At 67.4% G+C, this 57,671-nt stretch carries 39 protein-coding genes (1 of these 39 running past the window's edge); 21 read left to right on the top strand and 18 right to left on the bottom strand.

Translation table 11 applies throughout. The annotated features are described in order from the left end of the window. The 3 genes in view from KEG57_RS41840 to KEG57_RS41830 are tightly spaced (each overlapping or abutting the next) and all read left to right on the top strand, a layout consistent with a single transcriptional unit that may run on beyond the window. Positions 1-702, top strand: the end of a protein-coding gene (locus KEG57_RS41840) for a PEP-utilizing enzyme (RefSeq protein WP_272422323.1). 903 nt of this gene lie to the left of the window's left edge; 702 of the gene's 1,605 nt are visible here — the last part of the coding sequence; the start codon falls outside the window, past its left edge; it ends in the stop codon at positions 700-702. Further along, positions 699-1,505, top strand: a complete 807-nt coding sequence (locus KEG57_RS41835) for a PEP/pyruvate-binding domain-containing protein (protein ID WP_272422324.1) — start codon at positions 699-701, stop codon at positions 1,503-1,505. Before KEG57_RS41840 ends, KEG57_RS41835 begins: the two co-directional genes overlap by 4 nt. Next, positions 1,498-2,880 carry an MFS transporter gene (locus KEG57_RS41830; RefSeq protein WP_272422325.1) on the top strand — a complete coding sequence of 461 codons (1,383 nt, stop codon included), beginning with the start codon at positions 1,498-1,500 and terminating at the stop codon, positions 2,878-2,880. Before KEG57_RS41835 ends, KEG57_RS41830 begins: the two co-directional genes overlap by 8 nt. Positions 2,881-2,899: 19 nt before the next feature. Here the strand turns inward: KEG57_RS41830 and KEG57_RS41825 are convergent, their stop codons facing one another. Beyond that, positions 2,900-4,087, bottom strand: coding sequence for a hypothetical protein (locus KEG57_RS41825; RefSeq protein WP_272422326.1), 1,188 nt, complete (start codon positions 4,085-4,087; stop codon positions 2,900-2,902). Continuing rightward, positions 4,084-4,995, bottom strand: coding sequence for an STAS domain-containing protein (locus KEG57_RS41820; protein WP_272422327.1), 912 nt, complete (start codon positions 4,993-4,995; stop codon positions 4,084-4,086). Before KEG57_RS41820 ends, KEG57_RS41825 begins: the two co-directional genes overlap by 4 nt. 291 nt (positions 4,996-5,286) lie before the next feature. Here KEG57_RS41820 and KEG57_RS41815 point away from each other — a divergent pair, with 291 nt between their 5' ends. The 4 genes from KEG57_RS41815 to KEG57_RS41800 all read left to right on the top strand — a co-directional run bounded on the left by KEG57_RS41815 (position 5,287) and on the right by KEG57_RS41800 (position 13,918). Next, complete coding sequence (locus KEG57_RS41815) at positions 5,287-9,132, top strand: serine/threonine-protein kinase (protein WP_272422328.1); 3,846 nt, start codon at positions 5,287-5,289, stop codon at positions 9,130-9,132. Between the two features lie 236 nt (positions 9,133-9,368). Further along, positions 9,369-12,383, top strand: coding sequence for an ATP-binding protein (locus KEG57_RS41810; RefSeq protein ID WP_272422329.1), 3,015 nt, complete (start codon positions 9,369-9,371; stop codon positions 12,381-12,383). A 166-nt stretch (positions 12,384-12,549) separates the two neighbouring features. Then, positions 12,550-13,194 carry a hypothetical protein gene (locus KEG57_RS41805; RefSeq protein ID WP_272422330.1) on the top strand — a complete coding sequence of 215 codons (645 nt, stop codon included), beginning with the start codon at positions 12,550-12,552 and terminating at the stop codon, positions 13,192-13,194. A gap of 55 nt (positions 13,195-13,249) precedes the next feature. Next, positions 13,250-13,918, top strand: coding sequence for a TetR/AcrR family transcriptional regulator (locus tag KEG57_RS41800; RefSeq protein WP_272422331.1), 669 nt, complete (start codon positions 13,250-13,252; stop codon positions 13,916-13,918). Here the strand turns inward: KEG57_RS41800 and KEG57_RS41795 are convergent, their stop codons facing one another. From KEG57_RS41795 to KEG57_RS41775, 5 genes are all read right to left on the bottom strand, one after another. Further along, complete coding sequence (locus KEG57_RS41795; protein ID WP_272422332.1) at positions 13,919-15,604, bottom strand: hypothetical protein; 1,686 nt, start codon at positions 15,602-15,604, stop codon at positions 13,919-13,921. Beyond that, positions 15,604-16,629: a peptidase associated/transthyretin-like domain-containing protein gene (locus KEG57_RS41790; RefSeq protein ID WP_272422333.1), complete on the bottom strand. Its 1,026-nt coding sequence runs from the start codon at positions 16,627-16,629 to the stop codon at positions 15,604-15,606. Before KEG57_RS41790 ends, KEG57_RS41795 begins: the two co-directional genes overlap by 1 nt. A gap of 247 nt (positions 16,630-16,876) precedes the next feature. Then, positions 16,877-19,612, bottom strand: coding sequence for an ATP-binding protein (locus KEG57_RS41785; protein WP_272422334.1), 2,736 nt, complete (start codon positions 19,610-19,612; stop codon positions 16,877-16,879). 136 nt (positions 19,613-19,748) lie between these two features. Further along, positions 19,749-20,552 (bottom strand): hypothetical protein, encoded by an 804-nt coding sequence (locus tag KEG57_RS41780; protein WP_272422335.1) that lies wholly within the window; start codon positions 20,550-20,552, stop codon positions 19,749-19,751. Positions 20,553-20,683: 131 nt separating this feature from the next. Next, positions 20,684-21,583 (bottom strand): sigma-70 family RNA polymerase sigma factor, encoded by a 900-nt coding sequence (locus KEG57_RS41775; protein WP_272422336.1) that lies wholly within the window; start codon positions 21,581-21,583, stop codon positions 20,684-20,686. 99 nt (positions 21,584-21,682) lie between these two features. On the opposite strand from KEG57_RS41775, the gene KEG57_RS41770 reads away from it, so the two are divergent. Continuing rightward, a complete protein-coding gene (locus KEG57_RS41770; RefSeq protein ID WP_272422337.1) occupies positions 21,683-24,826 on the top strand; it encodes a serine/threonine-protein kinase in 3,144 nt (1,047 codons plus the stop codon). A 4-nt stretch (positions 24,827-24,830) separates the two neighbouring features. Here KEG57_RS41770 and KEG57_RS41765 read toward each other — a convergent pair whose 3' ends face one another. Beyond that, positions 24,831-25,298: a helix-turn-helix domain-containing protein gene (locus tag KEG57_RS41765; RefSeq protein ID WP_272422338.1), complete on the bottom strand. Its 468-nt coding sequence runs from the start codon at positions 25,296-25,298 to the stop codon at positions 24,831-24,833. Between KEG57_RS41765 and KEG57_RS41760 the strand changes: the two genes are divergently transcribed. Further along, positions 25,270-26,127, top strand: coding sequence for a hypothetical protein (locus tag KEG57_RS41760; protein ID WP_272422339.1), 858 nt, complete (start codon positions 25,270-25,272; stop codon positions 26,125-26,127). The genes KEG57_RS41765 and KEG57_RS41760 overlap by 29 nt on opposite strands. Before the next feature lie 128 nt (positions 26,128-26,255). Continuing rightward, positions 26,256-27,197, top strand: a complete 942-nt coding sequence (locus KEG57_RS41755) for an STAS domain-containing protein (RefSeq protein WP_272422340.1) — start codon at positions 26,256-26,258, stop codon at positions 27,195-27,197. 29 nt (positions 27,198-27,226) lie between these two features. Here KEG57_RS41755 and KEG57_RS41750 read toward each other — a convergent pair whose 3' ends face one another. Then, positions 27,227-30,400 (bottom strand): hybrid sensor histidine kinase/response regulator, encoded by a 3,174-nt coding sequence (locus KEG57_RS41750; protein ID WP_272422341.1) that lies wholly within the window; start codon positions 30,398-30,400, stop codon positions 27,227-27,229. Positions 30,401-30,603: 203 nt separating this feature from the next. Here KEG57_RS41750 and KEG57_RS41745 point away from each other — a divergent pair, with 203 nt between their 5' ends. Both KEG57_RS41745 and KEG57_RS41740 read left to right on the top strand, forming a co-directional pair. Beyond that, positions 30,604-33,039 carry an ATP-binding protein gene (locus KEG57_RS41745; protein WP_272422343.1) on the top strand — a complete coding sequence of 812 codons (2,436 nt, stop codon included), beginning with the start codon at positions 30,604-30,606 and terminating at the stop codon, positions 33,037-33,039. Positions 33,040-33,200: 161 nt separating this feature from the next. Next, positions 33,201-34,139 (top strand): hypothetical protein, encoded by a 939-nt coding sequence (locus KEG57_RS41740; protein ID WP_272422344.1) that lies wholly within the window; start codon positions 33,201-33,203, stop codon positions 34,137-34,139. A gap of 14 nt (positions 34,140-34,153) precedes the next feature. Here the strand turns inward: KEG57_RS41740 and KEG57_RS41735 are convergent, their stop codons facing one another. Together KEG57_RS41735 and KEG57_RS41730 are read right to left on the bottom strand one after the other, a co-directional pair. After that, the gene (locus KEG57_RS41735; RefSeq protein WP_272422345.1) at positions 34,154-35,215 is read right to left on the bottom strand and encodes a glycoside hydrolase family 5 protein; all 1,062 of its coding nucleotides are present in this window, start codon (positions 35,213-35,215) and stop codon (positions 34,154-34,156) included. Beyond that, positions 35,212-35,991 (bottom strand): cellulose binding domain-containing protein, encoded by a 780-nt coding sequence (locus KEG57_RS41730; protein ID WP_272422346.1) that lies wholly within the window; start codon positions 35,989-35,991, stop codon positions 35,212-35,214. Before KEG57_RS41730 ends, KEG57_RS41735 begins: the two co-directional genes overlap by 4 nt. Before the next feature lie 183 nt (positions 35,992-36,174). Here KEG57_RS41730 and KEG57_RS41725 point away from each other — a divergent pair, with 183 nt between their 5' ends. Genes KEG57_RS41725 through KEG57_RS41700 form a run of 6 tightly spaced genes read left to right on the top strand, consistent with a single transcriptional unit; the run spans position 36,175 to position 43,124 of the window. Next, positions 36,175-37,851 (top strand): ABC transporter substrate-binding protein, encoded by a 1,677-nt coding sequence (locus KEG57_RS41725; protein WP_272459546.1) that lies wholly within the window; start codon positions 36,175-36,177, stop codon positions 37,849-37,851. Between the two features lie 28 nt (positions 37,852-37,879). Continuing rightward, positions 37,880-38,857, top strand: coding sequence for an ABC transporter permease (locus KEG57_RS41720; RefSeq protein ID WP_272422348.1), 978 nt, complete (start codon positions 37,880-37,882; stop codon positions 38,855-38,857). A 19-nt stretch (positions 38,858-38,876) separates the two neighbouring features. After that, positions 38,877-39,776: an ABC transporter permease gene (locus KEG57_RS41715; protein WP_272422349.1), complete on the top strand. Its 900-nt coding sequence runs from the start codon at positions 38,877-38,879 to the stop codon at positions 39,774-39,776. Further along, positions 39,769-40,734: an ABC transporter ATP-binding protein gene (locus tag KEG57_RS41710; RefSeq protein WP_272422350.1), complete on the top strand. Its 966-nt coding sequence runs from the start codon at positions 39,769-39,771 to the stop codon at positions 40,732-40,734. The genes KEG57_RS41715 and KEG57_RS41710 overlap by 8 nt, the downstream gene beginning before the upstream one ends. Continuing rightward, positions 40,731-41,738, top strand: coding sequence for an ABC transporter ATP-binding protein (locus KEG57_RS41705; protein WP_272422351.1), 1,008 nt, complete (start codon positions 40,731-40,733; stop codon positions 41,736-41,738). Before KEG57_RS41710 ends, KEG57_RS41705 begins: the two co-directional genes overlap by 4 nt. 15 nt (positions 41,739-41,753) lie before the next feature. Further along, a complete protein-coding gene (locus tag KEG57_RS41700) occupies positions 41,754-43,124 on the top strand; it encodes a GH1 family beta-glucosidase (RefSeq protein ID WP_272422352.1) in 1,371 nt (456 codons plus the stop codon). Positions 43,125-43,443: 319 nt separating this feature from the next. Here KEG57_RS41700 and KEG57_RS41695 read toward each other — a convergent pair whose 3' ends face one another. The 7 genes from KEG57_RS41695 to KEG57_RS41665 all read right to left on the bottom strand — a co-directional run bounded on the left by KEG57_RS41695 (position 43,444) and on the right by KEG57_RS41665 (position 54,183). Next, on the bottom strand, positions 43,444-44,634 hold the full coding sequence (locus KEG57_RS41695; protein WP_272422353.1) for a glycoside hydrolase family 5 protein: 1,191 nt from the start codon (positions 44,632-44,634) through the stop codon (positions 43,444-43,446). Between the two features lie 8 nt (positions 44,635-44,642). Next, positions 44,643-45,434: a hypothetical protein gene (locus KEG57_RS41690; RefSeq protein ID WP_272422355.1), complete on the bottom strand. Its 792-nt coding sequence runs from the start codon at positions 45,432-45,434 to the stop codon at positions 44,643-44,645. Between the two features lie 132 nt (positions 45,435-45,566). Further along, positions 45,567-47,927, bottom strand: a complete 2,361-nt coding sequence (locus tag KEG57_RS41685; RefSeq protein WP_272422356.1) for a glycoside hydrolase family 9 protein — start codon at positions 47,925-47,927, stop codon at positions 45,567-45,569. A gap of 26 nt (positions 47,928-47,953) precedes the next feature. Next, complete coding sequence (locus tag KEG57_RS41680; protein WP_272422357.1) at positions 47,954-48,715, bottom strand: CIA30 family protein; 762 nt, start codon at positions 48,713-48,715, stop codon at positions 47,954-47,956. An 8-nt stretch (positions 48,716-48,723) separates the two neighbouring features. Next, positions 48,724-50,421, bottom strand: a complete 1,698-nt coding sequence (locus KEG57_RS41675; RefSeq protein WP_272422358.1) for a hypothetical protein — start codon at positions 50,419-50,421, stop codon at positions 48,724-48,726. A 51-nt stretch (positions 50,422-50,472) separates the two neighbouring features. Beyond that, positions 50,473-52,062 (bottom strand): hypothetical protein, encoded by a 1,590-nt coding sequence (locus KEG57_RS41670; RefSeq protein ID WP_272422359.1) that lies wholly within the window; start codon positions 52,060-52,062, stop codon positions 50,473-50,475. Between the two features lie 177 nt (positions 52,063-52,239). Further along, the gene (locus KEG57_RS41665; RefSeq protein WP_272422360.1) at positions 52,240-54,183 is read right to left on the bottom strand and encodes a hypothetical protein; all 1,944 of its coding nucleotides are present in this window, start codon (positions 54,181-54,183) and stop codon (positions 52,240-52,242) included. Between the two features lie 177 nt (positions 54,184-54,360). Between KEG57_RS41665 and KEG57_RS41660 the strand changes: the two genes are divergently transcribed. Genes KEG57_RS41660 through KEG57_RS41650 form a run of 3 tightly spaced genes read left to right on the top strand, consistent with a single transcriptional unit; the run spans position 54,361 to position 57,185 of the window. Next, positions 54,361-55,416 (top strand): glycoside hydrolase family 6 protein, encoded by a 1,056-nt coding sequence (locus KEG57_RS41660; protein WP_308215664.1) that lies wholly within the window; start codon positions 54,361-54,363, stop codon positions 55,414-55,416. Between the two features lie 50 nt (positions 55,417-55,466). Beyond that, positions 55,467-56,813, top strand: a complete 1,347-nt coding sequence (locus tag KEG57_RS41655; protein ID WP_272422361.1) for an MFS transporter — start codon at positions 55,467-55,469, stop codon at positions 56,811-56,813. Continuing rightward, positions 56,814-57,185 carry a type II toxin-antitoxin system PemK/MazF family toxin gene (locus KEG57_RS41650; protein ID WP_272422362.1) on the top strand — a complete coding sequence of 124 codons (372 nt, stop codon included), beginning with the start codon at positions 56,814-56,816 and terminating at the stop codon, positions 57,183-57,185. It begins immediately after the preceding gene. The last annotated feature ends 486 nt before the right edge of the window (positions 57,186-57,671 follow it).

The raw sequence follows: 57,671 nt of genomic DNA, 5'->3' as shown, positions 1-57,671 counted from the left end.
GGGCTCGCGCGCAGGGCCGTGCTCGAGGTGGGGCGCCGGCTCGCCTCCGCCGGGAAGGTCGAGGATCGCGAGCACGCCGCAGACCTCACGGTCGACGAGATGTTCGCGCTTCTCGAAGGCCGAAGCGGCCCCTCCGCGGCAGAAATCGGCAAGCGCACCCTTTATCGCGCGACGATGACGCTCGAACACGCGCCTCCGTGGTTGAATGCGCCGCCCGGCGAGCCCCCGCCCCTCGACGTGTTCCCAGCCGCAGCGCGCCGCGCGATGAAGGCCATGAACATGCTCATGGCCGACATGACCGCGGACCATGCGGACGTGGGAAAACCGCCCGAGACCGAGAGCTCTGCCGTGCGCGTCAAGGGGCTCACCATCAATGCGGGCGTGTACGAAGGAACGGCGCGTGTCGTCCTCGACCCTGCGGATTTCGGGCGAATCCAGAAAGGCGACGTGCTCGTGACGCGGTCGACGTCGGCTTACTTCAATGTCGTGCTCCCGCTGCTCGGCGCGATCGTGACGGATCGAGGCGGGCAGCTCTCCCACGCGGCGATCGTGGCCCGCGAATATGGCATTCCCGGTATCGTCGGCACGAAAGAGGCGACGACGACGATCCCCGACGGCGCGCGCGTGCGCGTTGACGGCGCGACCGGCGAAGTGACGGTCCTCGCCGCGGCGCCCTCGTTCGTGGCGGAGGTGGCGTTATGATCGCGGCGCTCGACGAACACCTTCCGGAGGCCGATTTCGGCGGAAAAGCCGCGCAGCTCGGGCAAGCGCACCAAAGCGGCCTGCCCGTACCGCCGGCGTTCGCGCTCTCGTCCGAATGCGTGGATCGCGTCGTCGCGGGAGACGAGGCGCTGCGCGGCCGGCTCTTCGACGCATTCGCGACGCTCGCCGGGCCCGTGGCGGTGCGGTCCTCCGGGATCGGCGAGGACGGCGCCGCGGCGAGTTTTGCCGGGCAACATGCGACGGTCTTGAACGTGCGGAGCGTCCGCCAATTGCTCGATGCGCTCGCGACCGTGCACGGCTCGGCGCGGACGGCGTCGGCGCTCGCGTATCGACGCAAGCTCGGGCTCCCGCAGGAGCCTCGCATGGGCGTCGTCGTGCAGAGGCTCGTCCACGCCGATTGCGCGGGCGTGCTCTTCACCCGCCACCCGACGACGGGCGCCGACGAGCGCGTCATCGAAGCGACGTGGGGCCTCGGCGAGGCGGTCGTCGCGGGGATCGTCACACCGGACCATTATCGCGTGGCCCGCGGAGGTCGTGTTCTCGAAAAGATGCCGGGCGAGAAGGACTGCGCGATCCTGTGGAGCGAGGAAGGCGGCACGGCCGAGGTCCCCGTCCCCGCGCACAAAGTCTCGGCGTTGTGCCTCGACGACGCGCACCTCGCCGCGCTCGACGCGCTGGCCTCGACCTGCGAGGCGGCCTTCGGTGGGACGCAGGATCTGGAATGGGCGTTCGCCGCGGATCGCCTCTATCTGCTCCAGAGGAGAGCGATCACCCGTGGCTGAGCCCCGCCCCCGCATTCCCGCGCGGCTGCTCGTCGCGATCGCGCTGTCGGCCTCGCTCGCGCCGCTCAACTCGACGATGGTGGCCGTCGCATTGCCCGAGATGTCGCGCGACCTCCACGCCGAATCGAGCGTGCTCCGGCAGGGGCTCGTCTCGAGTTATCTGCTCACGAACATCGTCCTGCAAAGCCCGGGCGGCAAGCTCGGCGATCGGCTCGGGTATCGGCGGGCGATCGCGCTGGGCCAGGTCCTCTTCGCGCTCGGCGCCGCGCTCGCTTACGTCTGGCCCCGGCTCCCGGGGCTCACGGCCGCGCGCATTCTCATGGCCGCGGGTGGCGCGATCCTCGCTCCGAGCGCGTTTGCCCTGCTCCGCACGGAGCTCCCGGCGGAGGTGCGAGGACGCGCATTCGGCACGCTGGGCGCCATTCTGGGCCTCTCGGCAGGCCTCGGGCCGAAGATCGGGGCGCTGCTCGTCACGCATTTCGGGTGGACCTCCATTTTCCTCGCGAACGTACCGGTCCTGCTCGTCTCGGCCGCGGTCTTGCACCTCGGCGCGTCCGCGACGTCACGGCCGAACGAGCCCGCCGTGGCGCGACCGCGCTTCGACCTGCTCGGCTCCGTACTGCTCGGGGCCTCGCTCCTCGGGCTCGTGATCGGCCTCGAAAACAAGGACCTCCGATGGGCGGCCGCGCTCGGCGTCCTCGGGTTCGTCCCGTTCGCCTTGTGGGAACGGCGCGCCGCGGATCCCATCATCGATTTCTCGTTGTTCCGGCGCCGGACGTTCGTCGCGGGGAGCTTGCTCATTGCGATCCAGAACTTCGCCATGTATTCGACGCTGTTCGAGCTGCCGCAGGTGGCGGGGCGGCTCTTCGGCGCCGGGCCACGTGACGTCGGCAATACGCTGGTCACGATGATGGCCATGATGATCGTCGCCTCCCCCGTCGCGGGTCGAGCGTCCGAGCGCTTCGGCGCGCGCGCCGTGGCACTCGCCGGCTCTGCGCTCGCGCTCGGTGGAATGGTGCTGCTCGTGCTCCTCCCCTTCCATTCCGTGACGGACGCGGTGCCCGCGCTCGGCTTGCTCGGGCTGGGCCTCGGCCTGACGTCGGCGCCGTCGCAAGCCTCGTCGATGAACGACGTGCCCCGAGAAAAAAGCGGAATGGCGGCGGGCCTCACGTCCACCATGCGCTACCTCGGCGGCATTGCCGGCTTGACCGTGCTCGGCCTGGTCCTCACGGAGAGCAAGGTCCCCGAAATCGCCAGGCACGAGCACGCGACTTCGATCGTGATTTTTTGCGTATCGCTGGTCGTGACCCTCGGCTGCGCGCTTCTCCTGCCCGGCCGTCTCCCGACGCCCGTGCCCTCCGCGGAAACGCGCTAATCACGCCGGGAAGGCGTGCTCACGTCCAAGGAACGTGCAAGGAAACGGCCGATTCGCTCGATTTCGAGAACGGCTCCGGCTGGTAGACGCCGGTGATTTCCTGCCACCCGTGCTGCTCCAGCCTGAACAGGTGCGACACCCGTTGATTGACCAGCAGGGTGACGTCGAACGCTTTCTCGGCTGGAAAACGGCTCATGACAGCCTGCATGACCGTCCGCAAGAAGTGCATCGAAGACTGCGCGGCCGCCTCCAAGCTCCCGGCCTCCTGCAGGAGGCGGCGGCGCTCTGCGGTGAGCGGGGCCATCTTCGGCGAATCGGGCTCGTCGCGATCGAGCTGCCAGGTCGCGAGGACGTTCTCGGCGAGCTCGGCGCCATGGGGCGAGGCCAGGCCATGCAAATAGGGGAACGTGACGATGCCGTAGCGAATGTCCTCGTCGGCGTCGACCACCTCGTCGTTGAGCTGGCGCATTCGCCGTAAAGCAACGAGCGCCGGGGCGAACTCGGGTGGCAATGCTCCCTCGGCGAGCAAAAAAGCCCACTCGATCGTCACGGGAAAGAAGATGGAGGACAGGAGGCGGCTATGGCCTTCGAGATACTCGTTCAGCGTGGCCGCGGAGACGGCGTCGGGCAACCGATAGCGCTCGCGTTCCTCGCCCCAGAAAAAGTGATACATTTCCTGGGTATGGCGAAGGAAGCAGCCTTCGACGGCTGCTTTCGCATCGACCTTTCGGAGCTGCTCGAGCCCGAGCGCATAGGATGCCAGGACGAAGAGCCACGTGTGTTTCGTGGAGGGCGCCCCCGGCAGCGCGTCCATCATCCGATCGATGGCCATCACCGGAATGCCGTACCCCAGCGTGTATGCACGGGCGAGGTCTCGATGACGCGCGTCGAGTCCGCCGAGCGCCTGACCGAACACGAAGAGCGGGCAAACCTGTTTCCAGATCGTGATCGGGTCGTAATGTGCCGCCCACTGCTTCGCGAAGTGCTCGGGCTGCTGACGGATCAGGGTCCCGTCGGTCCGAATGGCCTCGTAAAGATCGAGGAACAGGTGCCGATACCGCGCGGCGAGATAACGGTAGGTTTCGCTGTTGTAGGAAGTCGGGTTCCGGGGGATGAGCCGCGGGTCGAGGGAGGCGTGGTCACCCGCCGCCCGCCAGCTTGCCGTCGAATATTCGAACCATTCATCCAGCCCGTGAAAACGCGTCATCGCTTCACCCTCCTTAGGGCGTAGGAGATCCCTTCTCGGACGGTGCTGAGAGTCATGACGGTGCTCAGATCGGCATCGAGCTCCACCAGCGTCTTGGCAATACGCGGCTGAATGCCCGTCAGGATCGCCTGCGCGCCCAAGAGCTTCACGGCCTGGGCGGCTTTCACGAGCGCGCTCGTGACCTCGCCATCCATGACCTGAACGCCGGTGATGTCGAGGATGGTCATTCTCGCCTGATATCGCGTGACGCCCTCGAGCAATGCCTCGAGCACGGCCTGCGCGCGCACACTGTCAATCGTGCCCACGAGCGGCATGACGATGATGTTCTCGGCGACGGGGATCAGCGGGGTCGACAGCTCGCGGAGCGCCTGCTTCTGTGCGTCGATGATCTCCTGCTTGAGCGCCAGCCGCTCCCTTTCGCCCTCCCAGCGGTCGGTGATGTCGTGCAGGAAGCCGAAGATGTGGTCGAACGACCCGTCGGGACGGTAGACACCCTGAATGAGAATATTCCCATACATGATGCTGCCGTCTTTGCGCACGAAACGTTTGTCGAGGCTGTATCGATGAATCTCGCCTCGGACCAGCTTCTCGAACAGCTCCTTGTCGAGGGAGACATCATCGGGGTGCGTGAGGGATACCCAATTCGTGGTCTTCAGCTCTTCCGGCGAGTAGCCCAGCTGTTCGCACAGCTGCTGATTGAACTCCACCCAGCCGGTTTCGAGCGAGGTCACCGTCATTCCGATCTGCGCATAATCGAAATAGCGACGGTAACGAAGTGCATCCTCTCGGGCCGCCACGACTTCGTTGGTGCGAGCTTCGAGCTGCTTCTCCAGATCCGCAATATGCTGTCGCAACGAATCGACATCGGTGTCGGGGGGGACCGCGAATTGAGAGGGGTGCGTGTCCATGTGCTACGAATGAGCCCTCCTTGACGATAAAACGACCACAAGTCTCGTTTCCAAGCCAGCACAAAACGCGAGCGCGCTCCAGAAACCTCGACGAGCCGTGAATTGGCCTACACGGGTGGTGAGGCGCCTTGCCAGGCGCTGCGGTATGCCAGGTACTGCCCCTCAGGCAGTCCTGTCGCCAGGGCCACACGATCTCTCCCGAACCGGCTCGCTGGCCGTCAAACCTCCGACGCTCCGATTTTCTGAGCAAAGCCCGCACGTGACCTTAGGTTTTTCCGCATCGGGGGGCGCATGCAGGCGGGGGACGTCATCGACGATCGATTCGTGATCGAGCGGGTCGCCGGCTCGGGGGGAATGGGCTCGGTTTTCCAGGCCCACGACCGCCTTTCCGGCGGGCCGGTGGCCGTCAAGGTGCTCCATGACCGGGAGCCTCGCGATATCGCGCGATTCGATATCGAGGCGCGTGTGCTCGCAGGGCTCGATCATCCGGGCATCGTCCGGTATGTGACGCACGGAATCACCAGCGCGGGCGAGCCCTTCCTCGCGATGGAATGGCTCGCAGGCGAGGAGCTCGGCGAGAGGCTCGCGCGCGGGAGGCTCACGGTCGAGGAAAGCGTCGGCGTCATCAGCGCGGCGGCCTCGGCCCTCGCGACGGCGCATGCGCGCGGCGTGGTGCACCGCGATATCAAGCCGAGCAACGTCTTCCTCGTGGACGGCGCGCTGGATCGGGTGAAATTGCTCGATTTTGGCCTCGCGCGTATGCCGCTTTCGCCACGGTTCACGCGGACGGGCGTGGTGCTGGGGACGCCGAGCTACATGGCGCCCGAGCAGGCGCGTGGCGCGCCGTCACTCGACGCGCGCGTCGATGTGTTCGCGCTCGGCGCCGTGCTGTTCGAGTGCTTGACCGGGCAGCCCGCATTCCAAGGCGAGCACGTGATGGCCATTCTGGCGAAAGTCCTGCTCGAGGATCCACCACCGGTGCGAAAGCTCCGGCCCGAGGTGTCGGTGCGGCTCGAAGCGCTGGTCGCGTGTATGCTCGCGAAGGATCCGGCCGATCGGCTCGTCGATGCCGGGGAGGTCGCGGAGGCGCTCGCCTGTCTCGATGCACGTGACACTTGGTCGTGGCTTTCCGAGGTGCCGCCCGCGGAGGCCCTGACGAGGAGCGAGCAGCGGTTGCTGAGTATGGTCGCTGTGAGCGCGACGGCCGAGGGCGTCGACACCGAGCACACGAGCGCGCGCCGAGAGGCGCTGGAATCGGCCGCGGAGCCATTTGGCGCACGTGTCGAATGGCTGGCGGATGGCTCGATGCTGGCGGTTTTCATGAATGCCACGAGTGCCTCCGATGCTGCGGCGCGGGCCGCACGGTGTGCCTTGCGGTTGCATTTGCGCGCCCCGGAAGCGGCCATAGCGGTCACGACCGGTCTCGGCGAGCTCGATGAGCGACTCCCGGTCGGACAGGTCCTCGATCGAGCCGCCACGCTCCTGCGCGCCGCGGACCGCTGGGTCCTGGTCGACGAGGTGACCGCGGGGCTCCTCGAAGCGCGCCTCGTGGTGGCACATGGGCCGGGCGGGCTCGAGCTTCGGCACGAGGAGGAGATCAGCGCGGCGGCGCGCACGTTGCTCGGCAAAGCAAGCCCGTTCGTGGGTCGCGGACGAGAAAAGCGCGCCCTCCTCGACTTGCTCGACGAATCCGTCGGCGAGGGCATCGCGCGTGCGGTGCTCGTGACCGGGCCGCCCGGAATCGGAAAATCACGCCTTCGCCAGGAGTTCGTCCGCGCGGCCTTACAGCATCATCCAGCGGTCGACGTGTGGATCGGGCGCGGCGATGCGATGAGCAAAGGGTCGGCGTTTTCCCTCGTTGGCTCGGCCCTGCGTTATGCATTCGCGGTCGCCGGCCACGAGCCGATCGAGGAACGGAGGCGCAAGCTCACCGAGCGGGTCGCGCGCCACGTGGCCGAGCCCGAGGTGCGCCACGTGACGGGGTTTCTCGGCGAAATGACGGGCACGCCCTTCCCCGACGACGAGAACGCCAAACTCCGCGCCGCGCGCCTCGATGCGCGGCTCATGGCCGATCAGATTCATTTTTCCTTTCGGCAGTTCATGGCCGCCGAGTGTGGTGCGCACCCGGTGTTGCTCGTCCTCGAGGATCTGCATTGGGGCGATCTGCCTTCGGTGAAGCTCGTCGATGCGGCGCTGCGGGATCTCGCTGGCAAGCCGCTCCTCGTGGCAGCCTTTGGCCGTCCCGAAGTGCATGACGTTTTTCCCAAAGTATGGGCGGAGCGTGGTTTGTCCGAGATTCGCCTGGGCGAGCTGACCCCACGGGCAGCGAAGGAGCTCGCTCGAAGTGCGCTCGGGGATGGGGCCGATCCTCGGACGATTGCGCAGATCGTCGAGCGCGCCGCGGGGCATCCGTTTTTCCTGGAAGAACTCATCCGAGCGGTGGCCGAGGGCCGCGGAGAGCAACTGCCGGAGACCGTGTTGGCCATGGTCGAGGCGCGCCTCGCCGCCCTCCCCGCAGGCGCGCGGCGCGTGCTGCGCGCGGCCAGCGTATTCGGAGATGTTTTCTGGTGCGGCGGCGTGGAGCACCTGCTCGGCGGCGGGGACGAGGCGCTCGGCGCGCACGAGTGGCTCGAGATGCTGGCCACGCGCGAGGTCGTGCAGCACAGTGAGACGAGCAGGTTTCCAGGCGAGGAGCAGTATACATTCCGGCATTCGCTCCTGCGGGAGGGTGCTCATGCGATGCTGACGGAGCCAGACCGCACGCTTGGGCATCGGCTTGCCGGGGAGTGGCTCCTGGAATGGGGTGAGTCCGACGCATTGCGCCTGGCCGAGCATTTCGAGCGTGGAAAGAGTCCGGAGCGCGCGGCGGAGTGGTATCTCGCGGCGGCCAGGCAGATGCTTCAGGGGGCGGATCTGCGTGCGGCCATTGCCTGCGCAGAGCGAGGCCTCGGCTGTGGAGCCTTGGGCGAGCTGCGCACGTCGCTCTTGTTCGTCCGCAGCGAGGCGTACGGGTGGACAGGGGACTGGGCCTCGCTCGCGAGGGGTATGGTGGAGCTCCTGCGGCTGGCCACGCCGCACACGCCGCTCTGGATCAAGGCCATGGCGTGGAAGCTCGCGAGCGCGCCGATGCTCCCAGCGTCCACCGGGCTCAGGGACGACGTGCAGGCGCTCGTCGACCTGGTGCCGTCCCCGGAAAGCGTGCGGGAGCTCGTGTATGCCCTCGGGCTCGTCTGGGATACGCTGATTCAACAAGGCAGGTTGGACCTCGCAGAGCTCTGCGCGGCACGGATGGAGCAGCTCGGCAGCCCCCTCGCGGCGCACGATCCCGAGATTCGGGGCAGGCTGTACGAGTCGAAAAGCACGATGCTCGAATTCGAGGGTGACCCCTGGGGAAGCCTCGAGGCTGCGAAAGCTGCCGTGGCCAGCTACCAGGAGGCCGGCGAGCGGCGGCATACGGCGAAGGCTCGCCTGAACGTCGCTGTGGATTACCTGTGCCTCGGGGCGTATCCACGCATGGAGGAGGAGCTCTGCAAAATGGTTCAGGGGGACGAGGAGTCCGCCATTTATGCGTCGTGGGGGAAGTGGTTCCGGGCCTGGTCGCTCGTGGCGCGGGGGGCTCTGGAGGATGCGCGGCCCTTGGTAGGGAGCCTCCGGAACTCCGAGGCGGCGCGCAACACCCCCTATTTGCTCGGGCTCGTCCATGCGACGCTGGCAATCATCCTGGGGCGCTCCGGAGATCTCGACGCAGCGGAGCGCGAGGCGCGCGCGGCTGCCGAGGTCCTCTCGGGCACCACGCCATGGCATGCGGTGGCGGTGGCGACCCTCGGAGACATCCTCCTCCAGCAGCGGCGTGCGGACGAGGCGCTGCGCCTCGCCGAGGACGCGACCATGCAGCGCGATGCGAGCGGTCGGGGCGGCCCCTTTGAAATGCACCTGCGCCTCGTCCACGCCGAGGCGCTGTACGCGACGGGCAACCACGCCCGCGCGCGGGCCCTGCTGCTCGAGACCCGCGACATTTTGCTCTCGCGCGCCGCGAAGATCGACGACCCGGAGCTCTGCCGAAGCTTTCTCGAAAACGTCCCCGAGAACGCGCGCATCCTCGCCCTGGCTGCCGCCGGGGAGCAAGTCGCCGCTTAGCCCAGTCCGCCTCGTTGCCACAAACGTGCGCATACTTTCCATTTTACAGACAATCCTGGTCCTGACTGGGTAAGCGGGGATAGTCAGCTTGCCGAACCAAGATCGGCAGGACAGACAGCGGCTGCTCCCGCTCGCTCCCGAGCCCGTTCGCGCCGCTTTGTAAGTGCTCCCGCCGTCGGGTATGTATCGGGTATGTAGAAGAGCCGTTGGACCGCTTCGAGGGAAGGATTGACGACGTGCACGGTACAGCGAGCGACTTGGACACGCAGACGGCGGGGAGCACGTTGCGCGAGATGTTCAGGGGAAATGGGAGTGGTCTTTCGCTCCTCGACAGCCTCGGGGCCATCGTCTGGCTCGCCGACGCGGCCGACCTGTCGCTCTCCTTCCTGAACCGAAGGGCCCGCACGCTGTTCGACCTCACGAGGAGCGACGTTCCGCCACGCGCGAGCGTCCTTTCCCACGTTCACCCCGAGGATCAGGCGCACCTCCGCGACGTATGCCACGCCGTAGCAGCGACCGGCCAAAGCCGCCCGGTCGATTACCGCGTCGTTGCCGACGGCGGGCAGTTCGTCCCGCTTTCGGGCCACGTGCACGCCCTGCGAGCGGAGAACGGCGAGGCGCTCGACGCGCTCGCCTTCGTGGGGCTCGCCGCTCCCGAGCAGGAGCCGGCAATGAGCCAGGACGGCGCGGCGGACGGCAAGCAGGCCGTTCGCGCGCCCGGAGAGCCTCTCAGCGTCCGGCACGCGGCACGGTTGAGTCGCATCGAGGACATCATCGACAACGTCGACGGTATCGTGTGGGAGGTCGACGCCGACACGTTCCGCTTCAGCTACGTGAGCGCGCACGCCGAGCAGGTCCTCGGATATCCCGTAGCGCGGTGGATCGAGGAGCCGAGTTTCTGGGTGGACCACATCCACCCGGACGATCGCCACTGGTGCCTGGCTCTCTGCAAGGACGCGACGGCCCGAGGGGAGCCGCATCGATTCGAATACAGGATGATCGCCGCCGATGGCCGGGTGGTGTGGCTGCGGGACTATGTCCGCGTGGTGCTCGAGAATGGCCGTCCTGCCAAGCTGCGCGGGGTGATGGTCGACATCACCGAGGGGAAGCTCGTGCAAGCAGAGCTCGAGAGAACGGTCTCGCTCCTGCGCACGACCCTCGACTCGACCGCGGATGGGATCCTCGTCACCGCGTCCGACGGGTCGGCCATCCACACGTACAACGAGCGGTTCGTGGAGATGTGGCGGCTTCCATTGCATGTCCTCGCGTCGCATAGCGACGAGCAGGCATTGGCCTTCGTCCTCGATCAGATCGCCGATCCGGCCGCGTACCACGCGAAGGTGCGGGGGCTCTACGAGTCCCCCGACGAGGAAAGTTACGATGTCATCGCGTTCAAGGATGGTCGCCTCTTCGAGCGTTATTCGCGCCCGCAGCGGCTCGGCCAGGAGGTCATCGGCAGGGTGTGGAGCTTCCGCGACGTGACGCGGCGCTTTCGCGCCGAGGCGGAGCGTGATCGATTGCTGGTCGAGGAGCGCCGTTTGCGGGCCGAGGCGGAGCGCGCGCACGGTCGCATGGCATTGCTCGCCGAGGCGAGCCGCAAGCTCGCGGCGGCGTCGCTCGACGTCGAGCCGACGCTCGCGGCGGTCGTGGAGCTCGTGGTCCCGGCGCTCGGTCGGTGGTGTGCAATCGTCCTGCCCGAAGGCGCCTTCGCGAACGGCCGACCGACGACGGCGGCGACGCACGATAGCCCGACGATCGCCGAGAGCCTGTGTCCCCTCCTCCGGCATTATCTGCCGGGTTCCGACGATCCGCTCGGCTTTGCCGAGGTCTTGCGCTCGGGCGAGCCCCTCCTCGCGCCCGACGTCCCCGACGAGGCGCTCCGCGCGGCCGCGCGCGACGAGGCGCACCTCGCGCTCCTGCGCGCCCTCGGCGCCACGCCGCGGATGCTCGTACCCTTGAGGGTGAAGGGGCGCGCGCTCGGCGTGCTCGCGATCGGCGCGAAATCGATCGGCGCCCATGTTTCACCGGAGGACCAGGCCCTCGCCGAGGAGCTCGGTCGAAGGTGCGCGACGGCGCTGGAGAACACGCAACTTTATGGCGAAGCGCAGGAAGCCCTGCGCCGCAAGGAAGAGTCGCTGGCGCTGCTCGACACGTTGTTCACGACCGCCCCCGTGGGGCTCGCGTTCCTCGACAAGGAAATGCGATACGTGCGCAGCAACCGGGCCCTCGCGGTGGCCATCCATGGGCGTTCGCCGGAGGACGATGTCGGACAGACGCCCCGCCAAGCGATCCCGGAGCTCGCCCCGCGAGTCGAGCGTTACATTCGTAATGTCCTCGACACGGGAGAGCCGCTGGTCGGTGTGGAGATATCGGCCCGGGTCCCGGCGACGCCCGATCACGAACGGCACTGGCTCGCGAGTTATTATCCTGTCAGGACCGCGCGCGGAGATCTCCTCGGCGTGGGCGTCGTCGTCGTCGATCTGACCGAGCAGAAACGCGCCGAGGAGGTGCGTGCGAAGCTCTATCAGGAGGCGCAGGAGGCGATCCGCGTGCGGGACGATTTCCTTTCCATTGCCTCCCACGAGCTCAAGACGCCGCTCGCCACGCTGACATTACGCCTCGAGCAGATAGCGCGCCGCCTCCGCGACGGGCTGCCCGTGGACAAGGAGCCGATTGTCCGGGCGCTCGCCCAGGTCGGCCGGCTGACGGCGCTGACGAATGATCTGCTCGACGTCTCGCGTATCGCGGAGGGGCGGCTCACGATCCGGGCCGAGCAAGTCTCGCTCGCCGACCTCGCGCGCGAGGCGGTGGCGAATGCGGCCATGGGCTTGCAGAAGCACGCGATCGTGATGGTCGAGCCCTTCGACGACCTGGTCGTGATCGGGGATCGAAGCCGTCTCGCGCAGGTGATCGCCAATCTTCTCGACAACGCGGTCAAATATTCGCCTTCCGGCGGGACGATTCGTGTCGCATTGGCGAAGCGCGACAGCCAGGCCCTCTTGTCCGTCACCGATCCCGGCATCGGGATTCCGAAAGAGCAACAAGGGATGCTCTTCGAGCGTTACTTCCGCGCCCGGAACGCGCCCATCACGGCGTATGGCGGGCTCGGGCTCGGCCTCTACATCAGCCGCGACATCGTCGAGCGGCACGGCGGACGAATCTGGATGGAGAGCGACATCGGCCAGGGTTCTACGTTCACGGTAGCGCTCCCGCTCGAAGGCCCGCAGGAAGAGCAGGCGCGTCCAGGTTGAGGAGGCAAAAGACGGCTCATGCTGGCACACTCTCGGCGCCGTTTGACCTGGCAGTCAGCGTCGATGCGTCGAGATCCTCGAGGTTTTCGTGATCGGCGCTGATATTGCCATGCAAGCGACCCGAGAGGTCGAGCCCATGCCCGTCCTCGGTCCAAGGAGGCGCAACATGATTTCGTGGTGGATGCGTGGTGCAATGGCGCTCGGGCTCGTGCTTTCGGCGGCGTGCGGCAGCACGGTGAACCAGGACGGGTCCGGCGGCGGCGGCGGCGGGACGGGGGGCAGCGGCGGCGGGACGGGGGGCAGCGGCGGCGAGGGAGGCGTGATCCCGCCGGAGTGCGCGGTCGAGACCCCGGCGTCGGATCCCGGGCCGTACGAGGTGACGTTCCAGTTCGAGAACAACGGGGCATTCCCGGCCTTCCTGCGGGAGGATTGTTTCCTCCAGTATACGATTGAATCGTGCGAGTACGGCTATGCAGCGGTGTCCACCCACGCAATGTGCACCCAGCCGTGCAGCAGCACCGACGGTTGCCTCACCTGCGGAGCATGTCTGATGGCCAGCGTACCCGTCGATGTCGGCGCGCAATCCACGGATACCTGGTCCGGGACGCGATATACGTTTGGAACGAGCGCCGAGGGGTGCTCCTGCCACGAACCCCACGTGGCTCGGGCGGGTCGATATCGAATCCGGGTGCCGGTGTATGCCTCCGACATGGACGCGCAGGCGGGAACCCCCGCATACGAGGTGACGATGAATTTCGAGCTGCCGGCGCCAAACGGCGTGGTCGTGGTGCCGATCGGACAATCGCCCTGAGAACGTCCCTACAACTTGACGCACCGCACCGTGCGCGATAGCGTTTCGAGGCCAGATGCCGGACCGATCTGCCGTCTCACCTAGAAAGGTACCGCAACAGCGCCGCTCGCAGGCGCTCGTCAGCGCGGTGATCGAGGCTGCGGTCCGCATCTTGAAGCACGGTCGCGAAGAGGCATTGACGACCCGTCGCGTCGCCGAGATCGCAGGGGCGAGCGTCGGTTCGCTCTACCAGTACTTTCCCAATCGAGACGCCATCGTTCGAGCGCTGATCGACTCCCACGTGCGGGAGATGCTCGCGCGCCTCGACGAAAAAATGCGTGACGCACTCTGTGCCACGTGTCCCGAAGAAATGGTGCGTCGCTTCGCGATGGGCCTCGTCGCCGCGCACACCGTCGATCTCGATCGATGGCAGGTGATCGCCTTGCAGGTGCTGCGCTTCGGTGATCTCGATGCGAACGACGAGGCGTGGCAAATGTTCAACGAGCGCGCCCAGGAGCTCGTCCAACGCGTCGCGCCTGAGCTTCCCGCGGAGGAAGCCTCCCGGGCTGCCGCGCGCCTCGTCCTCCTCGTCCGCACCCTGCTCATGGACGCCCTGACCCAGCGGCCGGACGAGCTGCGAGACCTCCGGCTCACCGCGGACATCACCGACCTCATCCTGGGCTATATCGGGCGCCTGCGCGAGCGGCACGCCAAAGAGCACGCCGCGCCCGAGACGCCCGGCTGATCAGGGCTTGGGAAACCGGGCGACGAAGATGTCGAGCGCGCCGCCAGGAGCGAGGACGACATTGGGCTGGAGATCGAGCGGATGGATCCAGCCGCCTGCCAGGATCATCCCGGAAGGCCCGGCCGACACGCGAACCGAACGGGGCATGGCGGGTTCGCCTGCGCCGCCGAATTGATAGGCCAAGGAGGGCGAACCATTTGCGGAGAGCTTCAACAAGAAAACGTTGTTGTCACGGCTCGTGAGCTCGACGTCGGCCGAGACATCCAAGGTCCCGAAGAAATGGCCCGCAACGAGGGCGCCGCCGTCCGCCGTCAGCGCGATGCTGGTTCCGTGCTGCTCCTGGGCCCCCGTGAGATAGGTGCTCCACGTCGTGTTCCCGCTCGTCTTGTCGAGCGTGAGAACGAAGGCGTCCTTGCCATTCGTGGGGAAGGGCTGATTGCCGAAGTCGACCGTGCCGTTCATCGTGCCGGTCACGAACACCTTGCTGGAGATGCCGGAGGGCTCCACGGCCACCGCGGCGCCCTCCGCGTCGGCAAACGTGCGCGCCCATTGTGCTTTCGCCATGCCGTCGAGCTTCAGGACGAACGCACGGACCGTCGCGCCGGCGTCGTCGACCGGCACCCCGGGGACGGCCATCGTGCCGGTGTAGCTGCCTGTCACGAAGATGTCCCCACCGGCGTCGACGGCCATGGCGCGAGGCTTGTGGGTTCCACCCGGAAAAACCCGGGCCCACCTGCACTGGCTGAAGGCCACATCGTAGCTCATGACGAAGAGGTCTTCGTCGGCGGCGTCGTAGTCGGCCGCCATCCCGCCAATGCAGGGCAAACTCCCGGTCCCTCGGACCGTGCCGGTCAGGTAGGCGTATCCTTGTTTGTCGACGGCCACCGCCACGGGCTCCTCGTTCCCCGCACCGTCGAGCCGCACGAGGTTCGTCGTCGACCCGGTCCCCCAGGCCAAAAACCCGTCCCTGTCGTCCGGCGACTGCGCGCGGGTGTAATACCCAACGGTGATGGCCTGTCCTTTCGGCGCTCCCCACACCGCGCCGACCGCCCGCCGGGGCTGCTTTCCAATCGAGCCGAATCCCTGAATCCAGGCAGGAGTCCCGGTCGAAGACAACATGGCCACGAAGGCGTCGTCCGTCGTAACCTCGTTCGTCGGACCGAGCGTGAGCCCGGCGGACGCAGCCAGCGCGAGGACGCCTTGATATCGCCCGGCCAGGAGGACGTTCCCGTCCCCGTCGACGGCGGCCGCGAGCACCTCCTGCTCCTTGTCGTCCCCATACCGCCGGTTCCAGTCGGCCTCCGGACACGTGACGGCATTGCAGCTCTCGCTGCCATCCCTGCGGCAAAGCTCGACGCCGGGCAGGATTTCTCCCTCGCAAGTTCCCCAGGTGCCATTGGCGAGGCACGTTCGGGTTCCCGGTTGGCAGGGCTTCACATACTGCGCGCTCGGAGGCCCCGTGAAACAGCTCTCCGTCACATTTGGCTCGCACGGGCCGGAGCCCGCAGAGCCCCCAGAACCGCCGGCGCCCCCGGTGCCACCAGCTCCCCCGGTGCCACCGTTGCCCCCAGCTCCCCCTTCCCCGGGCGTGTCCTCCTCGCGGAAATCACTGTAATCGTACATCAGCGCGCAGCCGCCGAGCGCGACGAGGCTCGCGGCCACCGCGAACGCCGAGATGAACCGCATCAGAACCTCCCCGAAATGCACAAACCTCCGCCCCCCTGCACGGCGAGCGGCGCGATCGCAGCCTCCCGCCCCCGTGCTTCGCCTGCCTTTCCCGACGGCGCCGTGAGCACGAGCGCGAGCCCCGCTCCGATTCCCGCAATCCCCACCCCCCACGCCACGGCGTTCCCCACGAGGAGCGGTCCGCTCGTCTGCGACAGCTCGTAGCCCGTGCTCCCCTTCTTGCAGACACCATTCTCGTCGCAATCGTTCCTGATCTGCGCGTCACGCGCGACGAGCATGCCCCCGGTGATCCCCGCCGCCACGATTCCCGCGAGGCCGACCCCGCCCACGACAAACCCCGCCGTCCTGCGTCCGCTCGCCGGAGGCGGCAAAGGCGGCGGTGGGACCTCGGCGCTGCTGCTCGTCAATGGCGAGGATTTGGGCACGTCGATGGGGGCCACCTCCGGCCCCAGCTCGACGACCACCTCCGTCCGCTCCTTCTCGGCGAGATCGACCTCGTAGCGCCGGTCCTCCCGTCCCGGCGCGCGCACCACGATCACGTGCTTGCCGGGCTCCACGCGCAAGGGTGCCTCCAGCTTGCTCGGCCCGAGCTCCTTGCCGTCGAGCGAAATGGCGCTCATGGCCTGCCCCTCCGGCGATATCACCCGTAGCCGCGGGACCCGCGCGTCGAGCGCATCGATTCGCCCCTTCGCGACCTTCGCCCGCGGATCCTTGGCGTCGATCAGCGAAAGCCCCCGCTGCCAGTATTCCAATGCCGACGCGATTTGCCCTTCGTCCTCGTCGCAGCGCGCCACATTGAACAGCGTGTTGGGCGTCGCGAACAAGGAGAGGCTCTCGCGGAGCTTGGTACACCCCGCCTGCTTCTTACCCGCCTGGAGGTCCGTGAGCCCCTCGAAAAACAGCTTTTGGGCCCGCGTCTTCGGGTCCTCGTCGGCTGCCACGGGGGAAGATGCGAGCGCAGAGAGCAGGAGCGTTGCGGTGACGCCCCCGAAAAACCCGCGCCGCAAGACCTTTGATGTGTACATGCGCCGTCGGAGCGTAGCGCTCGGCTCCGCCGTCTCGCGCGGACCGAGGCAAATGCGAACATCGACGCCACACATGCCGCCGGTGCGCGACGTTCCGACCGGACGTTCGGGCCCAAATCTCGCTGGATGGCGCTGCTCGCGCCTCTCCTACGGAATGCGAATCGCGCGCGAGCGCCTCGCCGCGCCGCGGCATGGCAAGCTTCGCTGCGCGAGGAGGGTGCCGCCCGCGCAACCGTGGCGCCGTCCGTCAAAGGCCCTGCGATGGGATGTAGACGGCCGTCGCGGGGTCGAGGAGGTATCCGCCCTGCCCCGTCATCAGGACCTCGCGGAGCCCGAGCTTGCGCAGCGTCGCGAGCGCCACGCGCACGCGGTTCGCCGCAGCGTCCGCGCCGATCCGTTCGCCGGGCCAGCCGGCGCGGATGATCTCGTCGAGAGGCAACGTCTGACCCGGCGCGGAGGCCCGTAACTTCGCGAGAGCGAGCAGGATGCGGCGCAGCGGCGCACGACGCGACAGATCCACGGACGCGCGGGCCCCCGGAAGCCGGAACCGCGCCCCGCCGTCGGAAATGACCAGCGCCTCCGCGGGCGCCGCGAGCCCATGCCGGCCCGCCGCGAGGAGGATCCGCAACGCGAAACGCACATCGTCGTTCGAGCGCCCGCGCGCGAGCGCCCGCGCGTTCTCGAGGAGCCGCGACCGCTCGGGCTCGCTCGCGTTTGCCAGCGCGACATGGGCTTCGTGGATCGCGAGCGTCGCCTGCAGCGCCGGCTCGCTCTCGCACGCGGCGGCCGCGCGGAGAGCCTTCGCGAGCCACTGCGCGGAGGCCTCGGGATCCCCTTCGTCGGACCACACCGACGCGAGGCACCCAGCGATCAGCGCCTCGTACCGCTGGAAACCGGCCGCGCCCATCAGCTCGAACGAGCGCCCGAGGAGCTTCGTCGCTTCGCCCGGCGAGCCTCGCTCGAGGAACGCCCCGCCGAGATAGTAGAGCGCGCTGCCCTCGCGATGACGACTGCCGATCTCGTGGAACAACCGCACCGCACGCGCGTGGCAAGCAAGCGCCTCGTCGAGCTTCCCCCGTTCCTGAAAGAGGATGCCCTGCGCGCTCAGGACCGCGCCCTCTGCGTGCTTGTCGCCGATGCGCCGCACGATCACGAGCGCCTCGTCGAAACACGCGCTCGCCTCGGCGTAACTCTCCCGAAAGAGGGCGATGACCCCCGTCTCGTAAAGCACCCTCGGCAGCCGATCCTCGCCGTCGGCTTCGCGGTATAGCGCGAGCGCGCGCTTCGCCTCGCGTTCGGCCGCCGCGAGCTCGCCCTCGCGGCGGTGCGCATGCCCGAGGCACGCCCGGATCTCGGCCTCACGCACGCGTCGAGATCGGCCGGCAGCCGCGCCCCCGAGGCACGCGAGCCCTCGCGCGAAGTGCGCTCGCGCCTCGACCGTGCGGCCGAGTGTCTCGACGATCTCCCCGAGGTGCATACACGCGAGCGCCTCGAGCGCCGCATCGCCGCGGGCGCGCGCGAGCGCGAGGCCGGCTTCCAGATCAGAGGCCGCGGCCTTCGGGTCGCCGAGCTCGCGCCGCGCGACGCCTCGCGCGACGAGGGCGGCCGCGAAATCCGGGAGGCTCGTCCCGGACACCGTCGCCTGCGCAGCCGTGATCGCTCGATCGAGCAGCACGAGCCGGAGCTCGAACAGACCTCGCGGCACGACGACCGGTTCGAGCGCGAGCGCGAGCCCGAGCGCGAGCTCGGCGCCGTCCCCATCGGGCGCACGCTCGGCATCGACGAGCGCACGCGCGTGCGCCGCCACCATGTTGTCCATCTCGTGGCCGAGCCTCTCCCGCGCGGCGCCGCCGAAGGCCGCTTCCTCGGCGAGCGCGCGACCGAACCGCGCGAACCAGCGCGTGTGCCGGCTCGCCGCGTGATCGAGCTCTTCCGGCCGTTTCTGGAGCTCCTCCGCGGCGAGCTCGCGGATCGCTTCGAAGAGCGAGAAGCGCGTCTCGTCGCCCTCCGCGCGCATCCGCACGAGCGAGCGCGCGACGAGCCCTTCCAGCACGGTGAGGACGTCCGCGCCCGGCCGTTCGAGCACGCTCTCCGCCGCCTCCAATGTAAATCCCCCGCGAAACACCGACGATGCCGCGAAGCACGCGCGCTCGGTCTCCTCGAGCTGCACGAGCGAGTCCAGGATCGCGCGCCGCATGGACGAGTGCCGCCCACGATCCTCACGCCGGACCAGGAAATCCAGCGGCTCGGCGAGACGGCTCCGTATCTGTGCGAGCCCGAGGAGCCTCACGCGTGCCGCGCAAAGCTCGATCGCGAGCGGGATCCCGTCCGTCGCGCGCACGACGTCCCCGAGCGCCGCGAGTTCGCCCGGCCCAACCTCGAAATCGGGCCGCATTTCCCGCGCGCGGCTCAGGAACAGCGCCACGCCTTCCGTCGCGAAGAGCTCCTCGCGGCTCGCGCCGGACTGCGGGACTCGGAGCGGCTCCAGCGGCACGAGGTGCTCGCCCGCAATGCCGAGCACGGCGCGCGACGTCACCAGGATGCGCGCGTGCGGCGCGACCTTCATCCACGCGGCCACCACCCCGGCGGCCGCGGTCGCGATGTGCTCCACGTTGTCGAGGACCAAAAGCACGCGGTTCTTCCGCGCGATCGCTTGCCCCAGCGCCGCCACCACGGCGCTCTCCTCCGTCGTCCGTTCGAGCGCCACGCTGAGGACCGACGCCACGGCGCGGCACATCGCCAAAACGTCGCCGGCGTCCGTCAGGTCGCAAAACCAGACGCCGCCTCCGTGCGCCGCGTAGGCCGCGCCGTGAAGCGTCGCGAATCGCGTCGCCACGCGCGTCTTGCCCATGCCCCCGGGCGCGACGATCGTCACGAGCCGCGCGCCCTCGTCGAACCGGGCGAGGATCGTCGCGAGGTCCAAGGCGCGGCCCACGAACGAGGACGGGCTCTCGTACACGTTCGTGGGCGCCTTTGATTTCATGGCATCCGACATCGTGAACCGCGCCTCGGCCGCCATGTTCGCAAAGCCCGCTCGGGGACGCGAGCGGGTGGACGGCGCGTGGCTCGTGGTCACGGCGAGACATCGGAGACGCGGACAGGAACGACCCGGGGCGGATTCACCTGCACTGACCGTCTTTGTCCGACTGCCGCTGGCAATCGGAGGGATCCGGCGGGTGCTCCTTCATGCAGCGCTCGCCGCAGCCCATGTCGCTGCTCGACATGCAGCGCGAGAGGCACGCGGCGGACTCGCCGGCGCATTTGTTCACGGCTGCCGCCGAGGGGCACTGGTAATAGGAGCCGTTCACGCAGCAATGCGCCGAGGCATTGCCCCCACTGGACCCCGACCCCGCGCCATTGCCCTGCCCGGGCCCCGTGTTGACCTGGATGCCTCCGAGGACGTCGGCGGCCGCGCCGAGAAATCTGCCGAGCCCGCCGCCGCTCGAGCCCCCGTTTCCTCCGGCCTTGGCCTCGGCGGCCTTGCGCTCCTCTTCCTTCCGCTCCGCCTCCGCGCGCGCCGCGGCCTCGGCCTTCGCCTTTTCGGCTGCGACCTTTTCGCGTTCGATCGCCTCCGCGCTCGCCTCGCGCCAGATCGCCTCCCCGACGGCCGTCGCCTCGTCCGTCAGCGCCTTTCGCTTGTCCGCGGGCATTTTCTTCCCATCGACCACATCGACGGCCATCACGACCTTGTCGGATCCCGTCTTGAAATGGACCCAGACCTCCTGGCCGTACTGGAACTTGCAGAACTCCCGCTCTTTGCAGACGGGGCGATAGCCTCGCTTTTGAATGGCGGCCTCGAGGGACGCCACCGTGGATCGCCCGTCGTCGCCCGCGTAGGCGAGGGGCGTCGTTTGTCGCACATTGCTGCACGCAGCCAGCGAGAGAGACAAAGCGAGCAGAAGGGAGAAGGCTTTCGTGTTCATTTTCACAACTCCGGACGTCAGCATGCCACCTGACGGCGCGCCATCAGGCGCAGGCCCTGCATCCGGGGGATGCTCGTCGCGGCCCGGGGTCGCATTTTTTTTTGAAAATGTCGACGTCGGTTCCTCGCCGCCTAGCCCTGCGACCGCAGGGTGATCTCGAGCCGGCTCTGGATGAGGCGGAGAATGTTGTCCAACTCGCCGCGTTCGACCTGCAGGCGTTCGCGCATGCGCTGCCGCGTGCCGGAGGCGAGGCGCTCGCGGGCACGGGCGAGCCAGCGGGCCGCCGTCGCGCGGTGGATGTCGTAAAGCACACCGAGCTCGTCGATGCCGAGGCCCTGCTGGTAGTGCTGGCGGAGGAGGTTGCGCTCGCGCGGCGACAGCGAGGCCAGCGCTTCCCGGAACGCGCTCTGGAACTCCTCGTGGTAAAGCCGCTCGATCCGGGCGAGCTCGGGATCACCCGACGCGGGGTCGATCTGGGCGAGCTCGAGGTGGGCGCGCTCTTCACGCTTCTGTTTGCGCAAAAGGCCGAGCGCCTCGCGGACGGCGACGACACGGACCCACCCGCGCAGATCCCCCCGGCCCGCGTATTCGGCGATTCGCGGAAGCACGCCACCCTCGCCGACGAGGATACGATGCCGGATACGGTCCCTGAGGTCCTCCAGCGTGGTGCTCCCGAGGTCGATACGGGAGAGCGCAGCCGTGACGTCACGCAGCAAGGTCCTGTCGAACGTCGCGATGGCCGTCGCGTCGCCGCGGGCGCAAGCGCAGGCGAGGTACAGGTCCGCGCACGCGCGGTGCGACAGCGCGCGAATCAATGGGACATCCGTGTCAATCCTCGCGGCAAGGTAGGGAATGAATACATCGGGCTCGATTCTGACGTCGGTCCATGTCGCGCGCGCCGCGGCGAGAAGGGAGGCGAGCGCCGCCTCGAGCGAGGTCTCGTCGAGATCGAGCCAATCCGCGGGAGCGTCCGGCCGCGCGGCTCTCCACGCAGTCGAGAAGCAGCGAGCCAGAGCCGGTCCGTCTCCCATGTGCACGCATGGTAGCATCACGGGAGCGGATCCTGCCAAGAGGGCCCGGTCGCGCTCTTGCCCGCAGAAGACGCGCACGATAACGTGCCCTGTCTTCGCATGGATTGCCCGGGTGAGAACACGCTGAACGCGCTCCTCGGCGGCCACCTCGCCCCCGAGACGGCCGCGCGGACCGAGCACCACGTGGACGAATGCCCCGCGTGCCAGGAGCTGCTCGCCGTGGTGGGACAGCCCCTCCACACGTCACGGGAGACCAGCGCGACGCCGGAGCTCGCCGGCCGTCCCAAAGACCTTGCCACGACGGCCAAGGACACGCGCCCGCCCGGCGCCGAGGCCCCGCTTCAGCCTGGAAGCGCCGTCAGCCGGTACGTCGTGCTCTCCCGTGTGGGCGCCGGCGGTATGGGCGTGGTGTATGCCGCCTACGATCCGGAGCTGAACCGGCGGGTGGCATTGAAGGTGCTCCGCGCCGAGGACCGAGGGGAAGGGAGCGAGCCGGCCCGAGCGCGCCTGCTCTCCGAAGCGCAGACGCTGGCCCGCCTCGCCCATCCGAACGTGGTCTCGATCCACGACGTGGGGGTGACCGACGGAAACGTCTTCATCGTGATGGAGTTCGTCGAGGGGCCGACGCTCGCCGCGTGGCTCGCGGAGCGCCGTCGCCCCTTGCCCGAGATCCTACCGGTGTTTCTCCAAGCGGGCCGGGGGCTCGCCGCCGCGCACGCGATGGGGATCGTGCACCGGGACTTCAAGCCCGCGAACGTGGTGGTCGGGCGTGATGGCAGGGTTCGGGTGCTCGATTTTGGCCTCGCGCGGGACGGGCATCCCCGGGACACGAAAGCTTCGAGCTCGGGCGCGGAGACGGAGGCGGTGCAGACCGTCGTCGCCGGCACGCCCGCCTACATGGCGCCCGAACAACATCAGGGCCGGCGCGCCGACGCGCGCGCGGACCAATTCAGCTTTTGCGTCGCCCTCCACGAGGCTCTCCACGGCGTACGCCCCTTCCGCGGCGATACACAGGCCGAGATCCTCGATTCCATTCAGCGCGGAGACATCCACGCCCCGCGCGCGGCCGATATCCCTGCCTGGCTGAACGAGGCCCTCCGGCGTGGTTTGTCCGCGAAACCCGAAGCCCGGCACCCCTCGCTCGTGGATCTGCTCGCCATCCTCGAACGGGATCGGCGCGCGCTCCGCCGACGGATTGCGATGTGGGTCGTCCCGCTGCTCGCGGCCGTCGTCGCGGGCGGGGTCGTCCGGGCGTCGATGGGGCCTTCGGCGGAGCCGCCTTGTCGCGGGGCGTCGAGGAGGCTCGAGGGCGTGTGGGACGCGTCCGGGCGTGCCGCCGTCCGTGAGGCGTTTGTCGCGACCGGGCTGCCTTATGCGGCGGGGGCTTTTGATCAGGTCGCGGCGCATCTCGACCGGCGCGCGACGGAATGGGCGGACGCGCATACACAGGCCTGCGAGGCGACCCGGGTGCGCGGCGAGCAGACGGAAGAGCAGCTCGGCCGGCGCATGGTGTGCCTCGAGCGGCGGCTCGCCGACCTCGGCGCGCTCACCCAGGCGCTCGCGCAGGCCGACGTCGCCGTGGTCGACCAAAGCGCGCATGCGGTCTCCGAGCTCGCGCCCGTCAGCGATTGCGCCAATCTGGAGTCGCTCTCCTCGATGGATCCGCGTCCGGAGGGCACGGCGGCGCAGGAGGCAATCACCCGGGTCACGGGGGATCTCTCCCGTGCGCGCGCGGAGCTCGCCGTAGGGCGTTACGAGAACGGGCTCTCGCGGGTCGATCCTTTGGTCGCGCGCGCCGCCGAAACACGTTATGGTCCGCTGGAAGCAGAGGCGCTTTACTTGCGCGCGCGCTTTCGCGACCTCCTCGGTAAGGATCGCGAAGCCGAGGGGGATTATCACGCGGCGGCCCACGCGGCGATTTCGAGTCACCACGACGAGATCGTGGCGAGCGCCTGGGTCGATCTGTTCGGCATGCTGGCCTTCGACGTGCGCCGGGTCGACGAGGCTGCACGCGCCCTGGAGTATGCGCGGGCGGCGCTTCGCAGGCGCGGGGCCAATCCGGAGCTCCTCGCGCGGCTGTCGGTGCGGATCTGCACGCGAGGCAATGCGCTCGCCGATGCGCCGCAGATCGAGGCGGATTGTCGGCACGCCATCGAGCAGGTCGAGCGCTTCGCGCCCCACGACCCCGAGCTCCTCGCGGCCTCGCTGCAAGGGCTCGGGAGCGCAGAGCGCTCTCAGGGCAAGCTCGCCGAGGCCCGAGCGTCCGTCGATCGAGCGATCGCCACCCTGTCGAATACACTCGGCAAAGACCATCCGTCGGCGCTGCACGCGCGCCGAGCGCTCGTCCTCGTCCACAAGGAGAGCGGTGCGATGGCCGAGGCCGAGGCCGAGAGCCGATCCATCGTCGAGAGCAGCGAGCGAAGTTTGCCGCCCGAGCACCCGGTGCGATTGGTGGCGCTCTTCGATCTGGCCCGGATCCTCACGGTCCGGGGCAACCACGCCGCGGCGCTACCTCTCTTCCAGCAAGCCTACGAGGGGGAGCGCCACAAGCGCGGCGAGGACTCCGAGCAAGCGGCAAGTTGCCTCGAAGCCATGGGGCGTGCCCTGCACATGCTGGGGCGCAAACAGGAGGCGCTCGACCATTACCGCCGCTCGCTCGCGATACGTGAAAAAATCCTCGGCGCGGATCACGCCGTCGTCGCCAGCACGCTGGTCTTCATTGCCATCGTGCGTCACGACGAAGGGGCCCACGAGGAGGCGCTCTCGCTCCTGCGTCGCGCGCTCGAGATTCGTGAGAAGGCGCTCGGGCCGGAGCATCCGCTCGTCGCGAGCACGCTCGACATGCTGGGCAGGATCTATGGCGCGGTCGGCCGCCTGGATGCAGCCGAGCCGCTCGTCGAGCGCTCCCTCGCCATCAACGAGGCGCGGCTCGGGAAGGATCACCCTTCGCTCGCGGACGCGCTCGTCCCGCTCGCGGACATCCATATCGAGCGTCACGCACCCAAACGAGCCATTCCGCTGCTCGAGCGCGCGATCGCTTTGCTCCTGCGTCATCCGGGCGACCCGACCAGGCTGGCGGACGCACGGTATTCCCTCGCGCATGCGCTCGTGGCGGCCGGGGAGGACCGGCGGCGCGCGGTCGTGCTCGCGGACGAGGCACGGGCGGGATATCTCGCGTCCGGACCGAGGGCAGTGGCCGCCGCCGCGGACGTCGAGGCCTGGGTGGCTCGCATTCGGCGGTGATCGATCAGCCATTGTCGCCGAAGGCGCGGCGCACGGTGCTCGGCGGGGGCAGGCCGGCCTCGCGAAAGGCCCGGCCAAGCGCCACACTGCTGCCGTAGCCGGCGCTGCGGGCGACGTCGGCGACACGCAGCCCAGGCGAGGAGAGGAGCAGCACCGCCCAGCGCAGGCGAATGTCGCCCGTGAGCTCGCGAAAGCCGTCGGCACCGAGCGGAAACGTGGCCCCGAGCTCGTCGATGTCGCGCGCGAGCTGGCGCAACGAAACGCCGGCGTGATCGGCGAGCTCCTGGAGCGACGGCGCGGTCGCGAGGCGCATGTACATCCCGCGCACGGCTGCCCACGTCCTCGCGAGACGCGGCGACTCCTCGGCGACGATGTCCTCGCGCGCCCGTGGATCGAGGATCTCCGCGGCGGCCAGGGCCGCGAGCGCGCGATCGACGGCGGCGATGGGCTCACGCTCGGAGCCGATCGTCACGCAGCTCCGTGCCGGCGCGCTTGTGGGGCACGACGAGACGCTCGTCCGGTTCCCGGCGGCGAAGCTCGGCGCCTGGATCGAGGCCCTCCGCGACCACCCCGATCCCGCGGTGCGCGCCCGCGGCGAGGAGCTTCATGCGAGGATGACCACGGGGGCCACGCCGCCGATCGTGGAGTGGCCCAGGCCCGCGGAGATCGAAGCCATCCGCGCGCGTGCCGAGGCCTTGGGGCTCCCGCTTGATGCGGCAATCTACGCGCTCGTGCCGCGCCGCGTGCTCGATCCCGCGTCGACGCTGCGTACGGCGTCGTCGCCGAAGGGCATCACGAAGAAAGCGTGGCCGAAGTGCAAGAGCGAGCCGATGGAGCACGTGATCACCCTCGACTATGCGGCGATGCCCGAGCTGCGCGAGCGGACGGGCCATGGCGAGGACGTCCGCGCGCTCGCGGTCTTCGTGTCGAAGCGCGAGGAAAACTGCGCCTGGGAGCGCGACAGCGGCGAGACCGCGGTCGTGCTGCTCTCCGAAGCGGCGCTCGCGAAGGGCCACGGCGACGACGGCGGATGCTACGAGGCCGTGCGCATTGCGATCCCCTCGGTGGTACTCGATCCCTACGCCGACGACGAAGACGGCCGCATCGAAGCGATCCGCGACCTCATCCGCGATCTCCGCGCACGCGCGCTCGGTCGCCCCGGCTGGCTCCAGACGCACGACGAGGACGACGGCGCCGCCGACTTCCTGGCGCAGTTCGACGAAGATCTCGTCGAGGACCTCAACTGCGGTGGCGATGGTCGGTTCTACGTCTTCGCGAAGGACGCCTTCTGGGAGTGCTGAGTCGGGCAAATGCCACGGCCTTTTTCCGCTTGCACTGTACCCGTTGGTGCACGTAAAACCCGCCCGGCGCTCGCATCGAATTCCTCGTGATGCGGGCACGGCCACCTGGCCGTCGTGAATGCCGGACAATGAATCACAGACAATCCATTGACGCCGAACAGGCGCTCGAGGACCTCGCGCGCGAGAATGCGGCGCTGCGGCGGCGCATTGCCGAGCTGGAAATCCCGGCGCGGCGGTATCAAGCCCTGTTCGACGGAGGCGCCGTCAGCCTCCAGGTCTACGATCCCGAGAGCCGCACCAAGGAGGTCAACGCGGGCTGGGAACAGCTCTGGCACACACCGGTCGAGCTCGTCGCCGATTATAGGCTGCGAAACGATCCCCAGGTCGTCGCCCAGGGGTTCATGCATCTCATCGAGCAGGCATTCCTGGAGGGGAAGGCTACGCGGTTGCCCACCATCCGGTACGATCCACACCAGAACGAAGCCGTTGATCAGGGCAGGGTTCGCTGGGTCGCCTCGGCGCTTTTCCCGGTGAAGGGAGCAAACGACGAGGTATGCGAGGTGATACAGCTCCATTTCGACGTCGGCGAGCTCAAGCACTCGGAGGAGGAGCTGCGGCAGCAGAAGGACGAGCTCGAGGCCGCCGTGACCGCACGCACCGCGGAACTCGCGGAGCAGCTTCGCGTGAGCGAGGAGCAGCAGCAGGCGATCGCCGCATTGTCCACGCCCGTGCTCCGGATCTGGAAGGGCATCCTCGCCGTGCCACTGATCGGCCGCATCGACGCGGCGCGCGGCGCGCGAATCCTCGAGGTCCTGCTCCGGTCGATCGTGGAGGCGAGCGCGGAGAAGGTCATCCTCGACGTCACCGGCGTGCCGGTTCTCGACGCGGACGCGGCGCGTCACCTGCGGGACGCGGTGCGCGCCGCCGAATTGCTGGGTGCGCAATGCATGGTCGTCGGCATCTCCACGCAAACGGCGCGCACACTGGTGGAGGACGACCTTGGCTTCGAGAATGTATGCACCTTCGCGACCCTGCAGGAAGGATTGCGCCGCTCCCTGGGACGGCGATAGGAGCGCATTCCCGCCCGCGCTCCCCTTCCCTACGGGCTCCGCTCCGCAAGGAGCTTCATCAGCGCGGTGCTGTCCACCGGCTTGACCAGATGGTGGTCGAAGCCCGCCTCCTGGGTCTGACGACGGTCCTCGGTCTGTCCCCAGCCGGTCATCGCAATGAGGAACACGGCGCGCCCCCACGCCTGCTCGCGGAGCCTACGGCAGACCTGATAGCCGTTCATCCGCGGCATTCCGATGTCGAGCAGCATCACGGTCGGCTTGAACGACTCGGCGATCCGGAGCGCTTGCTCGCCGTCGTAGGCGGTCATCACCTCGCTGCCCGTGATCTCCAGCAGCGCGGCGAGGCTATCGGCATTGTCGACATTGTCGTCGACCACGAGCACGCGATGCTTCACCACGAGCACGGACGCGGCATGCTCGTCGGAATCGCTGGCCTGCGGCAATCCGACGATCGGAAGCTCGACGCTGAACTCGCTGCCGCAATTCGAACCCTCGCTCCGCACCGACACCTTTCCACCGTGCAGCTCGACCAGACCCTTCACGAGCGACAAACCAATGCCGAGCCCGCCCTGCGCCCGCTCGAGCGCAGGCGCCGCCTGCGCGAAGATATCGAATACTTTCGGCAGCATGTCGCTCGTGATGCCGATCCCGTTGTCCCGGACCGATACGACCACGATCGTCTCTCGACGCTCCACGGAAAGCGAGATCTCGCCCCCTTCAGGCGTGTACTTCGCTGCATTGTTGAGCAAATTCGAAAAGACCTGGGCGAGCCGCACGGGATCCCCGTCGACGCAGATCGAGCTCGCCGGAAGGCTCACCGTGAGCTGATGCCGTCCGGCTTCGACCATCGGTCGGCTCGTCTCGACGGCGACATCGATGACGGCGCTCAGCGCGACGCGCTCTCTTCGCACCTCGAGCTTCCCGCGGGAAATGCGCGAGACGTCCAGCAGGTCTTCGAGCAATCGGGTCATGTAATGGACCTGCCTGTCGATCACGTTCCGGCACCAGACGAGCTTCGGCTCCGGCGGGCCTTTCGCTTTCAAGAGCTGCACCGCGTTCCGGATGGGGGCGAGCGGATTGCGTAGCTCGTGGGCGAGCGTCGCGATGAACGTGTCTTTTCGTCGATCCGCCTCGCGGAGCTGCTCGATGAGCAGTAACCGCTCGCCCGCGACGGCGACGTACTGCGTGATCGTCTCGAGAAACTCCACCTCGTCCTGCGTGAATGCACGCTTGCTGCAACTGCCGAACGACAAGGTCCCGACGAGCCGTCCACCGGCCATGAGCGGATTGCAGACGTACGCCTGTACGCCGAGCTCGCGAAGCGACGCTGCCCTTGCATCGGTCGAGTCCTGCACGTCGGTCAGGACGATGGGCTCCGAGCGCTCCGCGACCTCGCCGCAAATCAACCCGCCGAAGTCGATCGACGCGAGCGCCGCGGCGGCTTCGGGCGGGATCCCGGCGCTCGATACGAGGCGCAAGCGCGGAGCTTGGGGCTCGACCACGCAGTTTTCGTAGAGGTCGAGACCGAGATCGGCGCGGATCTTCTCGAAGAGCGCGCGAACCATCGCATCCAGGTCGTGAACGGTCATCAAAATGCGGGCCGCCTCCCAGAGAAGCTGGAGCCGCCGCGTGCGTCGTTCGAGGTTGGCTTCGGTGAACTTGCGATCGGTGATGTCCAGAAACGCCGCGATGCTCCCCCGGATGTGGTGCTCGGCGTCGTAGAGCGGCGACGCATACCCGAAGAAGTGCTTTCTGCGGCCATCCTCGAATACGATGTCGTATTCTTCGCCACGGACCGGGTGGCCACGCGCGGCTCGCCGCATGGGCATCTCCATCGGCCCGAGCTCGCGCCCTTCGTGCAGGAGCTTTTGAGGCGTGTGGCGCTCTTCGGACGCTACCGTCAAGGAGAGGTTTGCCCGCCCCCTCGCGTCGATGAGCTCGGCTGCAGCACGATTGCCGGTGACGCGTTGGCAGTTCGGATCATGCGCCATAAAAATCGCAATCGGGACGAGGTCGAGCACCGTCTGCAGCTCGCCCGCCTTCGCCTCGAGCTCCGCATTGAGCCGCCGAACGCGCTCCTGTGCTTCCACCTGATCGGTGATGTTCACGGACATCCCGGCGAGCATCGCGCGGCCATGGCTGTCGTGCATCGGGAACTTGTAGGAGAGGTAATGTGCAGGCCGCCCCGCCACCGTCACGGTCTCCACGAGACTGGTCACGGCGCCACTGGTGAGCACGGCGCGATCATTCTCGCCGACGCGCGCGGCCTCCTCCGGCGGGAAGATGTCGGCGTCCGTCCCCCCGATCCATTGCTCGAGAGGGCGCTCGAGCCTCCGTTCGAGGTAGGCGTTCACCCAGACGTACCGCAAATCGGCGTCCTTGATGTAGGCCGATGCCGGGCAATTGCGCATGAATTGCTGGAAGCGCTCCTCGCTCTCCCGGAGCTGATTCTCGACCCGCTTCTGGGCCGTGATGTCCAGGGATACGACGCCGATGCCGCGCACCTCGCCGCGGCGGTCGCGAATCGCATAATAGTTCATGACCCAGTGGCGCTCCTCGTTCGGAGCGCTTCCCGGCCCGCGAAACTCCACGCCGCGAATGGCTTCCCCGGCATCACGGACCCGCCGGAGCAGCGGCTCGACCCGCTCGGCCCACGCTGGCCGCAGCTCGCCGAGGGTCCTGCCAAGGTGGCTGTCGATGGACCTCCCGTCGAGCGCGGCCTCCTCGTTGAGCGAGACGATCCGCAGCTCACGGTCGAATGCTACGATTCCAACCGGCGCGTGCGTGATCAGCGCATCGAGCCGCGCGAGCAGCTCCTCGCGCTCCTGCTCCAGCCGCTTTCTGTCGGCGAGATCCGCGTGCACGAGGTCGTCGGCCCGTGTTTTCTTTTTTCGCTGGAGGAACACGAACACGCCGTCACCATCCTTCAACCCCGTGAGGGTGAATGAAGGATGGTCGAAGCTGCACGGCTCGCCGGAGCGGTTCGTCGCTTCGAGGGCGGCGTAAAGCCCGTTCTCCAGAGACGTCGGGATCTCTCGGCCCAATGTCTTGCCGATGAGATCGCTCCGCGAAAGAGCCCGAGACGCCGCGGCATTCAGGTACGACCATTCGAAATCGCTGGGCACGCCGGCCTCGTCGCGCACGGCGCGGAGCCGCATGACGCCGTCCGGGTGGCGATCGAAGTTGGTGGGATCGAACGGCATGGCGTCGGGCGGTTCTAGCCCACCGCGCCGGAGGCGAGAAGGGTTGTCGGCGAAGATCACGACGTCGCTCCGCCATCCCCCGCGCACGGCGCAGAGGTTTGGCTGGCCGCACAGGCTGGTTTCTCGCCTGACCGCTGGCTCGTTCGTTGCAACGGTGAAACGCAAGCTGTGCCGCACGCGCCTGCCGCTGGCGACGGAGACCGATGAGCACGCAAGATTCCAGAGGCGCACCCCGCGGGCCGAGCCTGTCGGAGCTCTTGCGGGACCTGGAGCCGGAGATCCTGGCGAAATGGGAGCAGGCCGTCCGAAAGCTCCCCGTCGCTCGCTCCCTCGCGCGCCCGGTCTTGATGGACCACGTGCCCGAGCTCCTCGACCGCATCGCCGAGATGGTCGACGAGATGGCGGCGGGTCGGCCCCCAGAGCCGCCGCAGGAGACGGCCGAGAACCATGCCCGCGATCGCCTGGAAGCCGGCTTCGACCTCGGAGAGGTCGTCGCCGAATACGCCGCGCTCCGGGCCACGATCACGAAGCATTTTTTGCAGAAACAGCTCCTGGCCGAGTACCCCGAGGCCCTTTCGGTCCTGAACTGGGCCATCGACACGGCCGTCGCAGCCTCGGTGGATCGTTATACCCGCGCCAGTAGGCGCACGCTCGAGGCCCTCGACCGAATCTCGACCGCGTCCCTCGAAACCCGGAGCCTGAACGAGCTCTTGCAGCGGCTCCTCGGCGTTTTCCTCGACGCCACGGCTTCCGTCGACACCGCCGTGATCCTCCTGCGTGAGGACGACGTCTTGCGCGTTCGCGCCGCCGTGGGCCTCGAGGAGGAGGTCTCGCAAGGGTTCTCCTTGAGGATCGGCGAGGGATTCGCGGGGACGATTGCAGCGGAGCAGCGCCCGATGTACCTTCGGAACGCTTCGGAGGACCCGCTCGTCAAGAGCCCGATCCTCTGCGCGAAGGGCGTGAAAGCTCTCTATGGGGTTCCTCTCGTCGATGGATCTCGTGTCCTCGGCGTCGCGCACATGGGCTCCCGGGGCACCTCCGAATTCTCCGAGCAGGACAAACATCTCTTCGGCGCCCTCGCCAGTCGCGCCACGACCGCGATTTCTCAATGCATGCTCCGTGAAAGGCTGGAGGTGGAACGGGCCCAGCTCGCGGCCGTCGTCGAGCAGATGCCAGCCGGCGTCGTCCTTGCCGAGGCGCCCTCCGGCAGGATGATCATGGGCAATCGGCAGGTGGCCGAAATTTGGCGCCGCCCGTTCGAGCCGTCGAGCAACATCGAGGAGTATCGGACCTGGCGGGGCTTCCATCTCGTGAATGGTCGGCCTCTGAGGCCCCAGGAATGGGCGCTCGCGCGCGCCATCCTGAACGGCGAAACGGTCCGGCAAGAGCTCCGGATCCTGCGCGGCGACGGCACCTACGGCTTCATCCTGAGTACGAGTGCGCCCATTCGTGACCCCGCGGGGCGCATCGTCGCGGCCGCCGCGGCGCTCGTGGACATCACGGACCGCAAGCGCGCCGAGGAGGAGCGCGAGCGGCTCATCACCGAGATCGATTACGAGCGCATCCGTTACCTCGACCTCATCAACAACCTCGATCACGTCGTCGTGTGGGAGGCGGATCCCAATTCGCTCGCCTTCTCCTTCGTGAGCAGCCGCGCGGCCACTGCGACGGGCTTCACCGCCGAAGAATGGAAACGTTCGCCGAAATTCTGGGCAGCGCACGTCCCACCGGAGGATCTCGACGCGCTCTTGTCCCATTTCCGGCGATGCCAGGACGAAGAGAGCCCCGCCCCCTTCGATCACCGCTTCCTCCGGCGCGACGGTCGGGTGTCCTGGTTGCGGACGGGCGTCCACCTCCTGCGGACCGGGCACAGGGCCCACCTCGTCGGCGTGAGTATGGACGTCACCGAGCTGAAGGCAGCCGTCGGGGCGAGAGACCAGGTCCTCGCCATCGTATCGCACGACCTGCGAAACCCCCTCGCCAGCATCATGGGTGCAGTCCAGTTTTTGACGTTACGCGCGGCCTCCGACGAGGTGCATGCGTGTTTTCGCAAGCCGGCGGACATCATCTCGCGCGCGGCGCAGCAGATGGCGCGAATGATCTCCGACATCGTGGACGTGTCGAGCATCGAGACCGGACACATCATCGTGGTACCGGCGCCCGAACATCCCTATCGGCTCGCGAGTGAGGCCATGGCCGGGTTTCATGATCGTGCGCGCGAAAAGGGGGTATCGCTCCGCAGCGAAATCGCGGCCGAGCTCCCGCGGGTCCACTGCGATCGCGACCGGGTCATGCAGATCTTCGGAAACCTCATCAGCAACGCCATCCAGGTCACCGACCCGGGCGGATCGATCGTCCTTCAGGCCGAGGCGCGCGGCAAGGAGGTCGCCTTCTCGGTCTCGGACACGGGCCGAGGGATCCCGGCGAACGAAATCGGTCATCTCTTCCAGCCTTATTGGCGGAGCACCCGATCGGGCTACAAGGGAAGCGGCCTCGGGCTCGCCATCGTGCAGGGCTTCGTCGCCGCGCACGGCGGCAAGGTCTGGGTCGAGAGCGCGCTCGACAAAGGGACCACGTTCTTTTTCACGCTCCCCGTCGAGGGAGCGGAGCCTCGGGAAGGGCTGTCTCGGGCCGCCTGAATTGGTAACGAAATCGACCACGTTTGCGTGGTCCAATGGGTTACCAGCGACGCAGACCATGGCCGAAATCGTGCGTACTGCGGTATTTGCTATGGTTTTTCCGCGGGCCTGGTTATCCTTCGAAGGGCCTACCGGGCTCTCTCCTCCAAAGGAGGTTTCGCATGTCGACCATCACCCAACGCGTGCTTTGCATCCTGCTCGCGAGCCCCTTGCTCGCGTTTGCCTTGCCCTCGTGCAGTGACGGGACCAGCTCCTCGGGTTCGGCGGGGGCAAGCTCGGGGACCGCAGGTACGGGCGGTACGGGCGGCGTGGGCGGCGCGGGCGGTACGGGCGGCGCGGGCGGCGGCACCGGCGGAACGCCCACGCCCGTCGCGTGCCTCAACCAGTTCTACGAGTGCGGCGACGGCGACGACAACGACGGAGACGGCCGGATCGACTCGAACGATCCCGACTGCCTCGGCGCCTGCGACAACACCGAGGGCAATTTCTTCGGCGGTATCCCTGGGCAGGTCGGCCAGGCATGTATCGTCGACTGCTACTTCGACGCCGATTCGGGCGCCGGCAACGACGGCTGCTACTGGAACCACAACTGCGACCCGCTCGCCGTTGCGCCGAACTTCTACCCGGAGAAATACGAACAGCAGCAGTGCAAGTACGATGCGCAAGCCAATACACCCGGCACGGCCCTCAGCTGCACGGAGCTCTCGCAAGGCCAGTCCCAGGAATGCTACGACTACTGCAAGCCGCTCGTGCCGAACGGCTGCGATTGCTTCGGCTGTTGCGAGCTGCCCGCCGGCAGCAAGAAGTACGTCTGGCTCGGCTCCGAGAACCCGAACGGCAACGGGAGTTGCAGCATCGACGTGCTTTCCGACCCGGACAAATGCCAGCCCTGCACGCCCGTCCCAGGCTGCCAGAACGATTGTGACGTTTGCGAGATCTGCGTCGGCAAGAACGAGCTGCCGCCCGAGTGCTTGACGATGGATGGTGGCATGACCGGGCAATGCGAAGCCGGCATCCAGCCCTGCGGCCTGGAAGGGCAAGACCCCTGCCCGGTCAATAGCTACTGCGTCACCGGGTGCTGCCAGGAAATTCCGAAGTAGCTCGCCTACGAACGTCACTCGTCCTGCATACGCGCCCGGACGAACACGCCGTGCCCCTTCAGGTACGTGCTCGTCCACCCGCCCGTGACGGGGGCATTGGGCGCGAGAATGCAGCTCGAGTCCTGCCCGCAATTGTCGAGCTTCCAGGCGGTCCAGCCGATCCCGTGCGTGTTCATCCACTCGTGCCAGAGGCGTGCGGCGTCCAGGCATACCTGCCCGTCGGTCCCGCCGTCGGCGTGCGTGGCCCCCCACTCCGTCACGAGCAGGGGCAAACCTTTGGCGCGGGCCCCGTCGGCCTTGCCGCGCAGCCAATCGGTGTGCGTGCACGCGTAGAAATGCAAGGTGTACAGAAGGTTCGTCCCGGCCACCGGTGACTCCGCGGCGCGGTCCACGTCCTGCGACCAGTTCGGCGTGCCGAGCACGATCACGTTGTCCGGATCCTTCGCGCGAATCGCCGCGATCACGGCCTCGTGATACGGCTTCAGCGTGCCCTGCCAATCGAGATCCAGAGGCTCGTTGAACGGCTCGTAGATCACGTTGGGTTTGTCGCCGTATTTCGTGGCCATCTCGCTGAAGAACTGGACGGCTTGATCCTTGTGCTGGTGCGCGTTGTGATCGTGCCAATCGATGATCACGTACACGCCCGCGGCGATCGCATTGTCGACGATCTGCTCGACCTGGCTCCGCGCCTTGTCGGGGTTCGTCAGGTACGCCCCATCCGGCTCGACGCCCATGGCGGCGCGGATCACGGTCGCGCGCCAGTTGTTGCGCATCCAGCGTAAAGCCTCGAGGTTCTGCGCGAATCCCTCGTTCTCCCAGTTCAGCCACATGCTGCTCGGGCCCTTGAGCTGCATGCGCTCGCCATGTTCGTCGCGAAGCTCCGCGCCGACCACCGCGAGCTGCCCATGGAGCTCGACCGGCGTGGGGCCCATGTCTCCCGAGCCGACATCCTCGTCCGAGCCCATATCCAGGGGATCGATCGGGGCCGGGGGGCTCTCGGCGCCCCCGGGATCACACCCCGCAACGCCCATGGCAAGGAGCCCGCACGCGCCTAGGACCCACGCGCGTCGGCTCACGGCTCCACCCCCCAGACGAGCGCGCCATTGTGGTAGAGCGTCACCTTGTCCCAATCGGCGAATGCGGTCTTCGTCGGGTCGAACGAGTAATCGTTCGTCTCGTCGTAGCTCGCGTAATCCATCTTGTTGTAACGAGCCTGGATCTCGCCGCTCTGCTGGCCCGGCGTGAGGACGTCGGCGCCGCTGAACGTCACCTCGAGATAATGGTCGGCGTTCGCGCCCGAGGTCGTCATGAACGCGCCCGATACCTTCCCACATCCGACGAGCGCATAGTCGCAGTGGAATACCTCGGTCTGCGAGCCGTTCGTCTCCAGCGTGTAGTAATAACGAATCTGGAGCTCGGCGAGCGGCACGGAGACGTCACTGCCGTTCACGATGTTGAAATGAGGCTTGATCTCGGCGTTCGTCGCGTTGGTATCCGACGCTTTGTACAGAACGTGCAATCCAGCGGGCGGCGCGCCGCCCGCGCCCGAGCTGCTGGAGCTACTCGAGCTGCTGGAACTCGAGCTGCTCGCGCTGGAGCTCGAGCTGCTGGCACTCGAGCTAACGCTACTGGCACTCGAGCTCGAACTGCTCGCGCTGGAACTCGAGCTGCTCGCGCCGCCCGCCCCGCCCGGGCCGCCGCCGCCCGGCCCGCCCGGCCCGCCGCCGCCGGCTCCGGGTTCGAGGCCGCTCCGGTCCGGATCGATTCCATAAGCGCAGGCCGCGAACAGCGCGGCCATCGAGACGACGATCCCCATCCGCGCGGACGACACAACGAAGCCTCTCGTTCGCATGATGAACTCCCTTCCCTCGTCCCGAGAGATCACCAGCCGGCGGGACCGAGGCACGGCCAATGCCATATCATGGTCAGCCGAAAAGATCGACGCCGCCCGCCGCGTCATTCGACCTTGACGCTCGGCGAAAGATGCGGGTAGCGTCGTTGAGAAACGAATTCGATGGCCTTGAAAGATTCCTCGATGACACGAATGCGATGGCCTCGTCGGCGGTTTTTGGCCGCGACGCTCCTCGCCCCGCTCGCGAGCGCGTGCTCCGGGCGGCGCGGCGCGCGGCGTGATCCCGGCGGTGTCCTCACGGTGTCGACCGAGCAGCAGGCCTCCTGGGTGCGCAACTTCAATCCCTTGCTCGCGCCGGGGAACATCCGCTGGCCCACGCGTGCGGGAATCTACGAGCCGCTTTTCATCTATGACACCATCAACGGAAAACTCGTCCCGTGGCTGTCGACCGGCGCCACCTGGAGCCCCGACAAACGGACGCTCCATTGTACCCTCCGCCCCGGCGTGACCTGGTCCGATGGTCAGCCCTTCACGGCCGACGACGTCGTCTTCACATTCGAGATCCTCGGACGCCACAAGGCGCTCGATCTCTTCGGCGTCTGGTCCTTCCTCGACGACGCCCGGGCGCGCGGCGCGGACGAGGTGGTGTTCTCCCTGAAAAAACAATACGTCCCGGGGCTCGTCTACCTCGGGCACCAGCCCATCGTGCCGCGGCACGTGTGGCGGGACGTGAAAGACCCCGTCACGTTCACGAACGAGCGGCCCGTGGCCACCGGCCCGTTCACCGAAATCACGGTCTTTCAGAATCAGGTCTACGAGCTCGGTCGAAACCCGCGGTACTGGCAGCCGGGCAAACCCGCTCTCCGCGGGCTCCGCTTCCCCGCGTATCCCGGCAACGATCAGGCGACGCTCGCGCTCCTCCACGGCGAGGTCGACTGGGCCGGTAACTTCGTGCCCGACGTCGAGCGGCTCTTCGTCGCGAAGGATCCGGCCCACCACCATTACTGGTTCCCGCTCGTGGGCGGCACCGTCATGCTCTATCCCAACGCCGCGCGCGCCCCGCTCTCGGACGAACGCGTACGCAAGGCGATCAGCATGTCGATCGATCGCGCCCTGCTCGTGAAGGTCGCGATGTACGGCTATACGCGCCCCGCCGACGCGACCGGCCTTCACGACGGATACGCGCGTTTTCGCAGCCCCGAGGCCGCGGCGGCCGGCGACTGGATCACGCACGACATGGTCCAAGCCGGGCGGCTGCTCGACGAGGCTGGCTATCCGCGCCGCGCGGATGGCCTACGCGCCTCGGCCGACGGCGCGCCGCTCACGCTCGACGTCCACGTGGTCACGGGCTGGTCCGACTGGATCCGCGCCGCGCAGATCATCGCCCAGGGCCTGCGCGCGCTCGGCGTCACCTCGGCGGCGCGCGCGTACGACTTCAGCGCCTTCTTCGAGAAGCTCCAGAAAGGCGCGTTCGACCTCTCGCTCGGCTGGTCCTCGGACGAGCCCACGCCGTATCATTTTTATCGAGATCTGATGGGCACGGCGACCCTCCGTCCGCTCGGCGATCCCGCCGCGCGCAACTGGCATCGGTTCGGCAGCGAGGAGGCCGACGCCCTGCTCGCGGAATTCGAGGGTGCGGCCGACGAGCGCGACGAGATGCGACTCTCGCACGCGCTCGAGCGCCTGTTCGCCACGCGCGCGCCCGTGATCCCGCTCTTCCCGAACCCGGCCTGGGCCGCGTTCAACACCCGCCATTTCGAGGGTTTTCCGAGCGCGCGGGATCCATACGCCAAACCCTCCCCTTACAGCGCGCCGGAGTGCTTGCTCGTCCTCACGCGGCTCACGCCGCGGAGCGCGTGAGGGCGAAAGGATCACGAGGAGACGGCACGTGCGATACCTCCTGCGACAGCTCGGCCTGTACATCCTCGCGGCCTGGGCCTCGCTCACGCTCAATTTCATCGTCCCGCGCCTCGCGCCCGGCGATCCCGCCTCCGCGATGTTCGCGCGATACAAAGGGCAGCTCCAGCCCGAGGCGCTCGCGGCGCTGCGCGAGGCGTTCGGCTTCACGGGCGGGCCGCTGCACGAGCAATACGTCGCGTACCTCGCGCACCTCTTCCGCGGCGACCTCGGCGTATCGGTCGCGTACTTCCCGGCCAAGGTCACGGATGTCCTCGCGATGGGCCTCGGCTGGACCGCGCTGCTCACGGGCTCCTCCGTGGTCGTCGCGTTCGTCCTCGGATCTTTGCTCGGTGTGATCGCCGCGTGGCGCCGCGGCGGCACGTTCGACACGACGCTGCCGCCGCTCCTCGTGTTCCTCGGCGCGTTTCCTTATTTCTGGCTCGCGATGATGCTGCTTTATGGCTTCGGCTTCACGCTCGACGTGCTGCCGCTGCGCCACGCGTACGCCGACACGCTCGCGCCCTCGCTGAGCTTCTCGTTCGTCGCGAGCGTCGCCGAGCACCTCCTCTTGCCGGCGACCTCGATCGTCCTCGCGAGCGTGGGCGGCTGGACGCTCTCCATGCGCAGCTCGATGATCGGCGTGCTCGCCGAAGATTACGTCACGATGGCGCATGCGAAGGGCCTGTCGCCGCTCCGGATCATGTTCCATTATGCGGCCCGCAACGCGCTCCTGCCGAACGTCACCGGCTTCGGCATGGCGCTCGGGTTCGTCCTCGGCGGGTCGTTGCTCACCGAGATCGTCTTTTCATACCCAGGCCAGGGGTATCTCCTCGTGCAAGCGGTTCGCAGCCAGGACTATCCGCTGATGCAGGGCATCTTCCTGACGATCACCATGGCCGTGCTCGCCGCGAACTTCCTCGTGGACGTGCTTTACGTATGGCTCGACCCGCGGACGCGCGGTCGCTAGGGGCTCGGGAGCGCATCCGATGACGAGCACGAAGATCCCTCGAAAAGCCGCAGTGGGCCTCGTGATCCTCGGGGTGTTTTTCCTGATGGCGCTCGTCGGTCCGCTCGTCGCGCCGTACGACCCCTCGGCGTTCGTCGACATCCCGCTGCAACCGCCCTCGCGCGCGCACCTGCTCGGGACCACGGGGCAAGGGCAAGACGTTTGGTCTCAAACGATCGCAGGCGCGAGGGCGTCGCTGCTCGTCGGCTTCGTGGCCGGGCTCGCGATGACCACGATCGGCGCGATCGTCGGCGCGGTTGCAGGCACGTTCGGCGGCCTCGTCGACGACGCGCTCTCGCTCCTCACGAACGTCTCCCTCGTCATCCCGGGTTTGCCCCTGGCCGTGGTGCTCGCGGCGTATCTGCCCGCGGGTACGAAGGCCCTGCTCGTCGTGCTCGTCGCGACGGGATGGGCCTGGAACGCGCGGGTGATCCGCGCGCAGGTGCTCTCGCTCCGCAACAAGGATTTCGTCGCCGCCGCGATCGTCACGGGCGAGAGCAGGCTCTACATCGTCTTTCGCGAGATCCTGCCCAACATGACGTCGGTCCTCGCGTCGTGCTTCATCAGCGCGACGGTGTACGCGATCGGCGCGCAGGTCGGCCTCGAGTTCCTGGGGCTCGGCGACATGAGCGTCGTGACGTGGGGGACGAACCTCTACTGGGCCAGCAACGACGCCGCGCTCCTGACGGGCGCGTGGTGGACGCTCGTGCCGACGGGCCTCTCCGTCGCGCTCGTCGGCACGGCGCTCGTCCTCGTGAGCTTCTCCCTCGACGAGATCACGAACCCGCGCCTGCGCGCCGTGAGCGACTGGGCGCGCGCCCTCGCCACACGCGGCATCCGCCCCGGCGCGTCGACGCCGGTCGTGAGGGATCATGGGTAGCGCGCCCCTCCTTTCGGTCGAGGATCTCGTCGTCGCATACCAGACGCCCTCGGGCCCGGTGCGCGCGGTCGACGGCGTGTCGTTCGTCCTCGAGCGCGGCGAGGTGCTCGGGCTCGTGGGCGAGTCGGGCAGCGGCAAATCGACCGTCGCGCAGGCGCTCGCGCGCATCCTCACGCCGCCCGCGATGATCACGGGCGGCCGCGTGCTCTTCGAGGGACACGACGTCCTCGCCATGAACGAGGACGAGCTACGCCGCTTTCGCTGGCGCAAGATGTCCTTCGTCCTCCAGAGCGCGATGAACGCGCTCTCTCCTGTCCTGACGATCGGCGATCAGATCATCGACGTCCTCGTCACGCACGAGCGAACGAGCAAGCGCGTCGCGCGGGAGCGAGCCGCCCACTTGCTCGCGCTCGTCGGCATCGACCCCGCGCGGCTCACGAGTCATCCCCACGAGCTCTCGGGCGGCATGCGTCAACGCGTTGGCATCGCCCTCGCGCTCGCTCTCGATCCGCCGCTCGTCGTCATGGACGAACCAACGACGGCGCTCGACGTGGTGGTGCAGCACGAGGTGCTCGCGAAAATCGCCGAGCTGAAAGAGAAGCTCGGTTTGTCCGTGCTCTTCATCACGCACGACATGTCGATCGTGTCGCAATTCGCGACGCGGATCGGCGTGCTCTACGCGGGCCGCCTCGTGGAGATGGCGCCCACGCGCGAGCTCTTCCGCGCGCCGCGACATCCCTACACGAAAGGCCTGCTCGGCTCGTTCGTCCCGATCCACGGGCCACGACGCAGGCTCGTCGGCATCCCGGGCTCTCCCCCCGATCTGCGTCGTTTGCCCGCGGGCTGCGCCTTCCGCGCGCGTTGTAGCGAGGCCGCCGCGCGCTGCGCGACGGAAGCGCCCGCGCTTCGCGTGATCGGCGAGGACCACCACACCGCTTGCCACCTCGTGTCCCCATGAGCGAGCCCGCTCGAACGCCCCCCCTCCTCGAGGCGCAGCACCTCGGCAAGCGCTACCGCGTCGGAGGATGGTTGCGCCCGAAAAACCTCCGGGCCTTGCACGACGCCTCCTTCACGCTCGGCCATCGCGAGATCCTCGCGCTCGTCGGCGAATCGGGCAGCGGAAAGAGCACGATCGCGCGGCTCTGCGTGCGCCTCGAAGCGCCGACGAGCGGGCGCATCCTCCTCGACGGCCGCGACGTTCTTCACGAGGAGCAAGGCCGCGCGACGCTCGCGTATCGCCGCCGCGTGCAGATGATCTTCCAGGACCCGTTCGGCTCCCTGAACCCCGCGCGCACCATCGGCCAGCACCTCGAACGCCCGCTGCTCCTGCATGGCAAAGCAAATGCGGGCGCCGATCTCACCACGCGCGTCCACGCCTTGCTCGACACCGTGGGCCTCGTCCCCGCGCCGGAGGTCGCCGCGAAATACCCGCAGCAGCTCTCCGGCGGACAGCGGCAACGCGTCGCGATCGCGCGCGCCCTCGCCGTGGAGCCGGATCTCATCCTCGCGGACGAACCCGTGAGCATGCTCGACGTCTCGATCCGCGCGGGCATCCTCAACCTGATGCTCGATCTCAAAGAGAAGCGCGGCATCTCGTTCCTGTACATCACGCACGACCTCGCGAGCGCGCGCTACGTCGCGGATCGGATGATGGTGATGTACGCGGGCCACATCGTGGAATCGGGGCCGAGCGAGGCGCTCCTGCAAACGCCGTTGCACCCGTACACGAAGCTCCTGCTCTCGGCGATCCCCGACCTCGAAGGCTCGTTTGCCCGCGGGCTGCCCGCGCGATCCGGCGCGCCCGCGCTCGTCGATCCGCCGCCCGGATGCCCTTTCGCCGCGCGTTGCCCGGACGTCACCGAGGCATGCCGGCGCGAGACCCCGCGCCCCGTCACGCTCGACGAGGGCCGCGTCGTCCGCTGTCACCTGTACCCCGAGCCCTCTCGGGCCCGAAGCGAGTAAACCCAGCGAGGCATCATGTCCAAGTACGTTTTTCCTGACAATTTCGTGTGGGGTACGGCCACGAGCTCGTACCAGATCGAGGGCGCAGCGACCGAGGATGGCCGCGGCGAGTCCATCTGGGACCGGTTCTCGAAGACCCCGGGCAAGGTGAACGACGGCACGAACGGCGACATCGCCTGCGACCATTACCATCGCTACCGCGACGACATCGCGCTCATGAAGGACCTCGGCGTGCGCGCGTATCGCTTCTCGGTGGCATGGCCGCGCATCCTGCCGAAGGGCCGCGGCGAGGTGAACGCGGCAGGCCTCGACTTCTACGATCGGATCGTCGACACGCTGCTCGCCGCAGGCATCGAGCCGTTCGTCACGCTCTACCACTGGGATCTCCCGCAAGCGCTGCAAGACGAGGGCGGGTGGACAAACCGCGCGACAGCCGAGGCGTTCGTCACCTACGCCGACGTGCTCAGCCGACATCTCGGTGATCGTGTCAAGAAGTGGATCACGCACAACGAGCCCTGGTGCGCGTCCCTGCTCAGCCACCAGATCGGCCTGCACGCGCCGGGGATCCGCGATTATCGCGCGGCCCTGTCCGTGAGCCATCACCTGCTCCTCTCGCACGGCCTCGCCGTGCCCGTGCTGCGCAAGAACAGCCCCGGCGCCGAGGTGGGCATCACGCTGAACCTCACGCCCACGGTCCCAGCGTCGCGCAGCGCCGCGGATCTCGACGCAGCAAGGCACCACGACGGCTATTTCAATCGGTGGTTCCTCGATCCGCTCTTCGGCCGTCACTACCCGGCCGACATGGTGGCCGACTACATCAAAGCCGGACACCTGCCGCCCGAAGGCTTCACGGACGTGCGCCCCGGCGACCTCGAGATCATCGCCACCCCCTGCGATTTCCTCGGTGTCAACTACTATAACCGCACAGTCATGCGCAGCGACAAGGTGCCCGAGGAGCAGAACCTGCCGCGGACCGAGCACCTCGCGCCGCGCGAAGAGTGGACGGAGATGGGATGGGAGGTCTATCCAGACGGTCTCCGCCAAATCCTGACGCGCGTGCACCTCGAATACGGGCCGGCCAAGCTCTACGTCACAGAAAACGGGGCAAGTTATTCAGACGGCCCCGACGCCGAAGGGCGCGTGCGAGACGCGCGGCGGACGCAATTCTTGCGCGACCACTTCATCGCAGCGCGCCGCGCAATCGACGCAGGCGCGCCCCTCGCAGGCTATTTCGTGTGGTCCTTGCTCGACAACTTCGAGTGGGAGCGCGGCTACACGCAGCGCTTCGGCATCGTATGGGTGGACTACGAGACGCAGAAGCGCATCCCGAAGGACAGCGCGCTCTGGTACCGCGGCGTCATCGCGGCGAACGGCGTGGTGGATTGATTTCCACAGCGTAGCGCCGGGGCGCTGCCCCGGACCCCGCGGGGGCTGTTCGCCCCTCGACCCGAACCAGGGCAAGCCCTGGACCTCAGGGGGAAGAACTGCGCGATGCGCAGTTCTTCCCACAGGCCAGTGGCAAGACCAGAGACGGCGTTGCCAGTCACGGCGGTCTTGGTTGGCAGGGTCGTCCTTGGTCTTGCCTCGACCTGTTCGATGAACTGCGCGTTGCGCAGTTCATCGACCCCGAGTCCAGCGCTTGCGCTGGTCCGGGGTGCAGGGGGCGGACAGCCCCCTGCTGGGGTGCGGGGCAACGCCCCGCGCCTCAGGGATTCTGCAGCGCCGACTTGACGACTTGCCCGGCTGCGCTCGGATCGCCGTTCCAGTTGGTGATGAGCGACGGGAAATCGCAGCCCTTCGCGTACCACGCCCAGCCGGTCCAGGACATGCCGCGCTCCTTCGCGTATGCGAGCAGCTGGCTCGTGTAGTTCGTCGAGCAGTCGAAGCTCCCGAACTCCGTGATGAATACCGGATCCGTTGCCGCGAGGAAGCCGAATTTCTGCTCCCACGTCCCCGGCTGCTTGTTCCCGAAATCGTACGGGTGCGTGACGTATACGATGTTCGTCCCCTGGATGCGATTTTGCGGCACGCCCGAGAGATCGAAGGCCCAGTCGAGACCCCCGATGAGAACGATGTTCTGCGCGCCGGTGGCCCGGACCGTGTCGTAAAGCTGCTGCATGCCCACGGCCTGAAAGCCCTCGCCGCTATCACCGCCGCTCCGCCAGACCTCCCAGGACACGTCTCGCGGCTCGTTGTAAAGCTCGAACAGCACCCGGCCGTTGTTCTTGTATTTTTCGGCCACGGATTGCCAGAACTTCACGGAGTTCTGATCGGCCATCCGCTGCTGCTTCGTGTCGTAGTTGTTCATGTCCCCGCGATCTGACCAATGCAGATCGAGGATGACGTCGAGCCCGGCCTGCTGCGCCCACTGGATCGCCTGATCGATGTTCTGCTGGTATTGCCCGTCGTAACGGACGTGCCCTGGCAGCCAGAAGCCCTGGTTCAAGGAGAGACGCGTGACGTTCGCGCCCCAGCCCTTGATCTTCTGGAAATCGGCGAGCGAGATGTTCTCGCCCTGGGGCGTCCATTCGTGCGAGGGCCGCGCGAGCCCGCGGAACACGTGGACGCTTCCATTCTCGTCGTAGATCTTGTTCCCCTGCACGTAATACCCGCCCGGGGGTACGGGCGGCGCGCCGCCGCTGCCGCCCGTGCCCGAGCTCGACGAGCTGCCGGAGCTGCTCGATCCCGGCCCGCTCGATGCACTCGACGCGCCCGCGCCGCCCATGCCGCCCACGCCGGGCGTGGAGCCGCCCATACCCATGGTGGACTGGGCGCCGCCCTCGCCGCCTTGACCGCCCGTGAGATTCGACGTCTCGCCGACGTCGCACCCGATCCCCCCGAGCGAGATCCCGAGGAGTGACAGACCGAGGAACAAGAGGCCGCGTCGTGATTGCATGGTTTCCCTCACTCGAAGAAGGAGATGTCGTCGATCCAGATGTCGAAGTTCGCGTTCTGCCCCGCCTGGAAGTGCACGTAATACAACGCGTCCTTCTTGATCGCCGTCAGGTTCTGCTTCGACCAGTTCACGGTCTTGAGCTCTGCGAAGCTGAACTTGAACTCCTGCCAGTCGGTCGTGAGCGTGATGTTCGCGCCGAAGTCGTCGCTGCACGTCGCGCCGCAGTTGCCGGCTTCCGGCGTGGTCTGCGAGTCACCGACGTTGAAGCGCACGGCGCCGCTCGCGCCTGCGCCGACCTTGGCCCAGAAATGCAAACCGTTGAACTGGGACGCATTGAAGGCCTTCTTCGTCAGGCCGTCGTTGTTGAGGTCGAACCCGAAGCCCGCGCCCCACGTCGTGAAGCCGCTTCCCTTCGTGTTTGCCGCGTACATGCTGGAGCCCCGCGCCGGCGACAGCGCGGTCATCTCGAAGGGATCCCCCACGACGGGCGTCTGCGTCGCGCCGTCCGTCTCGTCGTTGTACGTGTACCAGGCGCCCAGCAAGCCCGCGTTCGGGGTGATCGAGCCGTTCTGATCCTCCATATCGTCGATGCTGGTGAGCTTTTGCCCACCGCCGCCGGAGCCGCCGCCGCCGCCCGGACCGCCGCCGCCGGGGCCAGGGCCGGGGCCGCCGCCGCCGCTCGCGCCTGCCCCTCCCCCTCCGGTGGTATCCGTCGAGCCCTCGTCGCACGCGGCGGCTGAGACCACGAGCAAGCCCATCACGACGGCAAAGAAAGCACGATGTTCGTTCACGAATTTCATGGCTGCACCGGACCTTTCGGTGGGAGCGGAGGGGGAACCGCTCGGAAGGAATGCGGATCATCATAGCGGAGCCCCGACGCGACCACAATGCGCCGCGCGGGATTCCGTTTTTGCTTCATTCGTTCGAGGAGATCAGATTCGACCTTTTTCGTCGAGGAACGCGGCGACCCAGGCGAGCGGCGCATTCCAGTTGATGGTGATCTCGTTCAAGCCCCAGGCCTCGATGTGGTCGATGAAGCACTTCTGCGGCGCGCATCCGGCGAGCCCCGCGGCCTGCCCATACGGATCATCGAGGCCCGAGTTCGGGCCGCCCGAGACCGCGCCGGGCGGCGCCGTCGGGAACTTCGCGTCCACCTGATTCGCCCAGAATCGATGGTGCGGGTTCTTGAGCGGATTCGACCCGTAGCCGGTCACGTACGACTGCACCATCGGGTTCTTGCCAAGGATGTAATCCATCCCCTCAATCGCGCCGCCGAGGTACTTCGGCTTGCTCGTGAAATCGTGCGCGAGCGCGAGGACCACGAGGTTGTTCAGCAGGAACGAGTTCGAGCCCCAGGGATACTTGCGCGACCCTCCTGCCTTGAAGGGCAAACGATACCCCTCGGCGTCGAGAATGCCGAGGTACGCGTCCGCGGCCGCGACGACGCTCGAGCGCATGGCCGCGACGAGATCCTTGTCGAGCTTGTTCGGGACGATGGCGAGCGAAATCGTGCCGAGCGCCTGCGTCATCTGCCACGTCATGGACGATGGCGCGCCGGCGCCCGTGCCACCGGCCGTCTGGGGGACGGCCATGTAATGCTTCGACTTCGTGAGGGCCGTCTGGTACTCGTCCTTGCCCGTCGTGATGAAGAGCTCGGCCGCGGCCCAGTAAAACTCGTCGCTCACGTCGATGTCGTCGTATGGCCCGCCGCCCTGGTTGTCGCTCGCCGGCGCGTACACCGCCGGGTTCGCCTTCGCCGCGGCCCAGGCCTTCTCCGCGGCGGCCAAGGCTTTCGCCGAGAACGCCGGATCGAACGTCTTCCAGATCCGCGCCGCCTGCGCCGCGTTCGCCGCGAGGTTCAAGGTCGCCGAAGTGCTCGGCGGGCGCAAAAACCGCTTCATGTTGGCCTCGTGCGGCGCGAGCCCGAGGCCGGTCCATTTCTCGTCGTGGACCTTGTGGTGCACCATGCCCGCGCGCGGCTGCCCGTCCGGCACCTGCATCTTGAGCATCCACTCGAGCTCGTACCGCGCCTCGTCGAGGACGTCCGGGACCCCGTTCTTGTTCTCGGGGATCGCGAGCTTCCCGTCCCCGAAATCGTTCACGCTCGTACCGAGGTGCTTCGCCCGCTCGTACTGCGCGAGCATCGTCCAGACCGAGATGCCCCCGTTGACCACGTATTTGCCGTGATCGCCGGCGTCGTACCAGCCACCGGACACGTCGAGCGAATACGAGCAGCCCGTCCCCGGCGCGCACGGCACGCTCTTGTCGCTCGTGTGGCCAGCGGGGCGCGTCCATTTCTCCTCGCCCGCGTAAGGCATGGTGATCGGCATGCCGCTGCGGTTGTGGTAGAAATAAGCGAGCGCATCGTACTTGAGCTTCCCGTAAAGATCCTTCCGGACGTCGAAGGGAAAACTCGTCTCGCCCTCGACGCGGAGCTCGTACTTGTCGCCGGGCTTCGCGAACGAGCTGAAATCCACGACGTGGACGTGCTCGCCGGACGCGGGATCGTCGCCGAAGACCGCCGTCGTCCCCTTGGCGACCGACTCCTTGCCCTCCCGGACGATCTCCCACGCGAGGGGCTTGTTCGGCACCGCCTTCACGATCGCCTTTTTCACGAGCCCCGGGAAATACCCGACCTGGTTGACCCGCACCTTGGGCAGCTTCACCTGCGGCGGCGGCGGCGGTGCCTTGAAGTCGGGGTCGTCCAGACGAATGTCGTCCAGACAAACGGTCACGCCGCCTTCTGCGGCGAGGCCCCCGCCCATGTGAAAGGCGAGCTCCGCCGTCGGATCGTCGCCCCTGCCCATGACGAACGCGCCCTCGAAGCGTTGCGGCTTCGTTTTCAGCTCGATGGTGCTCGACCAGTACTCGGCGTACGGCGGCCCGGCCATGCCCACCTTGGGCCGGACCCGCGTGGGTTTGCTCGCCCAGGCTTTGAAACGCACGGTGTACGTGTGGCCGCGCTTGATGACCATCTCGCGATGGCGGACCTGTGCGTCCCAGGGGTTCGCCCCTTTGTCGTCGATCTTCAGGCAAAACGCGCCGTTCTCGACCGCCGCCTTGCCCGTCGCGGGCGCGCTGAACGACGTCGTCCACGGCAAGCTCGTGCCGTCCTCGAAATCGGTGTTCTTGAGCAGGTTGTTGCCGCCCTGCGGCGCCACCTGCGGCGCGTTCGCCACGGGCCCGGAGCCCGGGTCGCTCGGCGCATTCGGATCTTGCGAACCGGCGCCGGGCGCGCAGCCCGAGAGCAGAAGCGCCGCGTACAGTATGCTCGATGAGGTCACGTTGCGCATGACAAACCTCGCGGAACGTCCCCGCATCACGGACAACCCGTGAACTGGATGTCGTCGACGTAGATATCGTAGTCGGCCCCGGTCGTGTTCACCTGCCACTGAATGCCGAACATCTTCGCGCTCTCGATCCCGTCGGGCCGCGGCTGGCCCCACCCGGCCTGCTGCTGCGCGGCGCTGAACAGGACGACGTACTGCGTCCACGTCGTCGTGAGCTCGATATCCATGCCGAAGTCGTTGAAGCACTCCGTGCAGACCTTGCCCTCCGGATCCGTGTTCGCGTCAGGCAATTTGATGCGCACGTGGCCCGTCGAGTTTTCGCCGCGCTTCGCCCAGAACGAGATGCCCTTGTACTGCGAGACGTCGAAGGGCGCCTTCGGATCGACGAAATTGAAGCCCATGCCCGCGAAGATCGTGCCCGATCCGCCGAGCTTGCCGTTCATGCGCGCCGAGCTCTGCGAGCCGTTCGCGCCGCCAGGGCTCATCGAAAACGTGCCGCCCAGCGCGCCCGCCTGCGGCGTGACCGTCGAGCCGCCCTTGTCGGCGAACGTGTACCAGTAACCGCCCCGGCCTTTGCTCACCGCGAGCTGGTTGTTGTTGTCCTCGCCGTCGTCGAGCACTCCATCGGCCGGACAAAGCTTGGCGTCCGGCGAATCGAGGTTCGTGCCCGCGCCCGCGCCAGCACCAGCGCCCCCGCCGCCCGGCGGGCGCGGGATGCATCCGGAGATCGCCGGCACGAACGCGCAAATCGCGACGAAGGCCCCCATCGAGTACGTGATTGCCTTGTTCATGTTCGCCCTCACCACCAGATCGAGGCCTGCAGCCGGATGACGTTGAGATCAGGCCGGGTCGCCGGCGCGCCGCGTGTCCCCGGATCCTGGTTCGTCGTGGTCGCGCCGAAGCCGTCCGGGAGCGTGGGCGCCGCCGGCGGCTGCGTGCAGAGCTGCGGGGTGGCCGGATCGCACTCCCGCACGTTGAAGAAGTAACGCGAATACTGCAGGGAGATCTCCTCGTGCGCGAGCCAATCCGAGCGGAAGATGAGCCGCGGCGAGAGAATCGCGAACGACTGCTCGGGGATCTTGGAGTTCGGCTGCAGGCGATCGAAGCGCAGGCCGAGCCCGAACCACGATTTGATGCGGCCATTGAGGTCGAAGCCGTACTTGAACTTCCGGACGCCATCCATGTCGGGGTCGTCGCTCGAGATGAAGTTCGCCATGGTGAAGGCCGCGATCTTGAGGTCGGGCCCCTCGCCCCAGTAGCGTTGCCCCGGGGTCTTCATGTTCGAGAGGATGTTGGCGATGCTGAGCTCGTATTGCGCGAGCAGCGTGTTCACCGCGCCGTTGCCGTTGCTCTGGCGGGTCGGGCCGTCGAGGTAGTTGCTCGTGATGCCGAGCGCGAACTCGCCGCCGCCGTTCGCATGGATCACCTCGACCGCGGGCCCGACGACCCGCGCGTTCTCCGCGGAGACGCGCGAAAAACCCGCGTAGAGATAGCCGAACATGTTCGCGTCGACGCGCACGTCCGCGCCGATCACGCTCATGTTGCCGTTCGGCACGTTCGTCAGCGCCGAGCCGGGCCGATCCTCCTCCTGCGCCCAGGTATAGAAATGGTGCAAGGAGAGGTCGACCGTCTTTTTCCAGCTCACGCCGGCATGCAGGTGGTTCACGAGCGTGAAGCGGGCATCGTTGTAGATGCTCGGGTTCGGGCGCCGCACGCCGAAGCCCTGCTCGCCCCACAAGGTAAAGTCCTTGACGTCGATCTCCATGCGGAGCGTCTCGCCCAGCGTGTGCGTGCGGCCGAAGAGGAACGTGTCGTAATACCCGGCGTCGTACCGGCCCGCCATTCCATACCGACCCCAGAAGCTGCCGACCTTGGCCTCCAGCCGGACGTTCATCCACGGCAGCTCCGGCGTCAGCGTGACCCAGCCCTGCGCAATGCCGAACTGCGCAAGGTTCTCCTTCCACGCGGCGTCCGTGAAGTTGAAGGCGAGGATGCCCGCCGTGGCCTTGGCCCACCCCTTCGAGTAGCTGAAGTAGAGCTCGGCCCAGTCGCGCGCCTGGTGGCCGCTGTATTGCCAGTTCAGGTATTGATCGTCCGGCACGACGGGCGCGTGCAGGGTCGTCTTGCTCTGATCCGGCAGGGGGTTGTCGCGGGCGCCGATGCCGATTCGCATCGGGGCGCGAAAATAGCCATGAAACTCGAATCCTTCGGACTTGTTCGCGCCATTGCCCCCGGAACCCGAGATCACGGGGCTCGAGTTGCCGAAGCTCGGCGGAGGGCCCTGGGGCGTCTGCACATCCGGCGCGGGCGGCTTCTGCGCCGATTGCGCGGCCGCGGGCTTCGCAGGCGCGGAGGGCGCGGAGCCCCCTCCCGCGCTCGTGTTTTGCATCTGCACGACCGGAGCGTCCTCGTCGGCAGGCTTCGGATCCCCCTGCGCCAGCGCCGGCAAAGGCACGAGCACACCACAGAGCAGCATGGTCAACGAGGACAAACGCATTGGAGCTCCTCTCACCACCCCTGAACGAAACATTTTTGCGTACACGGCGAATCAGAAGCCGTGTGAATACCCAAGCGTGGCGCCGAGCGTGGTGCCCGAGGCGCCGAAGAGCTGCATCACCCGGACCTCCGCGACGGGCCCGGTGTTCGGCCGGATCGCGTACATCGCGCCGCCGCCGGCCGCGATGAAGACGAGGCCCGATTTTTTCCACGCGTCGAGGACGAGCCTCTTGTCCGCGATGAAGTCCTGCTCGGTATTGTACACCGTGACCTTGACCGAGGCGTCGACCTGCGCGAGCCCGCCGCCGAGCGTCAAGAAGGGCCGCAGCCCCGTCCCGGCGAACGGATCGGCGCCGAACCAGTAGGCCGCCCGCGCCTCGGCGTGAACGGGCACGAACGCCGCGCCGCCCGGCGCCTGCGGCCCGCCGCCGAACACGAACCCGGCGCGCAGCCCGGCCGTGAAGTTTTTCCCGAACACCCGCTCGTACCCGATGAAGATCCGCGTGGTCGCGACCGCGAGACCCCCGGCGACCTCGCCGCCGGACTTGTCGTAGGGGATGGCCTCGTAGAAATCATCCCCCGAAAAGCAGCTATACTCGTTCCCGCCGGAACACGTGCCGGTCGTGCCCGACAGCCCCAGAAAATCTTGCTGGAGGCCGAGCGTCACCCAATTCTTCCGGGCGACGGATGGCGCCTCCGGCGGTTTGTCGCAGGGCTCTCCCTCCGGGCAGGTCTTTTCCTCGCCCGGCTTGGGACACCCGAGCAGCCCCGGCGGGCAATCCGCCGCCTCGGAACACTTCGCGGGCGGCGCCTGCCCCGGGAGCGAAGGCGAGGCGCCTTCAATCTGGAGCTTGATCGCCACGTTCAGCGGATCTTTCCGGGTGCCGGCAAAAGCGACGACGTTGTTGTCCTTGTCGAAAGCCTGAATGAAATATTTGAGCTGCCCGGTCACGCTGCCGACGTCGAGACAGGGGACCTCGACTCCATACCCCTGCGTCACCTTCGGCATCTCCAGCGTCTTCCAGGCCGAGGCGCCGAAAGGCCGATACTGGAGCACGACCTTCGTGGCCTCCACGCCGTCTGGCAGCTCCGTATAGATCGGGACCGGCGTCATCACCGTCTGCTCGGGCGGGGGCGTGTGCACGAGATCGCCTTGCGCCGGTGCGGGCGCGACAGGCCCTGGGTTCGGTGTCGGGTTCGGGGGCGGAGACTCGGGATTGCCTCCGCCGCCGATGCCGGCCGCAGCTTTTGCGTCCTTGAAGACGGTCTCGATCTCCTCGGAGGTGAGATCCGGATCGAGCGTGATCTCGGGATCGGCCTTGAGCGCCGCGACGAACTCGGCCTTCCCCTCCTCGATCTTGCTCATCCCGCCGGCATAAACGACGCCGAGGTCCCGGTGCAGCCGCGCCACCACCTTGTTCGAACAGGACTTCGGGCCGCAGAGCGTGAGCGCCTGTTTGAGCTTTTTCTCCGCCTCGGCGAACTTGGTGCCCAAATAATCCGCCTCGATTGCTTTTTTCGCCAGATCGAGCGCAGCGTCGTCGTTCGGCTCCGCGTTTGCCACCCGCGCGGTGGCGACGACAAAATGAAACAAGGCGACGGACACGGCGCGCGACAGCGCCCCCGAGAAGCGGCGGTCCATGAATTAGGCACACTACACGATTTACCGTATCTCTTACAACCGCCGCATGCGGGTCGTGCGCAAAAAAATTGACGCACGGGTGCGGTGGAGCGAGGCGGCCCGGAGGGTTTTACCCGTATGCGAAAGTTTTACCTCGGATGCGGGTAAAACCCAGGGAGGGGCCGCCTCCTCATTATATTACTTGGGCGGGGGCGGGGGCGGGATGTCGAAGATGTCCCAGGCCGGCGTCAGGTTGCTCGTCTTCGGATCCTGGTTCCAGATGTAGACGGCCGGGTAGGTCACGTAGTTGCCCTGCGCGTCGCGCACGATGGCCGTCATGTAGAGCTGCGAGGAGCGCGTGTCCGCCGGGCTGTACTGGTTCGGCGGCACGATGAACGCGCCCGGGTAATCCCGCGCCGAGGAGAAGATCAGCCAGTAGTAGGTCTTGCCGTTCGGCACGCCCCCGAGCACCGTGGGGGACCATTTCGCCCAGCTATTGATGAGGCCGGGGCTCGTCTGGTTCGTGCACGCCGGCGGGTCGTTCGCCGCGAGGCGGATGGGCGTCCCGCCGCCCGTCGGGATGACGTACACCTCGCCGTCGGGCCGATAGTAGATCTTTCCAGTCGTATTGCCCGCGCGATTGTATGCGATGAGCTTGTCGTCCGCCGAGAACGAGGGGTAATACTCGGACACACCCGGCGTTGCCGCACCTTGCACCGGCGTGACCGTGCCGCCCTGGCGATTGTTGTAGGGGACCGTCTTGATGTCGGTCTCGACATTGTCGGCGATGCGGCCATCCTGGGATTTTCCTGCCGACGTGTACACGATGGTCTGACCGTCGTGGCTCCAATTCGGGGCGACGATGCCCTGCGACTCGCCAGACGTCTGGAGGAAACCCCACGCCGTGCCCTGCGCGCTCTTGATCGCGTCGTTCGTCGGGCCGCTCTGCCCCTCGGTCCAGGGAATGTTCACGTTCGTCTCGAGGTCGAACCAGGCGAGCCGGTCCGAGCCGTAGCCGGCGCTATCGGTGAAGCCGATGTCGACATTCCGGTTCGCGTACGGTGTGATCGCGATACGATTGCCGGCGCCCCAGACCGCCTTGGAGAACGTCATCATGCCGAGCCACGGCTGGCTCAAGAGCCGCTGCGCGCCCGGGGAGAAATAAGCCGGCACCTCGCCCGCCTTGTCCTCCTCGATGCCGCTGACGACGTTGTTCCAGGGCCAGTGATCGGTGTATCCGACGGCCTTGCCATCGGGCGTCGAAACGTGGCAGCCGATGCACTGCACGCGCCCCTGGGGCACGCCCTTGGGATCGGAGTACTTGCCACGCAGCTCGCGCCCGCCCTCGGCGAGGATGCCGCCCTGCTGGACCTGCGGGATGGTGAGTGCGTCGATCGTGGTCTCGTCGCCGACGTAGAAGCCGACGAGCTTGCTCGTCGTCGGCGTGACGTCGGACGAGGTCGAAGCCCAGTACACCATGGATCCGCCCGCCGTCACGGGCGCGATCGTGAACGTGCCCGTGGCGCCCGTGGGCGTGCCGGGGTTCTGCGAGTTCACGCCGCGGATGGTCACCTGGATCTCTTGATCGATGGCGCCACCCTTGACACCGATGGCCTCCCAGATCTCCTTCGGCATGGCCCAGACCGGGCTCGCCGAGTAGGCGACGAGCGAGTTCTTCTGGTTCGGCGCCTTGAGGCGGATCTCGAAGAGGTTCTCGCCGCCCGCGGGTTTGACGCGGAACCGGACGCGCAGCCAGTTTGCCGGGAACAACGCGCCGGGTTTGCCCCCCTCTCCGAGGTGTGGCTCGACGATGCAGAGCCCGGGCGTGTAATTGTCGGGCTCGCCGAAGAGATCGGGGGCGTTCGAGGGGGCATTCCCGTCGAAGATCGGATCGGCAGGGAAATCGTCGCAGTTCGCCTGGCAGTTCGCGTTCACGATCACGTCGCCGCCGACCGGACCGCCGCCCGCCGCGCCCATCCCGCCCGAGGGATTGAAGATGTCGCCGCCGTTTCCGCCCTGGCCTTGGCCTCCCGATGCGCCCGAGCCGCCGGACCCCGCGGGCGTCTTGTCGCCCCCGCCCCCCGCCGAACAGCCGACGGCCATGCCGATACCCAAGATGAAGCATGCCCCGATGAATCGCATCGCTCGCCTCCTGTTTAAAAAGATCGAGAGCAGCGCCAACATTCTCACGGAGCGCCCGCCTTCTGCACGCGTTTTTTCGCCGGCCCGGGTGCCACGCGCCGCATTCCCAGGGGCGGAGAAAAATCCATCCGCGCGACAATGACGGCGCGGGGGAAGCCGAAATGTGCTTGACGTGTGATGCGCCCGTTGCCCCCCAAGCTCGACTGGCACTACACGATAAGGATGGCTCGGCGTCCGTATGTCCTCTCCTGGGTCGCCTCCGCGGCGCTCCTCTGCGCATGTATCCCGAGGCCGCAAGGCGGCGCGGCGGAGATGGGAGCGCAAGGAAGCGCGGCGTCGCCCGCTCCCGGGGAAAACCCGTTCACCGGAGCGCGCCTTTTCGTCGATCCGGCATCTTCCGCGCGGAGGCAAGTCGAAGCGTGGCGCGGCTCCCGTCCCGACGACGCGGCCATGATCGAAAAAATCGCCCGCGAGCCGCAGTCCTTTTGGTTCGGGGACTGGAACCAGGACGTCACGGCGGACGTGGACGCGCGCATGTCGGAGATCGCCGCGGCCGGCGCGCTCGGGCTCTTCGTCGCGTACGACATCCCACACCGGGACTGCGGCAATCACTCGGCGGGCGGGGCCTCGGCCGCGGAGGCATACAAGGCCTGGATCCGGAAATTCGCCCGGGGGATCGGCGGACGCCGCGCGGTCGTGATTCTGGAGCCGGACGCGCTCGGGCTCCTCAAAGACTGTCTCACGCCCGAACAACAAGAGGAGCGCCTCGGGCTCCTCGCCGACGCAGTGACCGTCCTCGGGCAGAGCGGCGCGGTCTCCGTGTACATCGACGCGGGCAACGCGAAATGGCAACCCCCGCCCGTGATGGCCGAGCGCCTGCGCGCCGCGGGGGTCGAAAAGGCCCGCGGATTCGCGCTGAACGTCTCCAATTTCGTGACCACGGAGGAGAGCGTCGCGTACGGAAAGCAAATTTCAACGCTGCTCTCCGGCAAGCCGTTCATCGTCGACACGAGCCGGAACGGGAACGGGCCCACGAAGGAGCTGCAATGGTGCAACCCCGATGGACGCGCGCTCGGCAAGTCGCCGACGACCGAGACGGGGGAGCCGCTCGTGGATGCGTATCTATGGATCAAGCTCCCCGGCGAATCGGACGGGGCTTGCAACGGCGGCCCGCGCGCGGGGGAGTGGTGGCCCGAGTATGCGCTCGGGCTTTCGCAACGCGCCAAACCCTGAAGCGTCGTTTTTCCGAGACAGGGGGCCGTTCCTCCACGTAGCATCGTGGCATGACCGACCTCCCCGCCGCGGCGCCGGCGAGCGCCGAGCCCGCGCCTTCGGATGCAAAGAGGCGGCACCCGATGTTGTGGGTGCCTTCGCTCTACGTCGCGATGGGCACGCCGATGATCACGGTCTCCGTGGTCGCGGCCATCATGTACAAGAACCTCGGCCTCTCGAATACGGACATCACGCTCTACACGAGCTCGATGTACCTGCCGTGGGTGATCAAGCCGCTCTGGTCGCCCGTGGTGGAGATGTTCAGGACCAAGCGCTTTTTTGTGCTCTGTATGGAATTCCTCATGATGGTCACGCTCGGCTGCGTGGCGCTTTCGCTTTCGCTCCCGAGTTATCTCGGTCCGACGCTCGCGTTTTTCTGGATCACGGGTTTCGCCTCGGCGACGCAGGACATTGCCGCGGACGGCATCTACATCAGCTCGATGTCGGAGACCGACCAGGCGAAATATGCCGGGGTGCAGGGGCTCGCCTGGAACATTGGCCGCCTGATCGCCTCCGGGCTGCTCGTGACGTTCACGGGCTGGCTCCACGACGGGCTCGGGCTCGGCTGGGCGAAATCATGGATGGTGGTGATGGGCTTGCTCGCCGCGCTGATGGGCATCTCCGGCGTTTGGCACATCAACGTCCTGCCCACCGGCGGCAAGGCGGAGGACGCGCCGAGCGGGATTGGGGACGCGGCGCGGACCTTCGCCGACGCATTCGCGAGCTTCTTCAAGAAGAAGCACATCGTGATGATGCTGCTCGTCGTCTTCTTTTATCGGTTCGGTGAGGGGCTCATCGAGAAGATCGGGCCCCTGTTCATGCTCGACGCACGCGAGGTGGGAGGCCTCGGGCTCGACAACGAGGCGCTCGGCAACATCAACGGCACGTTCGGCACGGGCGGCTTCATCGTCGGGGCGCTGCTCGGCGGGCTCTTTTGCGGGCGGCTCGGGCTGAAGCGCTCGTTCGTGCTCCTCGCGCTGGCCCTCAACGTCCCGCACCTGACGTATTTTTACCTCAGCCACGCCCGCCCCGAGAGCCTCTGGCTCATCACGGCCGTGGTGACGATCGAGAAATTCGGCTATGGGTTCGGCTCGGTCGGGCACATGGTCTATATGATGCAGCAGCTCGCGCCCGGGCCGTACAAGACCGCCCACTATGCGTTCGCGACCGGGATCATGGGCCTCAGCATGATGTTCACGGGGATGATCAGCGGGCCCATTCAGGAGGCCGTGGGGCACGCGCATTTCTTCACGATCGTGCTCTTCGCGTCCATCCCGCCGGTGCTCTTTGCGTTCCTCGCGCCCTTCAGCGTGACCTCCGACGATAGCAAAAAGGCTGCTCTTCCCGCGGGGCATTGAATGGGTACGGGTGCCGCGACAATCCACCGGGGGGATCTGTTCTGGATCGAGCCGGACGAATCGCGAGGATCCGTTCCGGGCTTCGCGCATCCCCATGTGGTGGTTCAGGACGATGTCTTCAACCACTCGCGCATCCATACCGTGGTCGTGTGCGCGTTGACCTCGAACTTGCACCGAGCAAACGAGCCTGGGAACGTGCTGCTCGACGTGGGCGAAGGAAATCTGCCGAAGCAGAGTGTCGTGGTCGTGTCGCAGATCTCTTCGGTCGAGAAGGCACGGCTCGGCGAGCGCATCGGGGCGCTGTCCGACGAGCGGGTGGAGCAGATCCTTTCCGGCCTACGATTTCAGCAGGCGTCGTTCTTCCCTCGGTAGCGAACCGCTCTTCCCGGGCGCGCGGCGCAGCGTATGGACAAGCCCTGAGCATTGGTCTCATCTTGGGAGGCGCTGCGCTGGGGCTTTGCCCCAGACCCCACCGGGGCTATCCGCCCCTGGACCTGGACCAGCGCAAGCGCTGGACCCGGGGTCGATGAACTGCGCAGCGCGCAGTTCACCGAACAGGCCAGGTCAAGACCAACGACGACCCTGCCCATCAAGACCGCGGCGCTGAGGATTCAACTGGCAACGTGCCCGCCGCCAGCGTGAAACGCACCTTCCTGGTCTTGCCAGCGGCCTGTTGGAAGAACTGCGCGATGCGCAGTTCTTCCACGAACGGTCCAGGGCTTGCCCTGGTTCTGAGCATTGGTCTCATCTCGCGAGCCCATTCTCCCTGAGCACCCGTAGCATCTCTGCTGCGGGTGCCAGTCGTTCGAGCCCGCGGCTGATGGTGACGGATCCGGGGGGTCCTCCGGAGGACTTGCC

This window comes from Polyangium jinanense, assembly GCF_028435365.1.
Note: the sequence above shows the minus strand (reverse complement) of the source record. Positions and strands in the feature narration are given on the sequence as shown.

What these genes read in the sequence shown, in the direction of transcription:
- KEG57_RS41695 (WP_272422353.1), bottom strand. Translation starts at nt 44,634, where the DNA reads ATGCAATCACGACGCGGCCTCTTGTTCCTCGGTCTGTCACTCCTCGGG.
- KEG57_RS41660 (WP_308215664.1), top strand. Translation starts at nt 54,361, where the DNA reads ATGCGCCCGTTGCCCCCCAAGCTCGACTGGCACTACACGATAAGGATG.
- KEG57_RS41790 (WP_272422333.1), bottom strand. Translation starts at nt 16,629, where the DNA reads ATGTACACATCAAAGGTCTTGCGGCGCGGGTTTTTCGGGGGCGTCACC.
- KEG57_RS41770 (WP_272422337.1), top strand. Translation starts at nt 21,683, where the DNA reads ATGGATTGCCCGGGTGAGAACACGCTGAACGCGCTCCTCGGCGGCCAC.
- KEG57_RS41815 (WP_272422328.1), top strand. Translation starts at nt 5,287, where the DNA reads ATGCAGGCGGGGGACGTCATCGACGATCGATTCGTGATCGAGCGGGTC.
- KEG57_RS41785 (WP_272422334.1), bottom strand. Translation starts at nt 19,612, where the DNA reads ATGAAATCAAAGGCGCCCACGAACGTGTACGAGAGCCCGTCCTCGTTC.
- KEG57_RS41755 (WP_272422340.1), top strand. Translation starts at nt 26,256, where the DNA reads ATGAATCACAGACAATCCATTGACGCCGAACAGGCGCTCGAGGACCTC.
- KEG57_RS41775 (WP_272422336.1), bottom strand. Translation starts at nt 21,583, where the DNA reads ATGGGAGACGGACCGGCTCTGGCTCGCTGCTTCTCGACTGCGTGGAGA.
- KEG57_RS41700 (WP_272422352.1), top strand. Translation starts at nt 41,754, where the DNA reads ATGTCCAAGTACGTTTTTCCTGACAATTTCGTGTGGGGTACGGCCACG.
- KEG57_RS41795 (WP_272422332.1), bottom strand. Translation starts at nt 15,604, where the DNA reads ATGCGGTTCATCTCGGCGTTCGCGGTGGCCGCGAGCCTCGTCGCGCTC.
- KEG57_RS41705 (WP_272422351.1), top strand. Translation starts at nt 40,731, where the DNA reads ATGAGCGAGCCCGCTCGAACGCCCCCCCTCCTCGAGGCGCAGCACCTC.
- KEG57_RS41760 (WP_272422339.1), top strand. Translation starts at nt 25,270, where the DNA reads ATGGGCTCACGCTCGGAGCCGATCGTCACGCAGCTCCGTGCCGGCGCG.
- KEG57_RS41690 (WP_272422355.1), bottom strand. Translation starts at nt 45,434, where the DNA reads ATGAAATTCGTGAACGAACATCGTGCTTTCTTTGCCGTCGTGATGGGC.
- KEG57_RS41710 (WP_272422350.1), top strand. Translation starts at nt 39,769, where the DNA reads ATGGGTAGCGCGCCCCTCCTTTCGGTCGAGGATCTCGTCGTCGCATAC.
- KEG57_RS41835 (WP_272422324.1), top strand. Translation starts at nt 699, where the DNA reads ATGATCGCGGCGCTCGACGAACACCTTCCGGAGGCCGATTTCGGCGGA.
- KEG57_RS41740 (WP_272422344.1), top strand. Translation starts at nt 33,201, where the DNA reads ATGTCGACCATCACCCAACGCGTGCTTTGCATCCTGCTCGCGAGCCCC.
- KEG57_RS41670 (WP_272422359.1), bottom strand. Translation starts at nt 52,062, where the DNA reads ATGGACCGCCGCTTCTCGGGGGCGCTGTCGCGCGCCGTGTCCGTCGCC.
- KEG57_RS41750 (WP_272422341.1), bottom strand. Translation starts at nt 30,400, where the DNA reads ATGCCGTTCGATCCCACCAACTTCGATCGCCACCCGGACGGCGTCATG.
- KEG57_RS41650 (WP_272422362.1), top strand. Translation starts at nt 56,814, where the DNA reads ATGGGTACGGGTGCCGCGACAATCCACCGGGGGGATCTGTTCTGGATC.
- KEG57_RS41780 (WP_272422335.1), bottom strand. Translation starts at nt 20,552, where the DNA reads ATGAACACGAAAGCCTTCTCCCTTCTGCTCGCTTTGTCTCTCTCGCTG.
- KEG57_RS41745 (WP_272422343.1), top strand. Translation starts at nt 30,604, where the DNA reads ATGAGCACGCAAGATTCCAGAGGCGCACCCCGCGGGCCGAGCCTGTCG.
- KEG57_RS41800 (WP_272422331.1), top strand. Translation starts at nt 13,250, where the DNA reads ATGCCGGACCGATCTGCCGTCTCACCTAGAAAGGTACCGCAACAGCGC.
- KEG57_RS41805 (WP_272422330.1), top strand. Translation starts at nt 12,550, where the DNA reads ATGATTTCGTGGTGGATGCGTGGTGCAATGGCGCTCGGGCTCGTGCTT.
- KEG57_RS41655 (WP_272422361.1), top strand. Translation starts at nt 55,467, where the DNA reads ATGACCGACCTCCCCGCCGCGGCGCCGGCGAGCGCCGAGCCCGCGCCT.
- KEG57_RS41675 (WP_272422358.1), bottom strand. Translation starts at nt 50,421, where the DNA reads ATGCGTTTGTCCTCGTTGACCATGCTGCTCTGTGGTGTGCTCGTGCCT.
- KEG57_RS41820 (WP_272422327.1), bottom strand. Translation starts at nt 4,995, where the DNA reads ATGGACACGCACCCCTCTCAATTCGCGGTCCCCCCCGACACCGATGTC.
- KEG57_RS41730 (WP_272422346.1), bottom strand. Translation starts at nt 35,991, where the DNA reads ATGCGAACGAGAGGCTTCGTTGTGTCGTCCGCGCGGATGGGGATCGTC.
- KEG57_RS41725 (WP_272459546.1), top strand. Translation starts at nt 36,175, where the DNA reads ATGACACGAATGCGATGGCCTCGTCGGCGGTTTTTGGCCGCGACGCTC.
- KEG57_RS41680 (WP_272422357.1), bottom strand. Translation starts at nt 48,715, where the DNA reads ATGAACAAGGCAATCACGTACTCGATGGGGGCCTTCGTCGCGATTTGC.
- KEG57_RS41715 (WP_272422349.1), top strand. Translation starts at nt 38,877, where the DNA reads ATGACGAGCACGAAGATCCCTCGAAAAGCCGCAGTGGGCCTCGTGATC.
- KEG57_RS41685 (WP_272422356.1), bottom strand. Translation starts at nt 47,927, where the DNA reads ATGCGCAACGTGACCTCATCGAGCATACTGTACGCGGCGCTTCTGCTC.
- KEG57_RS41665 (WP_272422360.1), bottom strand. Translation starts at nt 54,183, where the DNA reads ATGCGATTCATCGGGGCATGCTTCATCTTGGGTATCGGCATGGCCGTC.
- KEG57_RS41825 (WP_272422326.1), bottom strand. Translation starts at nt 4,087, where the DNA reads ATGACGCGTTTTCACGGGCTGGATGAATGGTTCGAATATTCGACGGCA.